This is a genomic window from Streptomyces massasporeus (assembly GCF_014648995.1).
Lineage (GTDB): Bacteria > Actinomycetota > Actinomycetes > Streptomycetales > Streptomycetaceae > Streptomyces > Streptomyces massasporeus.
In genome coordinates this window covers 1-57030 of sequence record NZ_BMSE01000034.1, presented here as the reverse complement: position 1 = coordinate 57030, position 57030 = coordinate 1, and the positions used below count along the sequence as shown (strand labels likewise).

Below are 57030 nucleotides of genomic sequence, written 5' to 3'. Positions count from 1 at the left end.
GGCCAGAAAGGACGAGGTGGCGACCGTACGGCCCTCCGGGAGCTGCTTGGCCACCCACGCGCGGGTCGCCGACCAGCCCTGCTCGCCGAGCCCGGTCAGCACGGCGGTGACGAACTCCCGCCGGTCGTCGGGGTGATCGCCGAACCAGAGGCCCAACCGGTGTTCGGCGCCCGGGAGTTCCCGGTGCGTGAACTGTGCGCGCCGGGCCAGCGCCTCGGAGAGGGCCTCCGTCACGGCGGGCGGGATGACCTCGTCCGTGTCCGGCACCGCGAGCACCGCCCGGCCCTCGAACGCCCGCAGGACGTCGAGCGCGGGCGTCGCACGCCAGCTCCCGGGCCTGCGGATGATCTCGCTGAACCGCCCGTCGCCCGAGCCGAACGGCACGTCCCACGCCTCGCCCGCGTACACCGCCGGCGCGCACAGCCCCAGGGCCGCCACCCGCTCCCCGTAGTGCCGTACGAGATCCGCCACCGTCTGGCCGCTCATGCTGAACCCGACCAGGACCAGCGGCCCGTCCACCTGCGCGCGTGCGTCGATGACGGAGACGGCCTGCTCGAAGCGGCGCCGCAGGCTCAGCTCCCGCAGCAGGCCGGTGCTCTCCCCGTGCCCCGAGAAGTCGAAGGCGAGGGCGTGACAGCCGTGGGCCGCGAACTCCGCCAGCAGCGGCACCAGCCGCTCCTTGCTGCCGTTGCCCGCGCCGTGCAGCAGTACGACCGTCGCCCGGGCCTGCTCGGCCCCGCCACAGGACAGCCCGCTGAGCCGTTCGCCGTCGAGGACGTGGGTGAAGGGGATCAGCTCACTCATACGGCCATTCACTCACGCGGCCCCCGACCCCGGGGGGCGTTCACAACCCCGGCGCTCCCCACACCGGGAACCAGCGGCTCAGGTCCTGCTCGATGCGCAGGTCGCCCGAGAGCGCGGCCCGCACCTGGAGTTCGAGAGCGTTGTCGCGCCGCTGTGTGCCGTCCGGCAGGGGGGCGAACGGGTAGAACGTGCCGCGTTTGTAGAGGTAGACCAGGGCGAGCCGCCGACCGGAGGGATCCTCGAACCCGGCGAGCGAACACAGCAGTTGGGGGCCGAACCCGTTCACTTCCATCTGGCTGTTCACGGCGTGCAGGTCGTTCACGAGCGCGGAGAGCTGGTCGGGGGCACGGCGGGAGACCAGCCAGGAGTAGCCGTAGTCGTCCTGGCGCAGCTCCACCGGCGGGCCGTCGCGGTCGGTGTCGGCGTCCAGCAGGGCCTGCACCTCGCGGTGGGACTGCTCGAAGGCCGCGCCCTCGACCGTGGCGAAGCACACCGCGCCCTGCCCCGTCGGGGTGAAGCCCGCGGCGGCCTCCAGGGTCACGGCCGCCGAGGGCAGCGCGAAGAGCCGGTCGAGATCCGCCACGACCGGTTTGGTCCGGCCGAGCAGGATGTCCAGCAGCCCCATGCGCCGATCACACTCCTCCGGGTGCCGCCGCCTCGCCCAGTTCGGCGGAGATGCGGCCCAGCTGGTCGAGCCGCTGCTCCAGGCTCGGGTGGGTCGAGAAGAGGCGTGCGATGCCGGGCTCGCGGCCCAGCGCGGGCGTGAAGTAGAAGGCGTTGAAGGCCTGGGCCGTGCGCAGGTCCTTGGTCGGGATGCGGGCGATGTCGCCGGAGACCTTGGTGAGCGCGGAGGCCAGCGCCGAGGGCCGGCCGGTGAGCTGCGCGGCCGCCCGGTCGGCGGCCAGTTCCCGGTACCGGGACAGGGCCCGGATCAGCAGGAAGCTGATCGCGTACACGGTCGCGGCGACACCCATCACCGCGGCGAACACGGCAGCCGTGTTCTGGTCCCTCCTGGCCCCGCCGAACAGCTGGGAGTAGAAGGCGAACCTCACGATCAGACCCGCGATCACCCCGAGGAACGACGCGACGGTGATCACGGCGACGTCCTTGTGCGCCACGTGCGACAGCTCGTGCGCGAGCACGCCCTCCAGTTCGGCGGGCTCCAGCCGCCGCAGCAGCCCGGTCGTCACACAGACCACCGCGTGGTCCGGGTTCCGCCCGGTCGCGAACGCGTTCGGCATGTCCATACCGGACACCGCCACCACCGGCTTGGGCATGTCGGCCAGGGCGCACAGCCGGTCGATCACCGCGTGCAGCTCGGGATACTCCTCCCGCTCCACGACCCGTCCGCGCATGGCGTACAGCGCGATCCGGTCGGAGAACCAGTACTGCGCGCCGAGCAGTGCCGCCGCGATCACCACGACCAGCACCCACGACTTCAGCAGCACGATCAACGCGGCGACGAACCCCACGTACAACAACCCGAGCAGGAACAGCGTGATCCCCATACGGGTGGTCAACCGCCGGTCGCTCCGGAAGCGGCTGTGCATCTGCATCACCCCGCAGTCACGCACTCGTCCCACAGCCAGTGTGCACCCGGGACCTCCCATGAACGGGTCGCGATCGGCCCCAGGACCGGCAAAGCCGTCAGCCGTCCCGGCCCACCGCGTAGCCCGGCACGGACGGCCACCGCACCGTCAGCACGACCGACTCCTCCTCCGCGACCCACGAGTGATCGACCCCGCGCCCCCACACGACATAGTCGCCCTGCCGCTCCAGCAGCACGCTGCGCCCCGGCAGTTCGACCCGGAAGCGCCCGCTGACGAGCACCAGCAGCGCGGTCCGTTCCTCACCCCGCACCCACTCGGCCCGCTCGTCCCCCGGGGGATGCACCCCCCACTTGATCTCCACGGCCTCGCTGTGCCGCGGATCCCCGGCGTCCTTGAAATGCCCGAGGATCCACCCCCGGTCCAGGGCGGCGTCCGCACCGGCGTTGCCCACGTACACGCTGTCGTCCACGGGGCCGGACGCTAGCAGCCGCGCCCCGGACCGTCGGGCAGCCGTACGATGCGGCCCCGCGCCTCGGTCAATCGGTGCGCGGCGATCCGGATATGCCGGGGCCGCTCCGACCCGAGGCGCTCCGTCAGCCACGCCTCCGGCAACAGCGCCGCGGACGGCAACAGGGCAGCCGTGGCCTCGCGCACGACGCCGGGCGCGGGGTCGTCGATCAAGGACCGCAGTTCCTCCACGACCGTCACGTCCAACGCGCGCAGGCCTGCCACCGCCCCGGCCCGTACCGCAGGCACGCGGTGAGTGAGCAGCGGCCGCAGCAATGCGGCGTCCCTGCGCTCCCCGCACTCCGCCAGGCCGATGGCCGCGCCGGGCGGTAGTGCCGGATCATCGGCCTGTGCACATCGCCGCCGGTACCAGGACAGGGGGTCGCTCCCGTGCTGCCGCACGACATACCGCGCGCAGGCCCGCACCAGGGCCGACCGGTCGGCCAGGAACTCCAGGGCCCGCTCGGGACGCCCGGCCCGTCGCAGGGCCGTGACGCCGGCGGACCGGGCGCGCGTGTTGCGGGCAGTGAGCAGTGGTTCGAGTACCTCGTCGAGGCCACCGTCCTCGCGCACGGCGGCCAGGGCCGCCTCGGCGCACAGGCTTTGCACGACGACGTCGTCGTCCCAGGCGGCGGTGCGGGCGAACCGGCCGGGGGAGAGCAGCGACTCCTCGGCGGCCAGCCGGTACGCGAACCGCCGTACGGTGCGGTCGGGGTGGACGAACAAGGTGGCCGGCGCTCCGTGCGGTGCCCGGCGGAGCATCGCCCCGAGCAGTTCCACGCCGTACGCTCCCCGCTCGCGCCGGCCGATGCGCAGGATCAGGGGGGCGAGGGCGATGCCGGTGCGCACGTCGAGACCTGCCCGCAGCAGCTCCCGGGCCTTGTCACGTACCGGTGCTGCCCAGTCCGCGGCGCGGATGACGACCAGGGGCAGCAGGGCGGGGCGGGCCGCGACCCGGGCCAGGGCCGCTTCGCGGATGTGGCCGTCCGGGTGGCACAGCGCCACGGCGAGCCGGGGCTCGATCGAGGGCCCGTGAGCGGGATCCGGCCGCCGTCGGGACGACCGGAACATCCAGCGCCCGGTCCCGGACCGGCCCGGCGGCCCGGTCGCCCCGTCCAGCGCCTCCACCCATGCCTTGTCCGGCAGATCCTCGATCCCGTACCCGCCCCAGGCCCGCACGCCTGCGTCCAGTCCCGTCCAGGCAGCCGGATCGTCGACGTCGAGCACCTCGTCGAGCCGCGTCCCCCGGGCCAGCCGCGCTGCGGCCGCCTCGCCGCCCCGGATGTCCTCGTTCACGCCCGTCCCCCGTTCGACCTGCTGTTTCGGGGGATCGTACGACGCAGGGACGGTGACCGGCGCGCGGATTTGTCACCGGCTGCTAAAGGGCGTTGCAGAACGGGACGGGCGCTAACTTCGCGCCATGATCCGAGTCCTCGCGGGCGTCATTTTGCCCGACTTCGAGGGGGCTCGTGACGCTGACTGTGAGGTGCTCCGCGATCTCCAAGCCCGTTCTGCAACACCCTTTAGTACGGCGCCCTGAAGTTGATGTACCCCAGCAGCACGATCACCGCCGCCACGCAGCCCAGCACCACGGCCGTCGAGATCCAGGAGGAGCGGCGGCGGGAGCCGACGTGCTCCGGGTCGGCGCGGAAGGGCACGGGCCCGGGCGGGTTGTGCTTCCAGCGCGCGGCGAGCATACGGGCCCGGGCCGAGGGCTCCTTGTGCTCGGCTCCGTCCGCCCATCTGAGGTCGAACTCGCGCTCCTGGTCGTCCTGTTCGTGCTCGGGCATTCCCGCTCCACCCCCGTGTGGTCCTTTCTCCGAGAATAGAACAAACGCCCGCGCCCCCGCCGTCGGAAACGACAGCGGGGGCGCGGGCGTGATGCCTCGGTCAGGCGTCGATCACACGTCGAAGTACAGCTCGAACTCGTGCGGGTGCGGACGCAGCTGCAGCGGCGCGATCTCGTTCGCGCGCTTGTAGTCGATCCACGTCTCGATCAGGTCCGGGGTGAACACGTCGCCCTGGAGCAGGAACTCGTGGTCGGCCTCCAGACGGTCGAGGACGGCCGGGAGGGAGGTCGGCACCTGCGCGACGCTCGCGTGCTCCTCGGGAGCCAGCTCGTAGAGGTCCTTGTCGATCGGCTCGGCCGGCTCGATCTTGTTCTTGATGCCGTCGAGGCCCGCGAGGAGGAGGGCCGAGAAGGCGAGGTACGGGTTGCCGGAGGAGTCGGGCGCGCGGAACTCGACGCGCTTGGCCTTCGGGTTGGAGCCCGTGATCGGGATACGCATGGCCGCGGAGCGGTTGCGCTGCGAGTACACCAGGTTGATCGGCGCCTCGAAGCCCGGGACCAGACGGTGGTAGGAGTTCACCGTCGGGTTGGTGAAGGCCAGCAGCGACGGGGCGTGCTTGAGGATGCCGCCGATGTAGTAGCGGGCGGTGTCCGACAGGCCCGCGTAGCCGGCCTCGTCGTAGAACAGCGGCTGGCCGCCGGTCCACAGCGACTGGTGCACGTGCATGCCCGAGCCGTTGTCACCGAAGATCGGCTTCGGCATGAAGGTCGCGGTCTTGCCGTTCTGCCAGGCCACGTTCTTCACGATGTACTTGAAGAGCTGGAGGTCGTCGGCCGCGGCGAGCAGCGTGTTGAACTTGTAGTTGATCTCCGCCTGGCCGGCGGTGCCCACCTCGTGGTGCTGGCGCTCGACCTGGAGGCCGGAGGCGGCCAGCTGGAGGGAGATCTCGGCACGCAGGTCGGCGAAGTGGTCGACCGGCGGGGTCGGGAAGTAGCCGCCCTTGTAGCGAACCTTGTAACCACGGTTGTTCTCGACCGCACCGGTGTTCCAGGCGCCGGCCTCGGAGTCGATGTGGTAGAAGCTCTCGTTCGCGCTGGTCGCGAAGCGGACGGAGTCGAAGACGTAGAACTCGGCCTCGGGGCCGAAGTACGCGGTGTCCGCGATACCGGTCGACGCGAGGTAGGCCTCGGCCTTCTTCGCCACGTTGCGCGGGTCACGGGAGTACTGCTCACCCGTGATCGGGTCGTGGATGAAGAAGTTGATGTTGACCGTCTTGTCGCGGCGGAACGGGTCGACCCGGGCGGTCGACAGGTCCGCGCGGAGCGCCATGTCGGACTCGTGGATGGCCTGGAAGCCGCGGATCGAGGAGCCGTCGAAGGCGAGCTCCTCGGCCGGGTCGAAGGCCTCGGCGGGGATCGTGAAGTGCTGCATCACGCCCGGCAGGTCGCAGAAGCGGACGTCGATGAACTTGACGTCCTCGTCCGCGATGAACTTCTTGGCCTCGTCGGCGTTCTGGAACATCCAGCTCCTCCTACTCCCGACCGTCCCGCCGGGGTGGTAGTTCGTTCGTGCGGCCAGTGCGGGTGGCACACGCTGACCTCGACCCTAGGGACGGGTGGTTTCTCGGGCGTGACTCGTTTGTTTCGCACAAGTTAACCGGCTCACCCTCCACCGTAGCCCGGACACACCCCTCCGTGCCCTGGTCATTTATGGGCGCAGTACCGTGGACGGGTGGACAACAGGCAAGCACTCGGATCGTGGCTCTCCGGGCCCCGCGCGGCCGCGGAAGAGGCCGGTGTCGACTTCGGATACCGGGGCGAGCAGCTCGGTCTGCCCGAGGAGGGACCCGGCTCGATCGCCCGCCCGGGCCGCCGGATCGGTGCCCTCGCCGTCGACTGGGGCCTGTGTCTCCTGATCGCATACGGTCTCATCACGCAGAGCTACAACGAGGCCGCCCAGATCTGGGCGCCCCTCATCATGTTCGCGCTGATGGTCCTCACGGTCGGTACGGTCGGCTTCACCCCGGGCAAGCGCCTGTTCGGCCTGCGGGTGCTCGCCCTGGACACCGGCCGGGTCAGCCCCTGGCGCGCCGCGCTGCGCACGGTCCTGCTCTTCCTCGCGATCCCCGCGCTGATCTGGGACCGTGACGGCCGCGGCCTGCACGACCGGCTGGCGGGCACGGTCGAGGTCCGCATCTGACCTGCGCCGCGCAGGAAGATCCGGCATGAACGACGAGGGGCGCCCGGTGTGATCCGGGCGCCCCTCGTTCATGTCGGTGTGCGGAGTGTCAGCGAGCCTTCGGCCCGCCCTTCGGCAGCCGCATGCCCTTCGGCATCGGCCCCTTCGGCAGCGGCATGTTGCTCATCAGGTCACCGAGGGCGCGCAGCCGGTCGTTGGTGGCCGTGACCTGCGGGCCGGTCAGTACGCGCGGGAGCTTGAGCATGGTCGTCCGGAGCTTCTTCAGCTCGACCTGGCCCTCGCCCGTGCCCACGACCAGGTCGTGCACCGGGACGTCCGCGACGATGCGGTTCATCTTCCGCTTCTCGGCGGCCAGCAGGGTCTTCACCCGGTTCGGGTTGCCCTCGGCGACCAGCACGATGCCGGCCTTGCCGACCGCGCGGTGCACCACGTCCTGGTTGCGGTTCATCGCCACCGCGGGGGTCGTCGTCCAGCCCCGGCCGATGTTGTCGAGCACCGCCGCCGCGGCGCCGGGCTGTCCCTCCATCTGCCCGAAGGCGGCCCGCTCGGCCCGGCGCCCGAACACGATCGCCGACGCGAGGAAGGCGAGCAGGAGGCCCAGGATGCCGAGATAGATGGGGTGACCGATCAAGAAACCGATCGCGAGGAAGACACCGAAGGTGACGATTCCGACTGCCGCGAGTACAAGACCGATCTTCTTGTCGGCCTTGCGGGTCATCTTGTAGGTCAGAGCGATCTGCTTCAGTCGCCCGGGGTTCGCAGCGTCCGCTGCAGGTTCCTTCCTCGCCATGCCACGAAGTCTACGTGGCCCCACAAGCGCCGACGACGGCAGTGCCCGCGGGGGCCCCTGGGGGGAGGGCCGGGAGTCAGGGGCGGACGGACAGGGACTGCTCGATGACGCGCTGCGTCTCGACCCGGTCCTTGGCGCGACGGCGGTCCTCCAGCACGGAGGTCCAGGCGTTGCGGCGGGCGGTGCGCTGACCGCTGCTCATCAGCAGCGACTCGACGGCGCGCAGTGCGGTCGAGAAGGACGGAATCGCGGTGGCGCGGACGGGCGGCGCGGCCTGCATGGGTGAGGTCCCCCCTCGGGTGACGGGTGTACGTGCTGTGAGTTCAGCGTCACTGATTGGTGTTACCAGGGCGTGACCGGCCGGTCAAACACCCATGAAGCCCTGGCGGGGAGTGGTGGAACGCCGACGCGGTCCTGACATGTGCCCTCATCTGCGAGGACGGTCAGGACCGCGTCAAATCGGTCGCTACCGGCGGGTAGTCTCTTGTGCGCGAGTTCACACGCTTGTCCCGCCCCTTGAGGGGCAGGGGTGGTGACGGTCCGTCAGACGGCCTGCGCCGCGATGTGGCCGTCTCCCTGCCGCGGAGCGGCCGAATGACGCTGCTCCATGGCCATCTGGTAGAGCCGTCCGGCGCGGTACGAGGAGCGCACCAGCGGTCCGGACATCACGCCGGAGAAGCCGATCTGCTCGGCCTCCTCCTTCAGCTCCACGAACTCGTGGGGCTTGACCCAGCGCTCCACCGGGTGGTGGCGCACGGAGGGCCGCAGGTACTGCGTGATGGTGACCAGCTCGCAGCCCGCGTCGTGCAGCTGCTTCAGCGCCTCGCTGACCTCCTCGCGGGTCTCGCCCATGCCGAGGATGAGGTTCGACTTGGTCACCAGGCCGTAGTCGCGCGCCTCGGTGATCACCTTCAGGGAGCGCTCGTAGCGGAAGCCGGGGCGGATGCGCTTGAAGATCCGCGGGACCGTCTCGACGTTGTGCGCGAAGACCTCGGGCCGGGAGGAGAAGACCTCCGCCAGCTGCTCGGGGACCGCGTTGAAGTCGGGGGCCAGCAGCTCGACCTTGGTGCGGCCGGCCTCGCGGCCCGCGGTCTGCTGGTGGATCTGGCGCACGGTCTCGGCGTACAGCCAGGCGCCGCCGTCCTCCAGGTCGTCGCGGGCGACGCCGGTGATCGTGGCGTAGTTCAGGTCCATCGTGACCACGGACTCGCCGACGCGGCGGGGCTCGTCGCGGTCGAGCGCCTCGGGCTTGCCGGTGTCGATCTGGCAGAAGTCGCAGCGCCGGGTGCACTGGTCGCCACCGATGAGGAACGTGGCCTCCCGGTCCTCCCAGCACTCGTAGATGTTGGGGCAGCCGGCTTCCTGGCAGACCGTGTGCAGGCCCTCGCTCTTCACGAGCTTCTGCATCGCGGTGTACTCGGGACCCATTTTCGCCCGGGTCTTGATCCACTCGGGCTTGCGCTCGATGGGGGTCTGGCTGTTGCGGACCTCCAGGCGCAGCATCTTGCGTCCGTCGGGTGCGACTGCGGACACGACCGGCTCCCTAGCGATTGATTCTTCGGCGTCCTCAAGGGTACGCCCGTTGATTTGAAAGCCTGTGCGGGTGGCTACCCCTCCAGCTCCGCCACGGGCCGTTTTATGCCGCCGGCGTCTTCTCGATCTCCCGGGGCTTCAGGTCCGCGTTCTCCAGGACCTCGCGCAGATGGCGCTCCACGACCGGCAGGACCTCCTCGATCGTGACGTCCCGGCCGAGCTCGCCGGCCAGCGAGGCGACGCCCGCGTCACGGATGCCGCACGGGATGATCCGGTCGAACCACTTGTTGTCGGGGTTCACGTTGAGTGCGAAGCCGTGCATCGTGACGCCCTTGGCCACGCGGATGCCGATCGCGGCGATCTTGCGGTCCTCCCGGCGCTGCCCCGCGTTGGACGGCGCGTACTCCGGGCCGTTCATGCGCGGGTCGAACTCCTCGTCGTGCAGCCGGGGGTCGAAGTCCAGCGACAGCCCTCCCCCAGCCTCCGGCCGGGGGGACCCCCAGGCGGGGCGCTGCTCGACCGGGTCGCCCAGGATCCACACGCCGCTGCGGCCCTCGACCCGGCTCGTCTCCAGGCCGAACTCCGCGCAGGCGCGGATCAGGGCCTCCTCGAGGCGGCGCACGTGCGCCACGACGTCCACCGGGCGCGGGAGCTTCTGGATGGGGTAGCCCACCAGCTGGCCGGGGCCGTGCCAGGTGATCTTGCCGCCGCGGTCCACGTCGATGACGGGCGTGCCGTCGAGGGGGCGCTCGTTGTCCGCCGTGCGCCGTCCGGCCGTGTAGACCGGGGGATGCTCCAGGAGCAGTACGGTGTCGGAGATCTCGTCGGCGAAGCGCGCCGCGTGCACGCGGCGCTGCTCGTCCCACGCCTCCTGGTACTCGACGGCCTCGTCACCGAACCCCATGCGGACGAACCGCAACTCACTCACGGCAAGCGCCTCCCTCGAACGCGTGTGTCAGGCACGTAACGCGCCCAAGCCACTGTACGTCCGGCCCGGACTCGTCAGTCCCGGGGCCAATCCTCACACGATCGGATGAATGTCCGTGAAAATGTGTGATGGGGTGCTTACTCTCCGCTACATTCGCGCCGTCCAGCAAGCCAAAAGGCCTGCTCACAGGCAATCCGGCACGTCACCCACACCGGAAGGCAGGAGACCGCACCGCACCATGACGGAACGACCCGCGCAGCGCACCCCCAACCGACAGCTCGCCGCGCTCATCGCAGAAGCGGGGTTCTCCAACGCGGGACTCGCCCGTCGCGTGGACCAGCTCGGTCTCGAACACGGGCTCGACCTGAGATACGACAAGACATCCGTCACCCGGTGGCTGCGCGGTCAGCAGCCCAGGGGCACCACGCCCGCCCTGATCGCCGAGGTCTTCACCCGGCGCCTGGGCCGCCGCCTCACCGCCCAGGACCTCGGCCTGGACGCCTGCGCCCCCGTCTACGCGGGGCTGGAGTTCGCCGCCACCCCCGAGGAGGCCGTCGACATCGTCAGCGGGCTGTGGCGCAAGGACTCCGGCAGCCACGCGGAGCTCCGCAAGATCGCCTTCACCCCCGCCGGGCTCGTCGTGCCCAGCCGGGACTGGCTGATCGGCCGGGCCGACGAGAAGGTCGCCCGGGGCGAGCCGGCCCCCGCCCGCGTTCCGACCCAGGGCCGCCCCGCCCTGCGCCCCACGGCCACGGCCGAGCAGGGCGTGCCGTCCCTGCCCCGCCAGCGCGGTCAGGCCGAGCGCGGGCCCGGCCAGAAGGTCACCGCCGGCGACATCGCCGCCCTGCGCTCGGTCGGTGAGCTGTTCCGCACCCTCGACGACGCCTACGGCGGCGGCCACGCCCGTCAGGCCCTCGTGCGCTACCTGGAGCACGAGTGCGAGCCCATGCTGCGCGGCACCTACGGCGAGCAGACCGGCCGTCGGCTGTTCGCGGCCGCCGCCGACCTGACCCGGCTCGCGGGCTGGACGTCGTACGACATCGCCGCGCACGGACTCGCCCAGCGCTACTTCGTGCAGGCCCTGCGGCTCGCCCAGGCGGCCGGAGACCGCACGTACGGGGCCTATGTGCTGGTCACCATGAGCCGCCAGGCCGTCTACCTCGGGCACGGGCGGGAGGCCGTCCAGCTCGCCCGGGTGGCCCAGCAGGGCGTCGGCACCTCCGGGCCGCCCGTCGTCCAGGCCCTGCTGCACGCCTCCGAGGCGCGCGGGCACGGGGTGCTCGGCGAGGTCAGGGCCTGCACCGCCGCCCTGGTCCGCGCCGAACGCGCCCTGGAGACGGCCCGGCCCGGCGACGACGTCCCGCACTGGGCGAAGTTCTTCGACGAGGCCCAGCTCGCCGACGAGTTCGGCCACTGTCACCGCGACCTGCAGCAGTTCCGCGCCGCCGCCCAGCACGCGGAACGCTCACTCCAGCTGCGGGCCCCCTCCTTCGCCCGCAGCCGGCTCTTCTGCCGGGTGGTCCTCGCCACCGCCCGCCTGGGCCTCGGCGAACTCGACCAGGCCTGCCAGCTCGCCGCGGAGGCGGCGGGCCAGGCCGCGGAGATGCGCTCGGTGAGGGCGGTGGAGTACGTGAGGGACTTCGAGCGACGCCTGGAGCCGTACAAGGACGCGGCGCCGGTGCGTACTTACCGCGACAAGGTAGCGGCTTTGGGGTGAGGGCCTGCTGTCGGGGGCGCGGGGCTGTGCCGGTGTGCGGCTCCGCCGCGGGTGCGCGACCAGAACCGCGCACCCGCACCCGGCGAGCCGCCTACGCAGCCCGCGGCACGGTCGGCAGTGGATCGGCAACGTGCATCGACCGCCCCGCCCCCAGGTCCGCCAAGATCGCCGCCGACGCCCGATGCCCGGAGTGCAGAGCGCCCTGGACCGTACTGGTGTCCCGGTGATCCCCGCACACATACAGCCCGGCGATCAACCGCACCGGCCGCCGCAGATCATGCGGCGGCCGCATCGCCGGCACCGCATCCACCGTCTGGTGCACGGCCAGCGTCTCCCACCGGGCCGTCGGCACCCCGTACAACCGCGCCACATGCATCCGCACCGCCGTGTCGACATCACCCGGCGGCCGCCCCAGCACCGTGGAGGAGACCAACGCCCGCCCGGCCGGCGCCCGGGACGGATCGACGTCACTGACCACCGCCGTGTGCGAGACCGGCCCGCCGAGATCCGCGTCGAGCAGCAACGACGCCCCCGTCGCCGGAGGTTCGTCCGTGGTGTGGTGCACCACCGTCACCGGGTGGAACTCCGGTACCCGCAACCCGGGCAGCAGCTCGGCGGCGGCGCGCGCACCCGTCGCCACCAGGACCGCCCGGCACCGGATCTCACCGTGCTCCGCGGTCGTCACCGACGTCGTCGAGACGGAGGTGACGCGCACGCCGGTGTGGACCGTGCCCGGTGGAAGGGTGCGCGCCAGCAGCTCCGGCAGGGCCTCGGCGCCGCCCTCCGGCAGACACAGCCGGCCCCGGGCGAAGGCGCGCAGCGCGAGGTCCGCGCACCGGCTGGACGTCGTCAGACCCGGGTCGCACAGCAGCGCGGCGAGCAGCGGACGCAGGAAGCCGTCGATCGTACGGGCGGGCAGCCCGCGGGCCGCCAGGGCCTGGCCGGCGGGCAACTCCGGTCGGGCCAAAAGGCGTTCGGCCGGTGTGCCCGCCAGCCGGGTCAGGGCGGCGCCCAGCCGGGCCTGGTCGACGGCCGTGCCGAGCGGGGCGCCGGACCGGCTCCGGGGGACGGAGACCTGCCGGCCGGGCACGGCCACCGGCCTCCTCAACGGCCTGGGCGCGGACGGCGGGCGGGGAGCGCTCGCCAGCGCGCGTACCGCGTGCAGTGCGCCCCGTGCGCCCCCTGCGCCCGGTTGGACGCCCGCGCGGTGGTGGCGTCCGTCGCCGTGCAGCAGGACACCGGGTGCGAAGGGCCGCAGCACCAGGCCGTCGAGACCGGGTGTCTGCCGTAGTTCGGGATACGCCGTGGACAGCAACTGGCCGATCCTGTCGAGCCGGAAGCCGTCGACCTTCTCCGTCGCCATGCGGCCGCCGACCCCGTGGGCGGCCTCCAGGACCATGGTCGTCACTCCTGCGCTGGTCAGCCGGTGCGCGGCCGAGAGTCCGGCGACCCCGGCCCCCACGACGACCACGTCCGCCTGGTACGCGGGCTCAAGCACGTGCCCCTCCTCGAGGTTGCGCGGGCGCTGGAGACGTCATGCCCTCAACAGGCCGCAGGGATACGCGAGTTCTGGTCGAGGGTAGGACCGTGATCGGTCAGGGGGAGTCGCGCATCGGCAGGGCACGGTCGCACAGCGGTCGCATACGGACAGCTGGTGGGCATGAAGTGGTCGCAGGGGGCTGGTGTGCGCCCAGGGGAGCTGTCTCGGAACGGCCGGTCGGATCCCGGACAGGCGGCCGGTGTGCACCGCCCGGCCGGGTTCCGGCGGGGCTGGGAGGCCGTCACAGGGCCGCGCGGATCGCCCCCTCGATCTCCGGGAAGGCGAAGCGGAAGCCCGACTCCAGCAGGCGCGTCGGCAGCACCCGGGCGCTGCCGAGGACGTCCCCGGCCATCTCGCCGAGCACGGTGCGCAGGACGCTCGCGGGCACCGGGAACAGCGTCGGGCGGTGCAGCACGCGGCCCATCGCCGACGTGATCTCACGGTTCGTCACGGGGTGCGGGGCGGTGATGTTGAACGGCCCGGACAGGCCGTCGGTGTCGATCAGATGCCGGATCGCGGCGACCTCGTCGTGCAGCGCGACGAACGACCAGTACTGCCGCCCGTCGCCCATCCGCCCGCCGGCCCCCGCCCGGAACAGCGGGAACAGCCGCCCCCAGGCGCCGCCCTCGCGGGAGACGACCAGCCCGGTCCGGGTGAACACCGTGCGGACCCCGGCCTCCCGGGCCGGTGCGGTGGCCCCCTCCCACTCCACGCACAGCGAGGGAAGGAAGCCCTCTCCCGCGGGCGCGCTCTCGTCGACCGTCCGTTCGCCGGTCTCGCCGTAGTAGCCGATGGCGCTGCCGTTGACGAAGACCCTCGGGCGGTCCTTCGCGTCCAGCGAGGCGACCGCTTCGGCGAGGGCGGCCGTGCCGTTCACGCGGCTGTCGCGGATCCGCCGCTTGTAGGCGTCCGTCCAGCGCCGGTCGCCGACGCCGGCCCCCGCCACGTTGACCACGGCATGGCAGCCGGCGAGCCCGGCCGCGTCCACCCGCCCGCCCTCTGGGTCCCAGCGGATCTCCCCGGCCGCCCGGGGCGTGCCGCGCACCAGGCGGTGCACCTCGTGTCCGTCGGCGGTAAGGGACCGCACCAGGGCGCTGCCGATGAGACCGGAGGCACCCGCCACCGCAATCCTTGAATGTTCCATGAATCCATCCTGCCGGGTGGCCCCGTAAAACCCTTGCAAGACCTTGATCCGCTCGCCGTAGGGTGACGCCCATGCCCGAGCACCCCGCACCGCGCATCCGTGTCGCCCGGCCCGAGGACGACGAGGAGCTGGCCCTGCTCGACCGGCTCACCTGGTCGCCCCGGCACGCGGTGATGCCCGAGCCGCAGCCGCCGTACCCTCCCTTCTTCAGCGAGCGGCACGCCCCCGAGGACTGCCTGGTCGCCGAGCTCGGCGGGCGTCTCGCGGGCTATGTCCACCTCGGCTTCCCCACCCCGCTCGACTCGAACCGGCATGTGCGCCAGATCCAGGGCCTCGCCGTCGCCGAGGAGGCGCGCGGCCGTGGGGCCGGGCGGGCGCTGGTCCGGGCCGCCGTCGACGAGGCCCGCCGGCGCGGGGCCCGCCGCGTCACCCTGCGGGTCCTCGGGCACAACACCGCGGCCCGGGCGCTCTACGAGGCCGAGGGGTTCGTGGTCGAGGGGATCCTGCCCGAGGAGTTCCTGCTCGACGGGACCTACGTGGACGACGTGTTCATGGGGCGCTTCCTGTGAGCCGGGATTACGACGCGGCCAGCTCGCCGGTGTCCACCGGCGTCGTCGCGCCCGCGGCGCTGCGCGCGTCGGAGGCGACCTCGTCCGCCGTCAGGACGTAGCCTGTCTCGGCGTCCGAGGTGGAGCGCGCGAAGACCACGCCGAACACCCGGCCGTCCGTGGTGAGCAGGGGCCCGCCGGAGTTGCCGGGGCGGACCGTGGAGCGGATCGAGTAGATCTCGCGGATGGCCGTCCCGTCGTTGTAGATGTTCTGGCCCGTCGCCCGCACCCGGTTCGCGACCGTCGCCGCCTGGAGGTTGAGGTCGCCGTCCTGCGGATAGCCCGCGACGACCGCCGAGTCGCCGCGCTCGGCGTCGTCGTCGAACCGCAGCACCGGGGCCTTCAGACCCGGCACGTACAGCACGGCCACGTCCTTCTGCGGGTCGAACAGCACCACTCGCGCCTCGTACGTCCGCCCGACCCCGCCGATCTGCACGGTCGGCTCGTCGATGCCGGCCACCACATGGGCGTTGGTCATCACGTGCTCGCGCGCGTACACGAACCCGCTGCCCTCGCGGCCCTGGGTGCCCGCGACGCCCTCGACCTTCACCGTGCTCCGCTTGGCGGCGTTGGTCGCCGCGGCCGTGACACTGTCGCCGGTGGGCCGGGCGACCTCGGCCGTCGACTCGTTCTCGAAGGGGTTGAAGACCTGCGGGAAGCCCGCCTGCGTCAGCGCGGACGTGGCCCCCGAGAACCAGGCCGGCGTCGTGTCCGGCATCGTCCGTTGCACCGCGCCGAGCAGCCGCGAGTCCCGGATCGCCGAGGTGACCAGCGGGGACGAGGACGCGCCCAGGACGCTGGCCGCCACCCACGCCACGATCAGCACGGCCACCGCGTTGGCCACGGCCCCGCCGACGCCGTCCGCCACCCGCAGCGGCCCCCGGTCCAGCTCCCGCCGCAGCCGCAGCGCCAGGCGCCCCGCCAGCTCGTGCCCCACCACCGCCGGGAGCAGCACCGTGAACACCGCTGTCAGCGTCGCCCGCGTCGTCCCCGGCTCCACCAGGTCCATGACCCACGGCAGGGCCCACACGCCGACGACCGCACCGCCCACGAAGCCCGCCAGCGACACACAACCGGCCACCAGCCCGCGCCGGTACCCGGACGCCGCGTAGGCCAGGACGACCAGCAACAGCAGGATGTCGAGCAGGTCCACGCACGCCGCCTTTCTCTCGGAACCCCTTAATACGCGGGGGGAGGGCCCGGTGATCAGTCACCCGCGCACGCGTTGATCGGAATCGGCCACGCGAGCGCGCACAGGGAAAAACGTCGCGGACCGTGACGATGGTTCCACCGGGTGGCACATCACACATCGCGGACGGACCGGATCAGGCCGACAGTGGGACCATGCGTGTCTTCCGAAGACGGCGGGGCGCACGCAGGCACTCCGCCGACGGGACACCCGGCATAGCCGGCCTGCCGCGCGCGGCCCGGGTGCTGCTCGGCTGCCTGCCGGGCGTCGCCGCCGTCGTGGCGCTGTTCCTGTGCGCCCACGGCGTCGAGAACGCCGCCGACACCGGCTCCCGTGCCGCTCCGCCCCGCTCCCCGGCCACCTCCTACACCGCCCCGCGCCCGCCCATCGAGCCGAGAGCGCACTGGCTGGGCGACGCCGCCCGCGCCCAGCCGCGCCCGCGCTACGACGACCGGGTCGCCGCCGTCTTCGTCCACCACACCGACTCGCCCAACGGCTACGACTGCGCCGACGCGCCCCGCATCATCCGGGACCTCTACACCGGCCAGACCGGCAACCGCGACTGGGACGACATCGGCTACAACTTCGTCGTCGACCGCTGCGGAACCATCTACGAGGGCCGCGCCGGGGGCGTGGAACGCGCCGTCACCGGCGCCCACACCCAGGGCTTCAACCACCGCACCGCGGGCATCGCCGCCCTCGGCACCTTCACCGAGGGCATGCCCGTCCCGCAGCCCATGATCCGCTCGATCGCCGCGCTGTCCGCCTGGAAACTGGGCCTGACCGGCACCGACCCGCGCTCGGACGTCCGCCTGGTCTCCAGCAACGGTCTGAGCCGGTACGCGGCCGGATCCACCGCCCGGCTGCCCGCCCTCGCCGGGCACAACGACGGCTACATGACCAGCTGCCCGGGAGCCGCCCTGCACGCCCGCCTGCCCGAGATCCGGCAGCTCGCAGCCCGGCTCCAGGGCCGGCCGGACGGCCCACAGCAAGGCCACAGCGAACGCGCAGTCTCCTGAGATCCCCGTCTCCTACGGTCGGCCCCACAGGCAGCCGACTGGAGGTGGGGACCATGAACAACGGTCGCAGGAAGGCCCCGCGGCACGCGGGGAGCGCCGGGGAGCCGGGTACGCGGGCGGAGGCCGCGCGCGGCCCCTGGGCGGTGCTGTGCGCGGTCGCGACCGTCGTCCTGGGCCCGGCCGCGGTCACCGCCTCCGCGCTCGACCAGGCCAATGCCGCTCCGCTGCACCACGCGGTGCGGGCCGATCGGACGCACGCCTCCATCCCGTCCGACGCGAGCCGCCGCCGGGCCGCCTGATCAGCCCCTGAAGCGCTCCCACAGCCGGGGGTAGCGCTCCGCGAGCAGCCCCTCGTTCTCGAAGTCGAGCGGCGTGCCCTCCGGTTCCGGGGGCGCCGGCGCGATCTCCAGGTCGGGCGCGACCACGCCGGTGAGCTGCTCGTAGGCCTCGTCCGCCGCGTAGCCGAGCTCCTCGCCGTCGCCGTCGATCTCCTCGTCGAAGTCGCCCAGCAGATCGGCGAGCGCGTCCGGGTCGTGCACGGCGCCCTCGAACACCTCGCGCCCCTGGCCGATCAGCCAGCACCGGAAGAAGTCGAAGGCGTCGTCGCTCGCCCCGTCGAGCAGCACCCACGCGGCGCCCCACAGGTCCCAGCGGTAGGCGCGGTTGTAGCGGGACTCGAAGTGACGGGCGAAGTCCAGGACCGAATCCGGGTCCAGCTGGGCGAGCCGGTCCACGAGCAGGTCGGCCTGCTCCTCGGGGTCGCCCTCGGAGGCCTCCCGGGCGTCGTCCACCAGCTCCCAGAACTCCGTCTCGTCCATCACGGGTCAAGCATCGGCCCTGGGGCACAGGGGCGCACCCGGAGTGCGCGGGATCGTTATGCGCCGCCGGCGGGCCGGTAGAGCCGGGCCAGCCGCTCCGCGTCCGCCGCGAACCGCTCGCGCAGGCTCTCCGGCGCCAGTACCTCCACCTCCGGTCCCAGCGCCGCCAGCTGCGTGCGGGCGACCTCCTCGGACTCCACCGGCAGGGCCACCGTCACCCAGCCGTCCTCGTCCGGGGCGTCCGCGTCCGCCAGGGCCTCCCGGGCGGTCAGCGCGTCGAGGGCGTACGGCAGTGCGCGTACGCCGTCGGGGGACAGCCGCACCACGACCCGCGCCCGCAGGATGGACCGCGCGAACTGCTCGGCCCGCTCCTCCCAGAACGCGGGCAGGTCGAAATCGGGCTCCCGCTCGAAGCGCTCGCCGTCCGTGTCCACCGCCGTGAACCGGTCGATCCGGTACACCCGGAAGGACGCGCCCCGGGCCACCCGCGCGCACAGGTACCAGACGCCCGCCTTCAGCACGAGCCCGTACGGCTCCAGCTCCCGGACGACCTCGTCCTCACCGCGCCGGTAGCGGGCGCTGATCCGCCGGTCGTCCCACACCGCGTCGGCCACGGCCGGCAGCAGCTCGGGCGTCCTCGGCTCCTTGAACCAGTTCGGGGCGTCCAGGTGGAACCGCTGGGAGGCCGTCCTGGAGGCGTCCCGCAGGGAGGGCAGCAGCGCCGCCGACACCTTCAGCCGGGCCGCCGAGGCGGCGTCCTCCAGGCCCATCTCGCGCAGCGCCCCCGGCACACCGGACAGGAACAGCGCCTCGGCCTCGCCGCGGTGCAGCCCGGTCAGCCGCGTCCGGTACCCGCCGACCAGCCGGTAGCCACCGACCCGGCCCCGGTCCGCGTACACCGGCACGCCCGCCTCCGACAGCGCCTGCGCGTCCCGGGTGACCGTCCGCTCCGACACCTCCAGCTCACGGGCGAGCTCGGCGGCCGTCATGGAGGGCCGGGACTGGAGCAGCAGCACCATCTTGATCAGCCGGGCAGCACGCATAGGGCCATCATGGTGCGTGTTCGGGCGCGGGTGTGTGTGGGGGGCTAGTCGCGCCCACGCGGCGGAGCCGCATATCGATACAGCCCCGCGCCCCTGAAACAGGCCAGCTCGGGCACGCCCGTGCTTGGGGGCGCGGGGAACTGCGCGACAGGCCCCCACCGGCCCGCAGCCGACGAACGACCGGGACCGATGAGGGCCGCAGACCTTACAGACCGTACTTCTCGCGCGCTTCCTTCACGGCCGTCGCCTTGACCTCGCCGCGCTTGGCGAGCTGGGCCAGGGCCGCGACGACGATCGACTCGGCGTCCACACCGAAGTGGCGGCGGGCCGCCTCACGGGTGTCCGAGAGGCCGAAGCCGTCGGCGCCCAGCGAGGACCAGTCCTGCTCGACCCACTGCGCGATCTGGTCCGGCACCTGGCGCATGTAGTCGGAGACCGCCAGCACCGGGCCGTCGGCACCCTGGAGCGCCTGCCGCACGAACGGCACCCGCTCCTCGCCGCGCAGCAGCGCCTCGTCCGCCTCCAGGGCGTCCCGGCGCAGCTCGCTCCAGGACGTCGCCGACCACACGTCGGCCGCCACGCCCCACTCCTCGGCGAGCAGTTGCTGTGCCTTGAGCGCCCAGTGGATCGCCGTACCGGAGCCGAGCAGCTGGATCCGCGGGGCGTTGGCCGGGGGCGTGATGCCCGCCGACTCCGCCGTGTTGAAGCGGTACAGGCCCTTGACGATGCCCTCGTCGATCCGGTCCACGGACGGCTTCGCCGGCTGCGGCATCGGCTCGTTGTAGACGGTCAGGTAGTAGAAGACGTTCTGGTCCTCGCCCGGGGCCTCCTCGCCGTACATCCGGCGCAGACCGTCCTTGACGATGGTGGCGACCTCGTAGGCGAACGCCGGGTCGTACGACAGCGCCGCCGGGTTCGTCGCCGCGATCACGGGGGAGTGGCCGTCGGCGTGCTGCAGGCCCTCGCCCGTCAGCGTCGTACGGCCGGCCGTGGCGCCGACGAGGAAGCCGCGGCCGAGCTGGTCGCCGAGCTGCCACATCTGGTCGGCCGTGCGCTGCCAGCCGAACATCGAGTAGAAGATGTAGAACGGGATCATCGCCTCGCCGTGCGTCGAGTACGACGTCGAAGCGGCGATGAAGTCGGCCATCGAACCGGCCTCGGTGATCCCCTCGTTGAGGATCTGGCCGTTCTGGGCCTCCTTGTAGTACATCAGCTGGTCACGGTCGACCGGCTCGTACGTCTGGCCCTTCGGCGAGTAGATGCCGAGCGACGGGAACAGCGACTCCATACCGAAGGTGCGCGCCTCGTCCGGGACGATCGGCACCCAGCGCTTGCCCGTCTCCTTGTCGCGGACCAGGTCCTTGACCAGACGGACGAACGCCATGGTGGTGGCCACGTTCTGCGAACCGGAGCCCTTGTCGAAGGACGCGAACGCCTTCTCGGCCGGGGCGGGCAGCGGGGCGACCGGGTGCACGCGCCGGGCCGGGGCCGGACCGCCGAGGGCGGCGCGCCGCTCCTGGAGGTAGCGGACCTCGGGGGAGTCGGCGCCCGGGTGGCCGTAGGGCACCACGCCGTCGACGAAGTCGCTGTCCTTGATCGGCAGTTCGAGCAGGTCGCGCATGTTCTTGAACTCGTCCACCGAGAGCTTCTTCATCTGGTGGTTGGCGTTCTTCGACGCGAAGCCCTCGCCCAGGGTGTGGCCCTTGACCGTCTGGGCCAGGATCACGGTCGGCGCGCCCTTGTGCTCGACGGCGGCCTTGTACGCGGCGAACACCTTGCGCGCCTCGTGACCACCGCGCGAGAGGTGGAAACACTCGAGGATCTTGTCGTCGCTCAGCAGCTTCGCCATCTCCACGAGCGCCGGGTCGCCGCCGAAGAAGTCCTGGCGGATGTAGGCCGCGTCGCGGGTCTGGTACGTCTGGATCTGCGCGTCCGGTACCTGGCGCAGGCGGCGTACGAGCGCGCCCGTGGTGTCGAGCCGGAACAGCTCGTCCCAGGCCGTGCCCCACAGCGTCTTCACGACGTTCCAGCCGGCGCCGCGGAACTGGGCCTCCAGCTCCTGCACGATCTTGAAGTTGGCGCGGACCGGGCCGTCGAGGCGCTGCAGGTTGCAGTTGATGACGAACGTGAGGTTGTCCAGCTCCTCACGGGCCGCCAGCGCGAGGGCCGCCGTCGACTCGGGCTCGTCCATCTCGCCGTCGCCGAGGAACGCCCACACGTGCGAACCGGCGGTGTCCTTGATGCCGCGGTTGGCCAGATAGCGGTTGAAGCGCGCCTGGTAGATCGCCGACAGCGGGCCGAGGCCCATGGAGACCGTCGGGAACTCCCACAGCCAGGGCAGGCGGCGCGGGTGCGGGTAGGAGGGCAGGCCGTTGCCGCCCGCCTCCCGGCGGAAGTTGTCGAGCTGCTCCTCGTTCAGACGGCCGTCGAGGAACGCGCGGGCGTAGATGCCGGGGGAGGCGTGGCCCTGGATGTAGAGCTGGTCGCCGGAGCCGTCGGCCTCTTTGCCCTTGAAGAAGTGGTTGAAGCCGGTCTCGTACAGCCAGGCGGCCGAGGCGAAGGTGGCGATGTGGCCGCCGACGCCGTATTTGCTGCCCCGGGTCACCATCGCGGCCGCGTTCCAGCGGTTCCACGCGGTGATCCGCTGCTCCATCGCCTCGTCACCGGGCACGGCCGGCTCGGCGGAGGTCGGGATGGAGTTGACGTAGTCGGTCTCGAGGAGCTTCGGCAGCGCGATGCCGGCGCCCTCGGCGCGCTCCAGCGTGCGGCGCATCAGGTATGCGGCACGGTGCGGCCCGGCAGCCTTGGTGACCGCGTCCAGGGAGGCCTGCCATTCGGCGGTCTCCTCCGGGTCCCGGTCGGGGAGCTGGTCGAGCTCGCTCGGCTGGATGGCGTTGGGGTCGGTCATGTCGCCGCCTTCCTCAGTCGAAGGGGGTTCCCTCACACAAGGGGGATCGGGGGTGCCCTTTGTCTTTGGCAGGACAGGGCTGGGGCTTGGGTGGCAAGCCCGTCGGCGACTCTAACTCGCTGATCGATGATCGATCAAAGGGTTGAGGGGCAAAACCTCTTGATCACGAGAAAATAGGCACGCGGTGCCTCCGGCGGTGGCACGCGGTGACCGATTTTCGAACGGTTCTCGCAGGTCGGAGGCGTTTGAGCGAAGGTGCGCTCGGGTGTCACGCCCGGGGAGCGCAGCCCAGGACGTGCGCCTTCACGAGTTCGGCGATCCGGGGGTCACGGCGCTTGAACGCGGCGACGAGCTCCTCGTGCTCCTCCGCGTACGACTGCTGCCGGGTGCCCAGCCAGCGGATCGACAGGGCCGTGAACACCTCGATGCCGAGGCCTTCCCAGGTGTGCAGCAGCACGGAGTTGCCCGCGGCGCGGACCAGTTCGCGGTGGAAGGCGACGGTGTGGCGGACCTGTCCCGTGCCGTCGGAGCTGCGGTCGGCCTCGTACAGGGCGCTGACGTGGGGCTCCAGTGCCGAGCAGTCCTCCGCGAGGCCCTGGGCGGCCAGCTCCGCGGCGATGGCCTCCAGGCCGGCCCGGACCGGGTAGCTCTCCTCCAGGTCGGCGGCTGTGAGGTTGCGGACGCGCACGCCCTTGTTCGGAGCGGACTCGATCAGGCGCAGGGACTCCAGCTCGCGCAGGGCCTCGCGGACCGGGGTCTGGCTGACCTCCAGCTCGGTGGCGATCCGGCGCTCGACGATCCGCTCGCCCGGCTGCCAGCGTCCGCTGATGATCCCCTCCAGGATGTGCTCGCGGATCTGCTCGCGGAGCGAGTGGATGACGGGCGCGGTCATGAGGGCTCCTTACGCGGGATTGACGTTTAGACAATACGGCCGGTTCGCTCCGCGGGTGGGGCCGACGTGGGGGCTGTCGCGCAGGTGAGACGAGGCGCACATGGTGTGTGCGGCGCGTGTGAGCTCGGGCCGGACGGTCTTCGGGCGGGTGCGCGTCGTCCGTGGCCGGTCGCGCGGTTCCCCGCGCCCCTGGGGTACGACGGTGCCCCGCCCGGGAGATCCGGACGGGGCACCGATCAGCCGTGGAACCGAAGGTCAGAGGCCGAGCTCGACCTCGAACTCGCCCGCCTCCAGGATGGCCTTGACCGCCGTCAGGTAACGGGCCGCGTCGGCGCCGTCCACCAGGCGGTGGTCGTAGGACAGGGTCAGGTACGTCATGTCGCGGACGCCGATGACCGTGCCCTCCTCCGTCTCGATGACGGCGGGGCGCTTGACCGTCGCGCCGATGCCGAGGATCGCGACCTGGCCCGGCGGCACGATGATCGTGTCGAAGAGCGCGCCGCGCGACCCGGTGTTGGAGATGGTGAAGGTCGCGCCGGACAGCTCGTCCGGGGTGATCTTGTTGGCGCGGACCTTGCCCGCCAGGTCGGCCGTGGCCTTGGCGATACCGGCGAGGTTGAGGTCACCGGCGTTCTTGATGACCGGGGTCATCAGGCCCTTCTCGGAGTCCACCGCGATACCGACGTTCTCGGTGTCGAAGTAGGTGATGGTCCCCTCGGCCTCGTTGATCTTGGCGTTGATCGGCGCGTGCGCCTTCAGCGCCTGGGCCGCGGCCTTGACGAAGAACGGCATCGGGGAGAGCTTGACGCCCTCGCGGGCCGCGAACGCGTCCTTGGCACGGGCGCGCAGCTTCATCAGGCGGGTGACGTCGACCTCGACGACCGAGGACAGCTGGGCCTGCTCGTGCAGGGCCTTGACCATGTTGTCGCCGATGACCTTGCGGATGCGCGGCATCTTCACGGTCTGGCCGCGCAGCGGCGACGCCTCCAGCACCGGGGCCTTCTTCGCGGCCGACGGGGCGGCAGCGGCGGGGGCCGGGGTGGCGGCGGCGCTCTTCGCGGCCTCGGCGGCGGCGACGACGTCCTGCTTGCGGATACGACCGCCGACGCCGGTGCCCTTGACGGTGGCCAGGTCGACGCCCTGCTCGGCGGCGAGCTTGCGCACCAGCGGGGTGACGTAGGCGCCGTCGTCGGCCGGCTTGGCGGCGGCCGGAGCGGCCGGGGCCTGGGCCGGAGCCGGGGCCGGCGCGGGAGCGGACGGGGCCGGCTCGGGAGCCGGGGTGGTCTGCTGCTGCGGGGCCGGAGCCGACGGGGCCTGCGGGGCCGGGGCGGGCTGCTCCGGGGCCGGAGCCGGGGTGGGCTCGGGCTGGGCCGGGGCGGCCGGGGCCTCCTGCGCCGGGGCGGCGGCCGGAGCCGCACCCGCCTCGCCGATGACGGCGAGCTTGGCGCCGACCTCGGCGGTCTCGTCCTCGCCGACCACGATCTCGAGCAGCGTGCCCGAGGTGGGCGCCGGGATCTCGGTGTCGACCTTGTCGGTGGAGACCTCGAGCAGCGGCTCGTCGGCCTCGACGCTGTCACCGACCGACTTCAGCCAGCGGGTGACGGTGCCCTCGGTGACGGACTCGCCGAGCGCGGGCAGGACGACGTCCGTGCCCTCGGCGGAGCCGCCGCCGGCGGCGGCGTCGGCGGAGGGAGCGGCGGCCGGGGCGGCCTGCTCGGTGGACGGGGCGGCCGCGGCCGGCTCGGGGGCCGGCTCGGCGACCTGCTCCGCGGCTGGCGCCGACTCGGCAGCGGGCGCGCCGCTGCCGTCGTCGATCAGGGCCAGCTCGGCGCCGACCTCGACCGTCTCGTCCTCGGCGACCTTGATGGAGGCCAGGACACCGGCGGCGGGCGAAGGAATCTCGGTGTCGACCTTGTCGGTCGACACCTCGAGCAGCGGCTCGTCGGCCTCGACGCGCTCGCCCTCGGCCTTCAGCCAGCGGGTGACAGTGCCCTCGGTGACGCTCTCGCCGAGCGCCGGAAGGGTTACGGAAACCGCCATGGTTTCGGTTGCTCCTTACGGAAAGTGCGGAAGTCTGTGTCGTCGCGTGTGTCGACCGAGGGGTCAGTCGTGCGCGTGGAGGGGCTTGCCGGCCAGGGCCAGGTGGGCCTCGCCGAGCGCCTCGCTCTGGGTCGGGTGGGCGTGGATGAGCTGCGCGACCTCGGCGGGCAGCGCCTCCCAGTTGTAGATCAGCTGGGCTTCGCCGACCTGCTCGCCCATGCGGTCGCCGACCATGTGGACGCCGACGACGGCACCGTCCTTGACCTGGACGAGCTTGATCTCACCCGCGGTGTTCAGGATCTTGCTCCTGCCGTTGCCCGCGAGGTTGTACTTCAGAGCGACGACCTTGTCCGCGCCGTAGATCTCCTTGGCCTTGGCCTCGGTGATACCCACGGAGGCGACCTCCGGGTGGCAGTACGTCACCCGCGGGACACCGTCGTAGTCGATCGGAACGGTCTTCAGACCGGCCAGGCGCTCCGCCACCAGGATGCCCTCGGCGAAGCCGACGTGCGCGAGCTGGAGGGTCGGGACGAGGTCACCGACGGCGGAGATGGTCGGCACGTTCGTGCGCATGTACTCGTCGACCAGGACGTAGCCGCGGTCCATGGCGACGCCCTGCTCCTCGTAGCCCAGGCCCTGGGAGACCGGGCCGCGGCCGATGGCGACCAGCAGGACCTCGGCCTCGAACTCCTTGCCGTCGGCGAGGGTGACCTTGACGCCGTCCTGGGTGTACTCGGCCTTCTGGAAGAAGGTGCCCAGGTTGAACTTGATGCCGCGCTTGCGGAACGAGCGCTCCAGCAGCTTGGAGGAGTTCTCGTCCTCGACCGGGACGAGGTGCTTGAGGCCCTCGACGATCGTGACCTCGGTGCCGAAGGACTTCCACGCGGAGGCGAACTCGACGCCGATGACACCGCCGCCCAGGATGATCGCGGACTTCGGCACGCGGTCCAGGACGAGGGCGTGGTCGGAGGAGATGATCCGGTTGCCGTCGATGTCCAGGCCGGGCAGCGACTTCGGCACGGAGCCGGTCGCGAGCAGGATGTGGCGGCCCTCGACGCGGCGGCCGTTCACGTCGACGGAGGTGGGGGAGGACAGACGGCCCTCACCCTCGATGTACGTCACCTTCCGGGAGGCGACGAGCCCCTGCAGGCCCTTGTACAGGCCGGCGATCACGCCGTCCTTGTACTTGTGGACACCGGCGATGTCGATGCCCTCGAAGGAGGCCTTCACACCGAACTGCTCGCTCTCGCGGGCCTGGTCGGCGATCTCGCCCGCGTGCAGCAGGGCCTTGGTGGGGATGCATCCCCGGTGCAGGCAGGTGCCGCCGACCTTGTCCTTCTCGATCAGGGCGACGTCCAGGCCCAGCTGCGCCCCGCGCAGGGCCGCGGCGTAACCACCGCTGCCACCGCCGAGGATCACTAGGTCGAAAACGGTGCTGGCGTCGTTCGCCACGTCACGTCCTCCATGCATGTGCGCCGTGAGCCGGTCTTCGACGACCGGCAGGCGGCTGGTGTCCGGCCGCTCGTTCTTCGGCCCTTCGGTGGGGCCCTGTCCTGCCGAGCCCCATCTTCGCACTTGTCGGCACACAAGGAGACGCCGGGCTGCGGTGTGAGACGCCCCACGTTCAGATGAGCCACGCCGGAGCAGCGCCCCAGGGACGCGAGGGCGGCTGACCCAAGGGGCGCGGGCTGTGTCTGATCTGCGGCTCCGCCGCGCGGGCGCGAGGGCCGCAGCCCAAGGGGCGCGGGGAACTGCGCGAACAGCCCCCACGCCCCCGCACTCGCCACACGACGGGCGAGACCGAGCTCTCAGGCGAAGGTCAGCCCAGATCGCCCGCAGCCGTCAGCTCCGCCAGCCGCACCAGCGTCCGCACGGCCGTCCCCGTGCCGCCCTTCGGCGTGTATCCGAACGGCCCGCTCTCGTTGAAGGCCGGCCCGGCGATGTCCAGGTGCGCCCAGGTGATGCCCTCGCCCACGAACTCGCGCAGGAACAGACCGGCGACCAGCCCGCCGCCCATCCGCTCGCCCATGTTCGCGATGTCGGCCGTGGCCGAGTCCATCCCCTTGCGCAGGTGCTCCGGCAGCGGCATCGGCCACGCCGGCTCCCCGACCTCCTCGGCGGCCTCGACCAGCGCCGCGCGGAACGCGTCGTCGTTGCCCATGATCCCGAACGTCCGGTTGCCCAGCGCCAGCACCATCGCCCCGGTCAGCGTCGCCACGTCCACGATCGCGTCCGGCTTCTCCTGCGACGCCGCCCACAGCGCGTCGGCCAGCACCAGCCGGCCCTCGGCGTCGGTGTTGAGCACCTCCACCGTCTTGCCGCTGTACATCCGCAGCACGTCACCCGGACGGGTCGCGGACCCGGAGGGCATGTTCTCGGCCAGGGCGAGCCAGCCGGTGACGTTGACCTCCAGGCCGAGACGCGCGGCGGCGACGACCGCGGCGAACACCGAGGCCGCACCGGCCATGTCGCACTTCATCGTCTCGTTGTGACCGGCCGGCTTCAGCGAGATGCCGCCCGAGTCGTAGGTGATGCCCTTGCCGACGAAGGCGAGGTGCTTCTTCGCCTTGGAGGAGGTGTACGACAGCTTGACCAGGCGCGGGGTGGCCGCGGAGCCGGAGCCGACGCCGAGGATGCCGCCGTAGCCGCCCTTGGTCAGGGCCTTCTCGTCGAGCACCTGGATCTTGATGCCGTGTTCCTTGGCCGCGGCCTGGGCGATCGCGGCGAACGACTCGGGGTTCAGGTCGTTCGGCGGGGTGTTGACCAGGTCGCGGGAGCGGTTGAGCTCCTCGGACACGGCGACGGCACGCTCGACCGCGGCCTTGTACGCCTTGTCGCGCGGCTTGCCGCCGAGCAGGACGATCTCGGCGAGGGGAGCCTTGCCGTTCTTCGCCTTGGGGTCCTTGCCGTTGTCCTTGTAGGCGTCGAAGGAGTACGCGCCGAGCAGCGCGCCCTCCCCGATCGCACCGGCGTCTGCGGCGTCGTCCAGCGGCAGCGCGAAGGCGGCCTTCTTCGACCCGGCCAGGGCGCGGGCGGCGACGCCGGCGGCCTTGCGCAGGGCCTCGGTGCCGTACTCGGCGTCCTTCTCGGGGACCGTGCCCAGTCCGACCGCCAGGACGAGCGGTGTCTTGAAGCCGGACGGCGCCGGCAGCTTCGTCACCTCGCCCTCGCCGCCGGAGGCGCCGAGAGTCTCCAGAACGCCGGCGAGCCTGCCGTCGTACGCCTTGTCCACGGCCTCGGCGCCCGGTGCGACGACCGGTCCCTTGGCACCCTTGGCGACACCGATCACGATCGCGTCGGCCCGCAGGCCGGGCGCCGCGGAGGTGCTGAGAGTGAGAGCAGTCACGGTGGTGAAATCTCGCTTCCGATGTGAAGTTGCAGTGGTCGAGCGGTGTGGGTCGACCGGGCCCGAAAGCCGACCCTAATGCGACCTCAGGGTCCGGTAACCACGGGGCCTTCCCCGGTACGGCGAACACTCGACGACGAGACTACGCGCGTGGCCCCGTTCGCTCATTCCTGCGGGCGTTCACCTGTCGGTGGCGTAGTGGCCATTTCTTGATCCCTCACACCGGTGAACCGGGTCACACGCGTCGCGATCCGGTGAGCGCCCTGCTCGCCGCTTTGCGCGATCCCCACGATCCTCCTCCGGTCGACCGCACGAGGATCCGGGGGATCTTCTGGAGGAGGAACCATGGCGCAGCGTGCACGCAGCTGGAGGAGAACGGCCGCCGCGGTGACGGCGGCAGGAATGATCACGGCCGGGGCGACGGCGCCCGGGGCAGCGGCCGCCGAGGAACCACGCATCGATCTGAAGGTGCTGGTGGCGGACAACGGCGACAGCACCGTGAAGGCGGTCACCGCCCAGCTCAGGAGCACGGGCATCCCGTACACGACCGTCGACCCGGGCGGCCGACGAGTACAACTGGATCTACACCTCGCGCGCCGACGGCGGCAGCGGCGTCTGCGAGGACAACCCCACCTCCACCTGCCTGGACCAGCCGCTCGACGTCGCCACCGGCTACGCCGAGCACATCGTCCCGCAGGAGTCCCGCACCGCCCTCGGGCACGTCCTCGCGGGCGACCCCCGGCCGCACTACGCGCACCAGTCCAACCCGGCCGAGGACCGGCTGCTCTACCCGGTCATGGAGAAGGTGCTCACCGACTACCGGGCCCTGTTCGCCGACAGCACCCCGCTGGAGAACCCACGGCAGAGCGCCATCGGCACGGAGCTGCAGCGCGGCGCCGCCTGGCAGAGCGCCCTGGCGAACAACCGCGTGGCGGCGTACTGCATCGGAAAGACGGTCACCGTCACCGCCCCCTCGGGCACGCAGATCCCGGTCACCGCCCCCGAGGGCACCAAGAAGCAACTCCTGCTCGGCACCAGCGCCTTCGGCACCCCGTACGCGGGAGCCCGCTCGGCCTGGACGACCCCGGCAGCACTCCAGTCGGCTCTCACGCCGAAGCCGCCCTAGGTCTTGGGGGCGCGGGGCCGTGTCTGACATGCGGCTCCGCCGCGGGGCGCGACCAGCCACACGATGCCCGCACCCGGCATCGGGTTCCCCGCACACCGTCCGCACCACAGGGGGAAACACCGCATGAGGTGTACGGCACGGCCGCCGCCGTCCAGGCCGCCCCGGTGTGCGCCCTGCTGGGGAGGGCAACCGCCCACCGATGAGCACCCTCCTGGTCCCGTACTACGAGCACCCGTCCGTCCGCCCCGCCGCATGGGACGCGATCGTCGCGGCGGCGCCCCGCCTCTACGGAGTCGTCCTCAACCCGGCCAGTGGCCCCGGCGACCGCCCCGACCCGGCCTTCGCCGAGGTCGCCGCCCGGCTGCGGGCGGAGGGTGTCCGGGTCCTCGGCTACGCCGACACCGATTACGGCCGCCGCCCCGCCACCGACGTCGTCCGCGACCTCACCCGGCACCGCGACTGGTACGGCACCGACGGCGCCTTCCTCGACCAGGTCCCGTCCGGACCCGAGGAGTTCGAGCACTACCAGAAGCTGGCCGTGGCCGCCTGGGGCGTGGGCTGCGGCACCCTCGTCCTCAACCACGGCACGGCACCGCATCCCTGCTACGCCCGTATCGCCGACGTCCTCGTCACCTTCGAGGGCACCTGGGCCTCGTACCGCGCACAGATCCCGCAGCCGTGGCCGGGCGGCCCGGACGTATGGCTGTGCCACCTGGTGTACGACGTCCCGCCCGACGCCGACCCGGAAGCCCTGGCCCGGGCGCGCGGTGCGGCGCTGCACTGCGCGGTCCCCGGAACCGGAGATCATCCTTGGGGCACGCTGCCCCACACCCTGGAGAACACCCCGTGAGACGCCCGTCCCTGCTCGTCGCCCTGCTCGTCCTGCTCCTCGCGGGCTGCGCCCGGCCCCCCGACGACAAGCCCGGCCCCCGCTGGCAGCCCCGCCCCGGCACCGCCTGGCAGTGGCAGCTCAGCGGACGCCTGGACACCACCGTCGACGTGCCGGTCTACGACATCGACGGTTTCGACCACTCCGAGGACACGGTCACCCGGCTGCACCGCGACGACCGCAAGGTCATCTGCTACCTCTCCACGGGCGCCTGGGAGGAGTTCCGCCCGGACGCCGGCGACTTCCCGGAATCCGTCCTCGGCCGCGGCAACGGCTGGAAGGGCGAGCGCTGGCTCGACATCCGCCGCACCGATGTCCTGGAGCCGCTCATGGCGGCCCGGATCGACATGTGCCGCGACAAGGGCTTCGACGCCGTGGAGCCCGACAACATGGACGGCTACCGCAATGACACGGGCTTCCACGTCACGGCCACCGACCAGCTGCGCTACAACCGCCTCATCGCCCGGCTGGCCCACGACCGGGGCCTGGCCGTCGGCCTGAAGAACGACCTGGACCAGATTCCGGAACTGGTCGGGGACTTCGACTTCGCGGTCAACGAGCAGTGCGCCCAGTACGGCGAGTGCACCGCCCTGAGGCCGTTCACCGCCGCGGGCAAGGCCGTCTTCCACGTCGAGTACGAACTCCCCACCGCCCGCTTCTGCGCCGACTCGCGCCGCCTGATGCTCAGTTCACTGCTCAAGAAGTACGAACTAGGGGTGTGGCGACGGGCCTGCTGAGCCAGATCCCGGTGACCGCGGTACCCGCGACACGGTCGGCGAGGGACCGGCGGCCGGGGGAGAGGACCGGCAGCGCGTTCAGCAGGAACAGCGCCACCGCGACCGCCCACACCAGCACCGACAGCACGACCTGACCCTCCACCAGCAGCACGCAGGCCATGGCGTACACGGCGACGTCCGCGGCGGTGGTGACCGCGGCGCGCCGGGCGGCCCTGACCCTGCGCGGGAGGTTCGGGGTGACCTTCAGCCCGGTCAGGCCCTTGCCGAGCGTGCGCCCGGCCAGGGCCAGGCAGCCCCACTGGTAGAGGAACACCGTCAGCACCAGCAGCCCGAAGGCCTGCTCGACGTACAGGACCGACTTGTTCCACAGCGAAAGACCCAGGTCCTGGGAGGCGTCGAGCACGTCACCGCGCGAGGTCAGCAGGTCGAAGCCGCCGCGGGTGGCCAGTTCGGGCACGTCGGTGACGAGCGCGGAGACCCGGTGGAAGGTGAGCACGGCGAGCGCCGAGGCCAGCGCCACGACCAGCGCGAAATCGACGAACCAGGCCAGGACCCGGCGCAGCTTCGGCATGAACGTCCCCCGATCAGTGGTGTGTCGGGGCAGGAAGCTAGCGGCTGGGAGGCCCGTGCAGGAGGGGGACGAGGAGATCGTTTCAGCCCAGTGACAGAACGACCAGCGCCGTGGTCGCCGCCGTCTCCGCCAGACCGCCGAAGACGTCCCCCGTGACGCCTCCGAAACGCCGGGTGCAGTGCCGCAGCAGCGCCTCGGCGGCGGCCAGGGAGAGGACGACCGCGAGCACGGCCCGGATCGCGTCGTACGGCCCGAAGAGGGCACCGGCCGCAGCGGCCGCCCCGGCGACGGCCACGGCGGCGACCGCGGCCCCCCGCAGCGGCACCACACCCGCGACCGCCGCCCCCAGCCCCTCCGGCCGTGCCGCCGGCACCCCGGCCCGGGCCGCCAGGGTCAGGGCCAGCCGGGCGAGGGTCGCCGAGACGACGGCGGCGCACGCGCCCCGGGCCCAGGAGGCGTCGTACGCCTGGGCGAGCGCGGCCACCTGCGCGAGCAAGGTGAGGACGAGGGCGATGACCCCGAAGGGCCCGATGTCCGACTGCTTCATGATCCGCAGCGCGTCCTCGGCGGGCTTGCCGCTGCCCAGCCCGTCGGCGGTGTCCGCGAGCCCGTCGAGATGCAGCCCCCGGGTGAGGACGGCCGGCACGGCGACGGTCGCCACGGCGGCGAGCGGGGCGCCCGCACCGAGGAACAGCAGCACCAGCCCGAGCCCGGCGGCGGCGGTACCGACCGCGAGACCGGCCAGCGGGGCGCACAGCATGCCGCCGCGTGCGGCCTCCCGGTCCCACCGGGTCACCCGGACGGGGATCACCGTGAGGGTGCCGAAGGCGAAGCGGAGGCCGTCGAGGGGCGAGGTGGTGGGCACCGGCGCAGGCTACCGGCCGGTCAGGAGAGCGGGAACGGCAGCCGAGGATAAAGTGCGCATATGGGATGGTTCGAGCGGAACATCATGGAACCCGGCAAGCTGCCGTTGCTCCTCGCGCTCGTCTCCTTCGTCCTGACCTTCGTGATCACCCGTGGCATCACCCGTCTCATCCGGGCCGGGAAGGGTCCCTTCCGCAACATCAGCGGCAGCGGCGGTGTCCACGTCCACCACGTGGTCCCCGGCGTCATCCTGACGATCATCGGCGGCTTCGGCGCGGTCGCCGGCGGCCAGTACGGCTTCGGCTCGGCGCTGGCCGCGGTGATCTTCGGCATCGGCGCGGGCCTCGTCCTCGACGAGTTCGCCCTGGTGCTGCACCTCGCCGACGTCTACTGGACCCCGGACGGCCGCAAGAGCGTGGAGATGGTCGTCCTCACCGCCTCGCTGGTCGGCCTGCTCCTGATCGGGTTCTCGCCGCTCGGCGTCAACGACCTCAATGACGACCAGCAGCAGAACCGTGCCGTCGTCCTCGGGAACGTCCTCGTGAACTTCGGGTTCGCCCTCATCGCCCTGTTCAAGGGCAAGGTCCGCATTGCCGTGCTGGGCGTGATCGTCCCCCTCATCGCCCTGATCGGCGCCGTACGGCTGGCCCGCCCCACCTCTCCGTGGGCCAAGCGGTTCTATCGGAACCGCCCCCGTGCCCGAGCGAAATCCGGCCTGCGGGCTTACCACCACGACCGCCGCTGGGTGGGCCCACGGCGCAGGTTTCAGGACTGGATCGGCGGCGCGCCCGACCCCGAGCCGGCCCGCTCCCTCGAACACCGCTGACGCAGCTCGCCGACCGCGCACAGCACCAGCACCGCGACGATCGCCGCGAGGTGTTCCTTGCCCGCGAGGTTCTCCTTGACCACGACCTCGACCACCATCGCCACGATCACCACCGAGGCCGTCAGGTACGCGCGGTAGCGCAGGCCCAGGAAGACGGCCAGGCCCACCACCGCCGCCGACGGCCCGGTGTCCACGACCCACCGGTCCGAGGCGGGCAGGCCCAGCCACGAGTCCGGGCCCAGCCACATGCCCAGGCGCGCGTACAGCGTCCCCGCGAGCGTCGCGACGTAGGCGATGGCCAGCGTCCGCCACCGGCCCAGGCACAGCTCGGCGATGCCGAACACCAGCAGAATCTGCGCGAGCGCGCCCCACACCGGCAGATCCAGCGCGGGCACGAACAGCGACAGCGGCGTCCGCAGCAGCGCCAGCCACAACGGGTCCTCGGCCCGCACAGCGCCGACGTTCTGCACGAACCGGTAACCCCACGACTGGTTGTGCACGAAGTGCAGCACGGCCGTGAGACACACGGCCGTGACCGCCATCGGCACGGCCCGCCACCGCCGCGCGGCCAGCGGGCCGCGGACCGCCGCGTACAGCGCACCCCATTCGGCGCGGGCCCAGCGGGCGAGCGTGGTCATCCGGCGGTCGTCCTCGTCCGTGCGTGGAAACGTCTGAGGGTGTCTGCGACTCAGTCAAACCGACACCACGTTCCAAGACCGACCGGAACGGGACGAAGTTGAGCCAGGCGTGAGTGACCTGGATCTCGGCGCTGCTCGTGCCCCGGGGGCGCCTCTACTGCTCGGCCGGAGCCTCGGAGGCCTCCGGCCCGGCCGGCTCCTCGGTCACCTCGGACTCCTTCGGCTTCTCGGGCAGCTCCGCGGCCAGCGCGGCCGCGGCCTGCACGAGCGGCAGCGCCAGCAGACCGCCCGCGCCCTCCCCGACGGTCACCCCGTGGGTCAGCAGCGGCTCCAGGGCCATCCGGTCCAGCGCCTTGGCCTGCCCGGGCTCGCCGCTGTCGTGCGCGGCCAGCCACCAGTCCGGTGCCCGGAACGCGATCCGCTGCCCGACCAGTGCGCACGCGGCCGTCACGACCCCGTCGAGTACCACCGGCAGCTTGCGCACCGCGCTCTGCAGCAGGAAGCCCGTCATCGCGGCGACATCGGCCCCGCCCACCGCCGCCAGCAGCTGCAACTGGTCCCCGAGCACCGGCCGGGCCCGGCGCAGCGCGTCCCGGATCGCCGCGCACTTGCGCATCCACGCCAGGTCGTCGATCGCCAGCCCGCCGCGCCCGGTGACGACCGACGCGTCGACCCCGCACAGCGCCGCGACCAGCACGCCGGCCACCGTGGTCCCGCCGACGCTCACATCGCCGAGCACCACCAGATCCGTACCGGAGTCGGCCTCCTCGTCGGCCACCGCGACCCCGGCCCGGAACGCCGCCTCCGCCTCCTCCGGCGTCAGCGCGTCCTCGATGTCGATCCGCCCGCTGCCGCGCCGCACCCGGTGCCGTACGACGTCCTCCGGCAGGCCCTCGGGGTCGCAGTCCAGGGCCATGTCGACGATCCGCACCGGCACACCCAGCCGCCGTGCCAGCACCGACACGGGCCGGCCGCCCTCGAGCACCTCGCGCACCAACTCCCCGGCGCCGCCCGCCGGCCGGGCCGAGACGCCCAGCTCGGCGATGCCGTGGTCACCGGCGAAGAGCACCACCCGCGGCCGTTCGACCGGCCGGACCGGCACGGCGGACTGCGCCGCCGCCAGCCACTCACCCAGTTCGTCGAGGCGGCCCAGCGATCCGGGCGGCACGATCTGTCGCTCCCGGCGTGCCTCGGCGTCACGGCGGATCCCGCCGTCCGGACGCTCGATCAGATCGGTGAAGTCGTCGAGATTAAGCGAGCTCATTCGCCGAACAGTACCGGCCCCGGTCGAACAGGACGGCGCCACATCACCACTCCGTCAGGGCGACATCGTTGCACCCAAGATCGGCATCCCATACGTTCCGTTTTGCAGCGGATTGTCGTACGTGGTTGGTGCGACGTCCCCGCCGTACGTCCCCGCCGTACGTCCTCGCCGTACGCCGTCGCGCCCGGGAGCCGCCCATGCCCGCACATCCCGCCTCCTCAGCACCCCCCGTCCCCCTAGCGACCACACGGGTCCACGAACCGCGCCGGGAGGACTGCCCCTGGTGCGGCTCCGACCGGCTGCGCAACCGGCTGCGCACCGGTGACCTGCGGCAGTACAAGCCGGGCAGCTTCACCGTCGACGCGTGCCGGGAGTGCGGCCACACCTTTCAGAACCCCCGCCTCACCATGGAGGGCCTCGCCCTCTACCACCGGACCGTGCGCGGTGGGCCCAGGGACCCGGCGAGCGACGGCCTCCTCGCCCTGCGCGGCAGCCCGCGCCGGCACCGCTCGGCCGCCCGCGCGATGCTGCGCTGCGGCGAGCCGGAGAGCTGGCTCGACGTCGGCACGGGCCACGCCCGCTTCCCCGCCACGGCCCGGCAGTTCTTCCCCTACACCGCCTTCGACGGCCTGGACCCCACCCCGCGCGTGGTCCGCGCCCGCACGGCCGAGCGCGTCGAGGAGGCCCACGTCGGCCGCCTGACGGACCCCAAGATCGCCGGCCCCCTGCGCGCCCGCTACGACGTGGTCAGCATGCTCCACCACCTGGAGGGCACGCCCGACCCCCGGGCGGAACTCCGGGCCGCCCTCCGCGTCCTGCGCCCGGGCGGCCACCTGCTCATCGAGACTCTGAGCCCCCGCAGCGTCTTCGCCGCCCTGCTGGGCCGCTGGTGGCTCCCCTACGACCAGCCGCGCCACCTCCACCTCCTGCCCCCGCAGAACGTCCGCGCGGAACTGGAGTCGGCCGGCTGCACGATCCTGACGCTCGACCACCGCCCGGTCCACGTCCCCCACGACCTCGCGGGCGCCACGTCCCTGGCCCTCTCCCACGCCCTGCCGGCCCCGGACACCCCCTGGCGGGCGATCCCCCCGCCCCCCGTCCAGCGGCACACCCGCACGGCCCTGCTCCGCGCGGGCATGCCCCTGGTGGCCGTGGCGGCGCTGGCCGACCACCTCATCGCCCCGGTGACCCGCCGCACGCGCTTCGCGAACACGTACCGGGTGATCGCCCGCACAGCCCCGTAGCCCGGGCCGGGAGGAGGGGCGCCGCGGGGCCCCGGTCAGCCCCGCAGCACCACCGCCTGCCCCGCCACCACCAGCAGCACATGCTCACACTCGGCCGCGAACCCCGCGTTCAGCCGCCCGAGTTCATCGCGATACCGCCGCCCCGACGCCGTCGACGGCACGATCCCCGACCCCACCTCGTTCGACACGGCGACCACCGTCCGCCGGGTGACCCGCATCGCCTCGGTGAGCTCCCGCACCCGCTCCCGCAGGGCCTTCTCGCCCCGCTCCGCCCACACCGCGTCGTCCCACGCCCCGACGGAGTCCATCGCGTCCGTCAGCCACAACGACAGACAGTCGACCAGCAGCGGCGGCCCCTCCTCCTCCAGCAGCGGCACCAGATCGCAGGTCTCGACCGTCTGCCACGACCCCGGCCGCCGTTCCCGGTGCGCCGCCACCCGCGAGGACCACTCCGTGTCCCCGTTGCGCGACCCGCCCGTCGCCACGTACAGCACGTCCGGAAAGGCCTCCAGCCTCCGCTCGGCCTCCACCGACTTGCCCGACCGGGCCCCGCCCAGAACCAGCGTCCGCCGCGGCACGTCGGGCACGTCCTCGTACGCCCCCACCGTCAGCGTCACCCCGTCCGGCACGGCCCGCGCCCCGGCTGCCGCGAGCCGCCGCCCGAGCTCCGGGCCGGGCGGCACGTCGTGGTCCAGATGGACGGCGAGCACGTCGGTCGTCGGCCCGATCGCCCCCACCGCCCGCAGCTTCGCCAGCGCGTCCGGCCGCCCCACGACGTCCGCGAGCACCATGTCGTACGACTCGGCCGGCTCCTCCAGACCCGCGGGCGCCCCGCCCGGCGGCAGGTACAGCAGCCGCTGCCCCTCCGGCCCGGTCACCGCGTACCCCGTGCCCGGCGCGTCCAGTGCCACCGCCCGCACCCGGTGCCCCGTCAGCAGCGTCAACTCCCGCCCGTCCGGCACCCGTCCGGGCTGCGGCAGCCCCGCGGGCACCTCGACCGCCGGCCCGTTGTGCGGATGCGACAACAGCACCTGCCGCACGCCCGTCAGGGAACGGCCCGCCCGCGCCGCCGCGAACGCCGCGCCCGGCGTCAGGTCGAGCAGCAGCGCCCCGTCCAGAAGCAGGGCGGTGGCCGCCCGCGCGTCCGGCCCGAGAGCGGCCGCACAGGCCGCACAGGGACAGTCGGGGCGGGGCAGGCCCGCGGGGGCACCGGTGCCGAGCAGAGTAAGTTCCACGTCCCGATTCTGACGCGTGAACATGGGACATGCGTGATCGAGACGCCCCTACAGGGGCGCGGGCCGTGTCGATGTGCGGCTCCGCCGCGCGGGCGCGTCCAGCCGGGCACGCCCCCCCACAGACCCACGCCCCGCACCCCGCAAGCCCTGTAACGCCCCACCCGGCGGAGCGCTTACGCTCTGAGGAGGAGCCGGACCAAGATCCGGCTTTTCGCTGTGCAGTGTGCTCACACACATGGGAGGCGTACATGGCGGCATGGACGTGGCGGTTCGAGAAGACCGACGGGACGGAGGTCCAGCCCGCGGTGACGCCGGAGGAGTTCCCCACCCAGGGGGACGCCGAGTCCTGGATCGGGGAGCACTGGAAGGCCCTCCAGGAGGGCGGTGCCGATCAGGTGCGGCTGTTCGAGGACGTCACGGAGATCTACGGGCCGATGAGCCTGCACGCGGCCGAGGCGTGAGCCCGGTGGGCGGGGGCCGACGGCCCTCGCCCACCACCCCCTCTTCCGCGGGTGGTCAGCCGCGCACGCCGCACAGGTGCAGCAGCGCGGCCACCCCGCGGTACGGATCGGTCCGCCCGGCCTTCTCCTCCACCGCGAGCAGCGTCTCCACGTCGGCCGGGGCCTGTGCGCCGTCCGCCGCCGTGTCGGTGAACACCCGCACCCCGTACCAGGCGTGCAGCGGCGCCCCGATGCCCGCGAGCGTCGACGTCAGGTCCTTCAGCCGGTCGGCCCGCACGTCGAGCCCCAGCCTGTTGCGGTAGGAAACGGTGTCGAAGGCCGCCAGCGCCCCGGCCCAGTCACCGGACAGCCCCGGCCGAAACGCGAGCGCGTCCCCGTTGCGCACGAGCAGGGACAGCAGCCCGCCCGGTGCGAGCATCCGGGCGAGCCCCGCCAGCAGCGGGTCGGGCTCCTCGACGTACATGAGGACGCCGTGGCACAGCACCACGTCGAAACTGCCCGGCAGGAAGTGCACGCCGGTGTCGCGGCCGTCGCCCTCGATGATCCGCATCCGCTCCCGGATGCCCTCCGGCTCTCCGGCGAGGGACTCCCGGGCCACGGCGACCATCGTGGAGTCCTGCTCCAGACCGGTCACCTGGTGCCCGGCACGGGCCAGCCGCAGCGCCTGCGTGCCCTGGCCCATCCCCACGTCGAGCACCCGCAGGCGCTGACCCACCGGAAAACGCCCGACTATCTGCTCGTCCAGCTGGCGGGCCACCAGCTCCTGACGGACGACATCGCGCAGCCCGCCCAGCTTGTCCAGCCAGGCATCCGCCGCACCCCCGGAGAACGGCGTCGTGGTCAGGGCCGCTCTCCGCGCTTGACCTGCGGCTTCGGCAGCCGGAGCCGGCGCATCTGGAGGGAGCGCATCAGGGCGTACGCGACGGCGCCGCGCTTGTTCTCACCCGCGAAGCGCTCGTTCAGCTGCTTCTTCAGACGGAAGGACGTGACGAACGAGTCGAGCACGATCAGCACGATCACCACGAGCCACAGCAGCAACGCGATGTTCTGCAGCGAGGCCACCCGCACCATGCTCAGCACGAGGATGACCACGGCCATCGGCAGGAAGAACTCCGCGATGTTGAACCGGGAGTCGACGAAATCGCGCGCGAACCGGCGGACCGGTCCCTTGTCACGCGCGGGCAGGTAGCGCTCGTCGCCGCTCGCCAGCGCCTGGCGCTGCCGCTCCATCGCGGTACGGCGCTCCTCGCGCTGTCGCTTGGCGGCCTCCTTGCGCGTCGTCGACGTGTTGGCCACGCTGCGGCGCGAGGACTGGGCCTGGCTGCGCTTGGGCGTGGGGCGGCCCTTGGGGGCCTCGGGGTGACGGGGCTGACTGGAGTCGGTCACCGGCGCCTTGTCGGCGTCCTGGGCCTTCTCATCCTTCGCACGGCTACGGAACACAAAACCCAAGGGTAAGGGCTTCCGGGCATGGACCCCAGCCCCGTGGGGAACGATCCGGCAACACCAGTCGTCAGTAAGGGGACAGAGGGGACGTTGCGCACGCCTCCGGATGTTTCCCGGGGTGTACGGCTCCGGTAACCCCGGGGACCACCTACTCCCTACGCCGGAGCGGGAGCGTACGCAGTCGTCCTTGGGGATGAGCGCATCCGTCCCCGAACAGTGCGGTAATGGATGCAGGGCCCGTACTGTGGGTTCTGTCGCAGGAGCAGCTGCCGGAGTCGGTCAGAAGGGGGCGCGCGAAGCCCATGAGCGGTGTCATGAAGCGTATGGGGATGATCTTCCGCGCGAAGGCGAACAAGGCCCTTGACCGGGCCGAGGACCCGCGCGAGACCCTCGATTACTCGTACCAGAAGCAGCTCGAGCTGCTCCAGAAGGTCCGCCGCGGCGTCGCCGACGTGGCGACCAGCCGCAAGCGGCTGGAACTCCAGCTGAACCAGCTCCAGTCGCAGTCCGGCAAGCTCGAGGACCAGGGCCGCAAGGCGCTCGCGCTGGGCCGCGAGGACCTGGCCCGGGAAGCGCTCTCCCGCCGCGCCGCCCTCCAGCAGCAGGTGACCGACCTGGAGACCCAGCACGCGACGCTCCAGGGCGAGGAGGAGAAGCTCACCCTCGCGGCCCAGCGGCTCCAGGCCAAGGTCGACGCCTTCCGCACCAAGAAGGAGACGATCAAGGCGACGTACACGGCGGCCCAGGCGCAGACCCGGATCGGCGAGGCCTTCTCCGGCATTTCGGAGGAGATGGGCGACGTCGGCCTGGCGATCCAGCGCGCCGAGGACAAGACGGCCCAGCTCCAGGCCCGGGCCGGCGCGATCGACGAGCTGCTCGCCTCGGGGGCGCTCGACGACCAGTCCGGGATGCACAAGGACGACATCCAGGCCGAGCTGGACCGGCTCTCCGGTGGTACGGATGTAGAGCTGGAACTGCAGCGCATGAAGGCCGAACTGGCCGGCGGCTCGGGCAGCGGGCAGCAGGCCATCGAAGGCGGCTCGAACGGGCAGCAGTCCCAGCAGCAGCCGCAGGACACTCCGCGCTTCGACAAGCAGTAGGGGTCCACGCCTAGGAGGGCGACATGATCGTACGGATCATGGGGGAGGGCCAGGTGAGTCTGGCCGACGGCCACCTCGCCGAGCTGAACAAGCTGGACGACGAACTCCTGGCGGAGATGGAGAAGGGTGACGGCCCCGGCTTCCGCCGTACGCTCCAGGCCCTCCTGACCAGGGTCCGCGACCTGGGCGAACCCCTCCCGGACGACTCCCTGGAACCGTCGGAGCTGATCCTGCCGTCCCCCGACGCGACCTTGGAGGAAGTCCGGGAGCTCCTCAGCGACGACGGCTTGATTCCGGGGTGACGTGACCGCGGGCATGCGTCCCGCCCAGCTGCGGGCATGCGTGCCGCCAGGGGCGATGGGGGCCCCTGCTCGAGCGCAGCCGAGAGCTCGGGGGAGGGTGGGCGCGGCGGCACCCCGCGCCGCCGGGTTGCGGGCCCACCCGACCTCAGGTCCGACGCCGGGCACCTCACACATCCGCAGCCGGCCCAGCTACCGTACACACCCGTGAGCACCCTCGCGCGGGCCAAACACCAGGCCAAGGCGCACCCCCTGGCCCTGGACGCCATCCTCGCCCTCGCCGTCCTGGTCTGCATGGTCGCCGGCTCCTTCGTGGAACCCCGGCACCGCGACAGCGTCAACTGGGTCCTGCGCACCCCCGACCTCCTCAGCCTCCTCCTCATGACCCTCGGCGCCGCGGCCCTGGTCTTCCGCCGCCGCGCCCCCATGGCGGTCCTCGCCCTCACGGGCACGCTGTCCGTCATCGAGTCCGTCACCGGCGACCCCCGCGCCCCGGTCGCGATGTCCGCGGTGATCGCCCTCTACACCGTCGCCTCCACCACCGACCGCCCCACCACCTGGCGGGTCGGCCTGCTCACGATGACCGTGCTGACCGGCGCCGCCATGGCCGCCGGACCGCTGCCCTGGTACGCCCAGGAGAACCTCGGCATCTTCGCCTGGACCGGCATCGGCGCCACCGCCGGTGACGCCGTCCGCAGCCGCCGCGCCTTCGTCCAGGCCATCCGCGAACGCGCGGAGCGGGCCGAGCGCACCCGCGAGGAGGAGGCCCGCCGCCGGGTCGCCGAGGAACGCCTGCGCATCGCCCGGGACCTGCACGACGTGGTCGCCCACCACATCGCCCTGGTCAACGTGCAGGCCGGGGTCGCCGCCCACGTCATGGACAAGCGGCCCGACCAGGCCAAGGAGGCCCTCGCGCACGTCCGCGAGGCCAGCCGCTCCGCGCTCAACGAGCTCCGCGCCACCGTCGGCCTGCTCCGGCAGTCCGGCGACCCGGAGGCCCCCACCGAACCCGCCCCGGGCCTGGACCGCCTCGACGAACTCACCGGTACCTTCCGCAGCGCCGGCCTGCACGTCGAGGTCGCCCGCGCCGACCAGGGCACCACCCTCCCCGCCGCCGTCGACCTGGCCGCCTACCGGATCATCCAGGAGGCCCTCACCAACGTGCAGAAGCACGCCGGGCCCCAGGCCAAGGCCGAGGTCAGCGTCGTACGCGTCGGGCCGAACATCGAGATCACCGTGCTCGACGACGGCAGCGGCGAGAACGAGACCCAGGACAGCGGTGGCGGCCACGGGCTGCTCGGCATGCGCGAGCGCGTCAGCGCCCTGCGCGGCACCCTCACCACCGGTCCCCGCTACGGCGGCGGCTTCCGCGTCCATGCGATCCTGCCGCTCAAGAACCGCACACCGACCGGGGAGGACCCCGCATGACCATCCGTGTCCTGCTCGCCGACGACCAGGCGCTGCTGCGCAGCGCCTTTCGCGTGCTCGTCGACTCCGAGCCCGACATGGAGGTGGTCGGCGAGGCCTCCGACGGCGCGGAAGCGGTCCGGCTGAGCAAGGAGCAGCACGCCGACGTCGTGCTCATGGACATCCGCATGCCCGGCACCGACGGCCTCGCCGCGACCCGCATGATCAGCGCCGACCCCGAGCTCGCCGACGTCCGGGTGGTCATCCTGACGACGTTCGAGGTCGACGACTACGTCGTGCAGTCGCTGCGGGCGGGCGCCTCCGGCTTCCTCGGCAAGGGCTCCGAGCCCGAGGAACTGCTGAGCGCCATCCGGATCGCGGCCGGCGGGCAGGCCCTGCTCTCCCCGGCGGCCACCACGGGCCTGATCGCCCGGTTCCTCGCCACGGACGACCCGGCCGACGGCGACCGCGACCCGGCCCGCGGCGAACGGCTCGACTCGCTGACCGTCCGGGAGCGCGAGGTGCTGGTCCAGGTCGCCGGCGGGCACTCCAACGACGAGATCGCCGAGCGCCTCGAAGTGAGTCCGCTGACGGTGAAGACGCACGTCAACCGGGCCATGGCCAAACTCGGCGCCCGGGACCGCGCCCAGCTCGTCGTCACCGCGTACGAATCCGGTCTGGTCCGTCCAAGGGTGGAGTGAGCTCGACCCGGGTGTACTGCGGCCGGAGTATGCGCCGCATAAGGATTTGGACCTGGGGCCTACGAAACCCGGTTCCCGCATGGCTCAGGGTGTAGGGGCGGGCGCTCATCTGCGCGTCCGCTGCCGCTTCTGCCGCTAAACAGAAGAGAGACCCTCACCCATGTCCTGGCTGTCCAGGTTCAGCCTCGCGCAACGGGCCTTGATCGGGCTGATGTCGATCATCGCGCTCGTCTTCGGGGCGATCGCGATACCCCAGCTCAAGCAGCAGCTGCTGCCCACCATCGAACTGCCCATGGTGTCCGTGCTGGCGCCGTACCAGGGCGCGTCCCCGGACGTGGTCGAGAAGCAGGTCGTCGAACCCATCGAGGACACCCTCGAAGCCGTCGACGGCATCAGCGGCGTCACCTCCACCGCCAGCGAGGGCAACGCCGTGATCATGGCGTCCTTCGACTACGGCAACGACACCAAGCAGCTGGTCGCCGATGTCCAGCAGGCCGTCAACCGGGCCCGCGTCCAGCTCCCGGACGACGTCGACCCGCAGGTCGTCGCCGGTTCCACGGACGACATCCCCACCGTCGTCCTCGCCGTCACCTCCGGCCGGGACCAGCAGGCCCTGGCCGACCAGCTCGACAAGACCGTCGTGCCGGACCTGAAGAGCATCGACGGCGTCGGCCAGGTCACCGTCGACGGGGTCCGGGACGTCCAGGTCACCGTCACGCCCGACGACGCGAAGCTCGCCAAGGCCGGTCTGACCTCGCTGTCCGTCTCCGAGGCGCTCAAGGCGGGCGGCGCGACCGTCCCGGCCGGCTCCTTCGACGAGGGCGGCGCCAACCGCACCGTCCAGGTCGGCGGCGGTCTCACCTCGCTGAAGCAGATCCAGGACCTGATGGTCACGGGCGAGCCCGGCAAGGGCAAGCCGGTGCGCCTCGGCGACGTCGCCACGGTGAAGCAGCAGGAGGCCCCGGCCGACTCCATCACCCGTACCGACGGCAAGCCCAGCCTCGCCGTCGCCGTCACCATGGACCGCGACGGCAGCGCGGTCGCCATCTCCGACGCCGTCCAGGACAAGCTCCCGGACCTGCGCGAGGACCTCGGCTCGGGCGCCACCCTCACGGTCGTCAGCGACCAGGGCCCGGCGGTCTCGAAGTCCATCAAGGGCCTGACCACCGAGGGCGCGCTCGGTCTGCTCTTCGCCGTCCTGGTGATCCTGGTCTTCCTGGCCTCGATCCGCTCGACCCTCGTGACCGCGGTGTCCATCCCGCTGTCCGTGGTCCTCGCGCTGATCGTGCTGTGGACGCGCGACCTGTCGCTGAACGTCCTCACGCTGGGCGCCCTGACCATCGCCATCGGCCGGGTCGTCGACGACTCGATCGTGGTCCTGGAGAACATCAAGCGCCACCTCGGCTACGGCGAGGAGCGCCACTCGGCGATCCTCCAGGCCGTCCGTGAGGTCGCGGGCGCGGTGACGTCCTCGACGCTCACCACGGTCGCGGTGTTCCTGCCGATCGGCCTGGTCGGCGGCATGGTGGGCGAGCTGTTCGGCTCGTTCAGCCTGACCGTGACGGCAGCGCTGCTGGCGTCCCTCCTCGTCTCCCTGACGGTCGTGCCGGTCCTGTCGTACTGGTTCCTGCGCCCGCCGAAGGGCACCCCCGAGGACGCGGACGAGGCCCGCCGGATCGCCGAGGAGAAGGAGGCCAAGAGCCGCCTCCAGCGCATCTACGTCCCCGTCCTGCGCTTCGCGACCCGCCGCCGCCTCACCAGCGTGGCCCTCGCGATCGTCGTGCTGGTCGGCACCTTCGGCATGGCGCCGCTGCTGAAGACGAACTTCTTCGACCAGGGCGAGGTCGAGGTCCTCACCGTCAAGCAGGAGCTGAAGCCCGGCACCAGCCTGGCGGCGACCGACGTCCAGGCGAAGAAGGTCGAGCGGCTGCTCGCCGGCGCCGAGGGCGTGAAGGACTACCAGGTCACCATCGGCTCGTCCGGCTTCATGGCCGCCTTCGGCGGCGGCACGGACACCAACCAGGCCTCGTACCAGGTGATGCTGGAGGACTCGGCGTCGGCCGAGGACGTCCAGGACGGCATCGAGAAGGGCCTGGCCGGGCTGAAGGGCATCGGCACGACCACCATCACCGCCGGCGACGGGTTCGGCGCCCAGGACCTCAGTGTCGTGGTGAAGGCCGCCGACGCCGATGTGTTGCGTACGGCGTCCGAGGAGGTCCGCAAGACGGTCGCCTCGCTCGACGACGTCACGGACGTCACCAGCGACCTGTCGCAGAGCGTGCCGCGCATCTCGGTGAAGGCCAACGACAAGGCGGCCGCGGCCGGCTTCAACGACCAGACCCTCGGCGGCGCCGTCGCCCAGGCCGTCCGCGGCACCCCCGCGGCCAAGGCGGTCCTGGACGACACCGAGCGCGACGTCGTCATCCGCGCGGTCAAGCCCGCCAAGACCCTGAAGCAGCTGAAGGACCTGCGCCTGGGCGGAGCGGTGAAGCTCGGCGACATCGCCACCGTCGAACTGGTCGACGGCCCGGTCTCCATGACCCGCATCGACGGCCAGCGCGCGGCCACCATCACCGCGAAGCCGACCGGCGACAACACCGGCGCGGTCAGCACCCAGCTCCAGTCGAAGATCAGCGCGCTGAAGCTCCCGGACGGCGCCACGGCCTCGATCGGCGGTGTCTCCGAGGACCAGGACGAGGCGTTCGTCAACCTGGGCCTGGCGATGCTGGCGGCCATCGCGATCGTCTTCATGCTGCTGGTCGGCACCTTCCGGTCGCTGGTCCAGCCGCTGATCCTGCTGGTCTCCATCCCGTTCGCCGCCACCGGCGCGATCGGCCTGCTGATCGCCACCGGCACCCCGATGGGCGTCCCGGCCATGATCGGCATGCTGATGCTGATCGGCATCGTGGTGACGAACGCGATCGTGCTGATCGACCTGATCAACCAGTACCGCAAGCAGGGCCACGGCGTCGTCGAGGCCGTGATCGAGGGCGGCCGGCACCGGCTGCGCCCGATCCTCATGACCGCCCTGGCGACGATCTTCGCCCTGCTGCCGATGGCCCTCGGCATCACCGGAGAGGGCGGCTTCATCGCCCAGCCGCTGGCCGTGGTCGTGATCGGCGGCCTGGTGACGTCGACGCTCCTCACCCTGCTCCTCGTCCCGACGCTCTACGCGATGGTCGAGCTCCGCAAGGAGCGCCGGGCGAAGAAGCGCGCGGCGAAGAGGGCGAAGAAGACCGGGGACCGGCCCGACGCGACGTCGGCCTCGGACGAGCAGGAGCCCGCGTCCGTCTGATCGCGGGCGCCTCGCCGAGCCCGGACGGCGAGCCCTTTCGGCGGCCGGGTCCCGAACCGGAAAGCACGGTTCGGGACCCGGCCGCCGCCGTGTCACCGTTACGTATCCTGACCCCGGACTGCATGGCGGGGGAGAGGAACCGGGCGTGCCGCTGCAGAAGGACGACCCGAAGTCGATCGGCGGGTACAAACTGGTCGGCCGGCTCGGATCCGGAGGCATGGGGATCGTCTACCGCGGCCGGGCCCGTTCGGGGCGCGAGGTCGCCGTCAAGGTGGTGCACGCCCAGTACGCGGAGGACGCGGTCTTCCGCGCCCGTTTCCGACAGGAGATCGAGTCCGTCCGCAAGGTGAGCGGCGCCTTCACCGCGCCGGTCGTGGACGCGGACCCGGAGGCGGTACGGCCCTGGATGGCGACCCAGTACGTGCCCGGCCCCTCCCTCGCCGCCCTGATCCGCGACCAGGGCCCGCTGAAGGGCGCCGCGCTGCGCCGACTGGCGCTCGGGCTGGTGGAGGCCTTGCGGGAGATCCACCGGGCGGGGGTGGTGCACCGGGACCTCAAGCCCGCGAACGTCCTGATGGCCGAGGACGGCCCGCGCGTCATCGACTTCGGCATCTCCCGCGCTGCCGAGAACCACAACACCCTGACCGAGACCGGCCAGATGATCGGCACCCCGCCGTTCATGTCGCCGGAGCAGCTCACCGACGCCCGATCGGTGGGCCCGGCCTCCGACGTGTTCTCCGTGGGCGCCCTGCTCGTGTACACGAGCACCGGCCGGGGGCCTTTCGACGCCGACAGCCCCTATCTGACGGCCTACCGGGTGGTCCATGACGCCCCCGTCCTGGACGGCGTCCCGGAACCCCTGCACGCACTGCTGGAACGTTGCCTCGCCAAGAACCCCGCGGACCGGCCCGGACTGGACGAACTGGCGCGGGAGTTCGTGGCGGCGCTGCCGGAGACGGGTGAGGAGGACCAGAACACGGTGCCGTTGCGCACGGACGAGGTGGCCCTGGTCAGCACCCGGCCCGCCGCGGTCGCCGACCCCGGCCCTCCGGCCGCCGTCCGACGCCGGAGCCGTGCCCGGCGGCTGTGGGCCACGGCCGGCACGGCCGCCGCCCTCGCGCTCGGCCTCACGGGCTATCTGCTGTTCGGACCCGGAACAGGTGGGGACGACTCACGCGGCGGGACGGACCCCACCGGGTCCGCGCCCTCCCGGTGGACGGCCGTCCCGGCCGGCTGGAAGCCCTGGCAGACGACGGTGGACGCCCCCGCCGCGCAGGGAGTGAAGCAGGGACTCGGCATCGCCGGGACCGGGTCGTTGGACGGCCCGGAGTGCGACCCGTACGAGGGAGCCCTCTACTGCGCGGGCGACGGAGTCCTGCCGGTGCGCCTCGACGCCCTGACCGGACAGGCCGGCTGGCGCGCCGACGTGCTGCCCCCCGGTACGGGCAAGGGGTCGTACAGCTTCTCCGTCCTCGGTGTCACGGACGACGCGGTGCTGGTGGAGCAGACGTACAGTCCCGACCACGGGGAGGACGTCAAGGTCACGGTCGCCGCCCTCGACATCCGGGCCGGCAAGCGGCTGTGGCACCGCACGGTGAACGTCGACACGGTCCGCCCGTATCTCTTCGGCGACCTCGTGATAGTGCCGGACGACGGCGGTCGCTCGGTGACCGCTCGCTCGCCGCGCACCGGCGCCGGGCGCTGGACGGCGCCGCTGCCCGGGGGCCGGCACTGCAGCCCGGCGGACACCGGCGGGAACGGATACCTGGTGTGCGGACCCGACTTGATGCCCGTGAAAGAGACGCTGCTGCTGAGGCTGGACCCGGCCGACGGCTCGGTGCGACGCCTGACGGTGCCGAGCGGCAGTACCCCCGTCGGCACCTACGACGGGCGGCTGGTCTTCCTCGAACCGACCGAGGCCGAGGAGGACGACGCCTTCGCCCGGATCCGGCTGCTGGATCCGGACACCGGCAAGGAACGCACGGTGAGGCTCGCGGAGCCGCTGGAGGGCAACGCGGCGCTCTCGGGCGGCACCCTGTGGTTCGCCACGTCGTCCGGACAGGTCACCGCGGTGTCGGTCCGCACGGGCGAGCGGCTGTGGCAGACCCGGACGAGCCTGGAGCAGCCCAGCGACGTCACCCACGACCCGCGCGCCCACGTGGTCTATCTCTCCAGCGCCAGCGGACGGGTCGCCGCCCTCGACACGCGAAAGGGCACGCTGCTGTGGGAGACCCTGCCGCGTGCCCAGCGGGTGACCAACCAGGGGTGGTGGCGCTCCGAGGTGCGGCTCCACGAGGGCACCCTCGTGGTCGCCACCGCGGAGGGTGACGTCTTCACCCTCGACCCGGCCCACCCCGACCGGAAACCCGTCTCGGGGTGAGCCCAGGGGCTGCGAGACCTACGGCAGCGCCAGCATCCGCTCCAGGGCCAGCTTCGCGAAGGCCTCCGTCTCCTTGTCCACCTCGATGCGGTTGACGAGGTTGTCCTCGGCCAGGGACTCCAGGGTCCAGACCAGGTGGGGGAGGTCGATGCGGTTCATGGTCGAGCAGAAGCAGACCGTCTTGTCGAGGAAGACGATCTCCTTGCCCTCGGGCGCGAAACGGTTCGCCAGGCGGCGGACCAGGTTCAGCTCCGTGCCGATGGCCCACTTCGAGCCGGCCGGGGCGGCCTCCAGGGCCTTGATGATGTACTCGGTCGAACCGACGTAGTCCGCCGCGGCCACGACCTCGTGCTTGCACTCCGGGTGGACCAGGACGTTCACGCCCGGGATGCGCTCGCGCACGTCGTTCACCGAGTCCAGGCTGAAGCGGCCGTGCACCGAGCAGTGGCCGCGCCACAGGATCATCTTCGCCGCGCGCAGCTGGTCGGCCGTCAGGCCGCCGTTCGGCTTGTGCGGGTTGTAGAGGACGCAGTCCTCGAGGGACATGCCCATGTCGCGGACGGCGGTGTTGCGCCCGAGGTGCTGGTCGGGCAGGAAGAGCACCTTCTCGCCCTGCTCGAACGCCCAGTCCAGGGCGCGCTTGGCGTTGGACGAGGTGCAGATCGTGCCGCCGTGCTTGCCGGTGAACGCCTTGATGTCGGCGGAGGAGTTCATGTACGAGACGGGCACGACCTGCTCGGCTATCCCGGCCTCGGTCAGCACGTCCCAGCACTCGGCGACCTGCTCGGCCGTCGCCATGTCGGCCATCGAGCAGCCGGCGGCGAGGTCGGGCAGGACGACCTTCTGGTCGTCGGACGTCAGGATGTCCGCCGACTCCGCCATGAAGTGCACGCCGCAGAACACGATGTACTCGGCCTCCGGGCGGGCGGCCGCGTCCCGGGCCAGCTTGAACGAGTCACCCGTCACGTCGGCGAACTGGATGACCTCGTCGCGCTGGTAGTGGTGGCCGAGCACGAAGACCTTCTCCCCGAGCTTCTCCTTCGCCTTGCGGGCGCGCTCCACCAGGTCCGGGTCGGACGGCGAGGGCAGGTCGCCGGGACACTCCACACCGCGCTCGCTCTTCGGGTCGGCCTCACGGCCGAGGAGCAGCAGGGCGAGGGGCGTCGGCTGTACGTCGAGCTCCTGGGTCTGGGCGGTGGTCACGACACGCACCCTTTCTGTTTCTGCGACTTTTCGTCGATTTGACGCTATCTATCATAACCGCTTCACGTCACTTTGACGACGGCCATAGCGTCTGTGTGACGTGAATCCCGGTGGGCCCCCGTTCATTCCCGGGAAGACCCGGAAAGAGCCGTTTTCCGGTTCCGGGCGCGTGTGCGAGCATGAAAAGGAGCCGGGATCGACGCCCGGCCCGGAATGAATCCGCGGCCCCGCCGGTTGCAACCGTCGGCAAGCAGTCTCCGTACAACCCGGGAGAGATGTAGATGTCCGTATCGGACGAGACCAGCACCGTCACCGACGGCATCATCCTGACCGACGCCGCCGCGTCCAAGGTCAAGGCGCTGCTCGACCAGGAAGGCCGCGAAGACCTCGCGCTGCGTGTCGCCGTCCAGCCCGGCGGCTGCTCCGGCCTCCGCTACCAGCTCTTCTTCGACGAGCGCGCCCTCGACGGCGACGTCGAGAAGGACTTCGGCGGTGTGAAGGTGGTCACCGACCGCATGAGCGCCCCGTACCTGGGCGGTGCCACGATCGACTTCGTGGACACCATCGAGAAGCAGGGCTTCACGATCGACAACCCGAACGCGACGGGCTCCTGCGCCTGCGGCGACTCCTTCAGCTGAGCCTGCCGAGCCGCTCCGGCGGCCGCGGACACGACGAAGGCGGCGGCCCCCTTTGAGGGGGCCGCCGCCTTCGCGCCGTGTGTCGCTCCTACCGCTCCCGCGCCGGGGGAGCCGGCAGCCGCGCCCCCTCCTTGGCCAGCGGCACCGCCTTGCCGTCCGTGTTCACCACGGCTCGGTCACCGAGCGGCTCGTCCAGCTGCACGGTTTCCTGGAACTGCTTGGCGATCATGACGCAGACCTTGTCCGGCCACGGGGTCGACGTCACGGAGACCGTCACCTCGTCGCCCTTCTCGCTCGCCTTCACGTCGTAGTCGGCGCACACCCCGCCCGTGAAGGTCACCGTCAGCTCCGAGCCCTCGGCCCGGTAGCCGTCCACCTTCACCTCGCGCGGCCCGGGAGCCGACGTCGGCTGGTCACTCGGCTCGCTCGGCTTCGGGGAGGCCAGGTACTTCGGCTCGACCGCCGGGTACGTCACCGTGAACGGGTCGTTCGCGCCCGGCGCCGTCACCTCGAACAGCCAGGACGGCACCAGCGCCTGCCGCCCGTCCACGACGTGCGCGGCCAGCCCGAACACCGCGCTCTCGACCGTCACCGTGTCCTGCTTCGGAGGACCGCTCGCCGGCTGCTCGCAGGGCTGCTCCAGCCGGTCCTTGAGCGGCACAGGACTGGCGCAGCCGCCGATGCCCATCCGGTGGTCGTTCTTCGGCTGCCCGTTCATCAGCTCCAGCGCCTTCTCGGCGCCGACCACCGGGTACGTGTCGCCCTTCACCGGCGTCCTCAGCTGTCCGCTGCCGCCGACGACCTCGCCGTCCGAGCCGACGTTGATCCCGGTCGTCCAGCCGTGCGTGGGAAGTCCGCCCACCTCGGGAGCGGCGTTCACCACCCGCTGGGCCCCCATGACCTGGCTCGCGTCGCGCTTCGCGTCGTCCTGACCCACCGCCTTCAGCACGGGCGCCGCGGCCTTCTCGGCCACCTCCTCGCTCACCGGTGTGCCACCGGACCGCGGGGCGGTGCAGGTGTCGATGCCTTTGCAGTTGTCGGTGCCCGGGGCGTACCGGCTGAACGTCCAGGACCCCGGCGCCTGCCGGTTCACCTGGAGGCTCGGCCCCGACCCGTCCTGGCCCCCGATCTTCCAGGCCTCGCCCTGCGCCACCGGCGTCCCCTCGACCCCGAGGGCCTTCGCCAGCCGGGCCACGTCCTCCTTGGTGACCTCGCCCTGCGCCCGGTACACCGGGGCCTTGGCCGGGCCGTCCGGCAGGGGGCCGCCGACCCGGTAGGTGGCGCCGTAGGGGTTGGGCTCGCCGGGCGCGATGCCGTTGCCGCCGCCCGCCGTGGACTCCGAGTAGCCGTCGAGCGCGAGCGGCGGGGGAGTGTCGTCCCCACCGGGCGCGCCGGAGGTCGTACCGCCGCCCGACCCGCTCGACGCGTTGGAGGCGAGCCAGGCCCCGCCACCGCCGATCAGCAGCACGGCGGCGGCGACGGAGGCGATGATCGCGGGCGTACGGGGGCGGCCACCGTCGTGGTGGACCAGGTCCTCGTCGTCGCGTACGTCCCTTTCATGGCGGGGGAGGTCGCCGGCCTCATCCGGGAGGTCGCCGGCCGGTTCCGGGGTCGCGGGCGCCGACTCGCCGTCGGCCTGCCGGTCTTCGGACGCGGGCGTCTCGGCGGATTCCTCGACGGCACCCGACTCGGCGGCCTCCGGCGTACCCGGCTCCTCGGCGGCCGGCCCGCCGTCCACGCTCTCGGCCGCTTTCGCGTCAGCGATGTGCGTGTCCTCATCCGGCGCCTCGGAAGCCTCGGAAGTCCCGGCGGTCGCTTCGGCCTTTTCGGCCTCTTCGGGCTCAGCGGCCTCCGGCGACTCCCCGGCCTCCGCCGGGGCTCCGGCGTCCGCCGTACCCGGCTCCTCGACCTCCGGGGCGTCGGCGGTGGCGCCCGCTTCCCTGGCGTCGTCGTCGTTGTCGGGTCGCTCGGTGTTCACCGCATCGCTCCTTCGGCTGCACAGCTGTCCCATGGGACCCGGCCCGTCACCTACGGGCCCGCTGGTGGGTCGTATCCCGCCTCCCCTTTACGGGGGACAGCGATGGGACGCAGCGGGGGAGCACACGGTTCCCGCGAGTGCGCCGTTCAGTCCCCGTAGTCCTCCATGGCGTCGAGCAGCCGCGCCGACGCCGGGGGTACCGACACGCCGTGGATCAGAGCCGGGGAGACCGGCCGCGAAGCGATCCGGGGGACCGCCCAGTGCGGAGCCATCCGCGCCCCGTCACCCGGCAGCGACGCCAGGTCACCCTCCAGATCGACCGGAACGGGGGCGTGGAACTTGAGGTTCGTCATACCGGCACCGTATGCACGGTCGAGCTCACCGAGAAAGATCTACTATCGGGTAGTTTCGATGCCTTCAGAGCCGCCCCGCCCACCCGATAGCGTGAACCGTCAAGGTTCGCCTCCCTCAGGAGAGTCCACGCCGTGCGCATCGCAGTCTCCGGCTCCATCGCCACCGACCACCTCATGACCTTCCCCGGCCGCTTCGCCGACCAGTTCGTAGCGGACCAGCTGCACACGGTCTCGCTGTCGTTCCTGGTCGACCAGCTCGACGTCCGTCGCGGCGGCGTCGCCGCGAACATCGCGTTCGGCATGGGGCAGCTCGGCACCCGGCCGATCCTGGTCGGCGCCGCGGGCGCGGACTTCGACGAGTACCGGGCCTGGCTGGAGCGGCACGGCGTCGACACCGAATCCGTCCGCATCTCCGACACGCTGCACACCGCCCGCTTCGTGTGCACGACCGACGCCGACCACAACCAGATCGGCTCCTTCTACACCGGCGCCATGAGCGAGGCCCGCCTCATCGAGCTGAAGACCGTCGCCGACCGGGTCGGCGGTCTCGACCTGGTCTCCATCGGCGCCGACGACCCGGAGGCCATGCTCCGCCACACCGAGGAGTGCCGCTCCCGGTCCATCCCGTTCGCCGCCGACTTCTCCCAGCAGATCGCCCGGATGGACGGCGAGGAGATCCGCATCCTGCTGGACGGGGCGACGTACCTCTTCTCCAACGAGTACGAGAAGGGCCTCATCGAGTCCAAGACCGGCTGGAGCGACGCGGAGATCCTGTCCCGCGTGGGCCACCGGGTGACCACGCTCGGCGCGCGCGGCGTACGCATCGAGCGGGCCGGCGAGGACCCGATCGAGGTCGGCACGCCGGACGAGGAGCGCAAGGCCGACCCGACGGGCGTCGGCGACGCCTTCCGCGCGGGCTTCATGTCGGGCCTGGCCTGGGGCGTCTCCCTGGAGCGCGCCGCCCAGGTCGGCTGCATGCTGGCGACCCTCGTCATCGAGACGGTGGGGACGCAGGAGTACCAGCTGCGGCGCGGGCACTTCATGGAGCGGTTCACCAAGGCGTACGGGGACGAGGCGGCTACCGAAGTGCAGGGGCATCTGGCCTGATCGTCGTCGGCCGCGGGTGCGTGGGGGCTGGTCGCGCCCCGCGGCGGCAGCCGCATGTCGACACAGCCCCGCGCCCCCGGAAGGGGCCGGTCAGCTCACCCGGCGGATCACGTACGCAGTTCCCCGGTCCGCCGGCTCCTCGCCCACGTACTCCTGGTCCCGCATCTCGCACCACGCCGGGATGTCCAGGCGGGCCGCCTCGTCGTCCGACAGGACGCGGACCAGCCCGCCCACGGGCACGTCGCCGATGACCTTCGCCAGCTCGATCACCGGGATCGGGCAGCGCTTGCCGAGGGAGTCCACGACCAGGACGTCCTCCTCGTGGGCGACCTGGGAGGCGACCGGCGCCCCCAGCTTCTCCCGTACCGCCGTCACGGCACCGGGAAGGACGGCCAGGAACCTCTCCACATCCTCCTCGGCCGCCCCCGACGGCAGCGAAACCCGCACATTCCCTTCACTCAGCACGCCCATCGCCCGCAGGACGTGGCTGGGCGTCAGCGTGCTGCTCGTGCAGGACGATCCGGACGAGACCGAGAAACCCTCCCGGTCCAGCTCGTGCAGCAGCGCCTCTCCGTCGACATAGAGACAGGAGAAGGTGACGACCCCGGGCAGCCGGCGCGCCGGATGGCCCACCACCTCGACGTCGGACACCAGCCGCGGCACCCGCGCCCGGATCCGGTCCGTCAGCTCCCGCAGGCGCGCGGCCTCCTCGGCCGCCTCGGCCCGCACGGCCCGCAGCGACGCGGCCGCCGCCACGATCGCCGGGATGTTCTCGAAACCGGGCGCCCGACCCGACTCCCGCTCGTCCACCGGCCCTTGCGCCGCGAACCGCGCACCCTTGCGGACCACCAGCAGCCCGACCCCGGACGGCCCGCCCCACTTGTGGGCACTGGCCGTCAGCAGCGACCAGCCCCCGTCCACCGGCCCCCACCCCAGCGACTGCGCCGCGTCCACCAGCAACGGCACCCCGGCCTCCCGGCACACCTCGGCCACCGCCCCGACGGGCTGCTCGGTCCCGACCTCGTGATTGGCGGACTGCAGACACGCCAGCGCGGTGTCCTCGCGCAGGGCATCGCCGTAGGCCGCCGGATCCACCAACCCGGTCCGGTCCACCGCGACCTGGGTGACGCTCCCCCCGGCCGCCTCGAGGAGCTCCGCCGAATGCAGTACAGAGGAGTGTTCGACCGCTGACACGATCAGGTGACGTCCGACCCGCCTGCGCCCGGCCAGCGCGCCGGCAATGCCCGTGTGCACGGCACGGGTTCCGGACGAGGTGAAGGTCAGTTCGTCCGGCCGGCATCCCACCGCCTCGGCAGCGGCCTCCCGCGCCGCGTCCAGGAGCACCCGGGCCCGCCGCCCTTCCCTGTACAGACGCGCGGGATCCGCCCACCCCTCGTCGAACGAGGCCAGCAGAGCCTGCCGGGCGACGGGATGAAGAGGGGCACTGGAAGCAGCATCGAAGTAGGCCACACAGCAACGCTAGAACGTCCCCGGGGGAAGCCGACCCAAGGGGCGCGGGGAACTGCGCGAACGACCACAAACAACCCGCAGCCGCCAATTCAGCGAACCCCCCGGGTGAGTAAGCCCCCCTCCCCGAGAACCCCCGGAGGGCGTCGGCTAGGGTTTGGTCCGCATAAACATCCAAACCCCTGCCCGACGCAGGGCCGCGACCGACCAGCGAGAAGGCCAGGCCGCAGCCGATCCGCGCGGGCGAGACTCTCGGGAAGGCGCTACGTGAGTCCCAACGGCTCCGACCGCTCGCCGCGGCGCCCGATGCGGCGGAAGCTGCTGCAGGCACTGACCGCGGGCCTGGTCTTGGCGACAGCCACCGGTTGCTCGTACAACTGGGAAGACTTCCCCCGCCTTGGTATGCCCACCCCGACCACGGAAGAGGCTCCCCGGATCCTCTCCCTGTGGCAGGGTTCCTGGGCGGCTGCGCTCGCCGTCGGCGTGCTGGTGTGGGGTCTGATCCTGTGGAGTGCTTTCTTCCACCGGCGCAGCCGCACCAAGGTCGAAGTTCCTCCGCAGACCCGGTACAACATGCCCATCGAGGCGCTGTACACCGTGGTTCCGCTCATCATCGTCTCGGTGCTGTTCTACTTCACCGCTCGTGACGAGTCCGAGCTGCTCAGCCTCAAGAAGAAGCCCGACGTCACGATCAACGTGGTCGGCTTCCAGTGGAGCTGGTGCTTCAACTACATCGAGCCGGTCGCCGGTTCCACCGGGGACGCCAAGACCTCGAAGGACCTGGACGCGATCCCGGACCGCTTCAAGAAGGACTTCCCGGCCAACGCCGGCGGCGTCTACGACTGCGGCACCCCCGGTACGCGGAACCCGCAGACCAACAACCCGGGCCCGACGCTCTGGCTCCCCAAGGACAAGACGGTCCGCTTCGTCCTGACCTCGCGTGACGTCATCCACTCCTTCTGGGTTGTGCCGTTCCTGATGAAGCAGGACGTCATTCCGGGCCACACCAACTCCTTCCAGGTGACCCCCAACAAGGAGGGCACCTTCCTGGGCAAGTGTGCCGAGCTCTGCGGCGTCGACCACTCCCGGATGCTCTTCAACGTGAAGGTCGTCTCCCAGGAGCGTTACGAGCAGCACCTCAAGGACCTCGTGGACAAGCAGCAGAACGGTTACGTTCCTGCCGGCATCGCGCAGACGAGCCACGAGAAGAACCGGGAGACGAACAACCTGTGAGCATCCTCAACGAACCCCAGGGTGCCGCGGCAGCAGGGTCCCACTACCAGGACGAGCTGCCGGTCAGGCGCCAGAACCGCGGCAGTGTCGTGGTCAAGTGGCTGACGACGACGGACCACAAGACGATCGGCACGATGTACCTCGCCACGTCGTTCGCGTTCTTCGTCATCGGCGGCGTGATGGCGCTGCTCATGCGCGCCGAGCTG

Annotated in this window: 52 protein-coding genes and 2 pseudogenes (1 of these 54 only partly in view); 21 read left to right on the top strand and 33 right to left on the bottom strand. The window is 72.0% G+C overall.

Going from position 1 to position 57030, the window contains the following annotated elements; translation table 11 throughout:
- The 7 genes from IE153_RS39960 to glnA form a co-directional block, all read right to left on the bottom strand.
- A protein-coding gene (locus IE153_RS39960) for an alpha/beta fold hydrolase (RefSeq protein ID WP_189594578.1) crosses the window boundary here: on the bottom strand, positions 1 to 804 show its 5' portion. The gene continues 819 nt to the left of window position 1, outside the view; 804 of the gene's 1623 nt are visible here — the first part of the coding sequence; it begins with the start codon at positions 802 to 804; its stop codon lies off the left edge, out of view.
- A gap of 40 nt (positions 805 to 844) precedes the next feature.
- Complete coding sequence (pspAB, locus tag IE153_RS39955) at positions 845 to 1429, bottom strand: PspA-associated protein PspAB (RefSeq protein ID WP_142164385.1); 585 nt, start codon at positions 1427 to 1429, stop codon at positions 845 to 847.
- 7 nt (positions 1430 to 1436) lie between these two features.
- Positions 1437 to 2354 carry a zinc metalloprotease HtpX gene (htpX, locus tag IE153_RS39950; RefSeq protein ID WP_189594577.1) on the bottom strand — a complete coding sequence of 306 codons (918 nt, stop codon included), beginning with the start codon at positions 2352 to 2354 and terminating at the stop codon, positions 1437 to 1439.
- 97 nt (positions 2355 to 2451) lie between these two features.
- On the bottom strand, positions 2452 to 2823 hold the full coding sequence (locus IE153_RS39945) for a cupin domain-containing protein (protein ID WP_189594576.1): 372 nt from the start codon (positions 2821 to 2823) through the stop codon (positions 2452 to 2454).
- Between the two features lie 11 nt (positions 2824 to 2834).
- Positions 2835 to 4157, bottom strand: coding sequence for a HEAT repeat domain-containing protein (locus IE153_RS39940; RefSeq protein WP_189594575.1), 1323 nt, complete (start codon positions 4155 to 4157; stop codon positions 2835 to 2837).
- A 227-nt stretch (positions 4158 to 4384) separates the two neighbouring features.
- Positions 4385 to 4651, bottom strand: a complete 267-nt coding sequence (locus IE153_RS39935; RefSeq protein ID WP_189594574.1) for an SCO2583/SCO2584 N-terminal domain-containing protein — start codon at positions 4649 to 4651, stop codon at positions 4385 to 4387.
- A gap of 111 nt (positions 4652 to 4762) precedes the next feature.
- On the bottom strand, positions 4763 to 6172 hold the full coding sequence (gene glnA / locus IE153_RS39930) for a type I glutamate--ammonia ligase (protein WP_031109919.1): 1410 nt from the start codon (positions 6170 to 6172) through the stop codon (positions 4763 to 4765).
- A 210-nt stretch (positions 6173 to 6382) separates the two neighbouring features.
- Between glnA and IE153_RS39925 the strand changes: the two genes are divergently transcribed.
- Positions 6383 to 6850, top strand: a complete 468-nt coding sequence (locus IE153_RS39925) for an RDD family protein (RefSeq protein ID WP_189594573.1) — start codon at positions 6383 to 6385, stop codon at positions 6848 to 6850.
- 88 nt (positions 6851 to 6938) lie between these two features.
- Here the strand turns inward: IE153_RS39925 and IE153_RS39920 are convergent, their stop codons facing one another.
- The 4 genes from IE153_RS39920 to lipB form a co-directional block, all read right to left on the bottom strand.
- Positions 6939 to 7640 (bottom strand): DUF4191 domain-containing protein, encoded by a 702-nt coding sequence (locus IE153_RS39920; RefSeq protein WP_031109922.1) that lies wholly within the window; start codon positions 7638 to 7640, stop codon positions 6939 to 6941.
- Positions 7641 to 7716: 76 nt separating this feature from the next.
- Positions 7717 to 7920, bottom strand: a complete 204-nt coding sequence (locus tag IE153_RS39915) for an SCO2195 family GlnR-regulated protein (RefSeq protein ID WP_031109923.1) — start codon at positions 7918 to 7920, stop codon at positions 7717 to 7719.
- Between the two features lie 263 nt (positions 7921 to 8183).
- Entirely contained in the window at positions 8184 to 9173 is a 990-nt protein-coding gene (lipA, locus tag IE153_RS39910) for a lipoyl synthase (RefSeq protein WP_189594572.1), read from the bottom strand.
- Between the two features lie 103 nt (positions 9174 to 9276).
- Entirely contained in the window at positions 9277 to 10101 is an 825-nt protein-coding gene (gene lipB, locus IE153_RS39905) for a lipoyl(octanoyl) transferase LipB (RefSeq protein WP_185010367.1), read from the bottom strand.
- Between the two features lie 238 nt (positions 10102 to 10339).
- Between lipB and IE153_RS39900 the strand changes: the two genes are divergently transcribed.
- Positions 10340 to 11818 (top strand): NsdA family TPR-like regulatory protein, encoded by a 1479-nt coding sequence (locus IE153_RS39900; RefSeq protein ID WP_189594571.1) that lies wholly within the window; start codon positions 10340 to 10342, stop codon positions 11816 to 11818.
- Between the two features lie 91 nt (positions 11819 to 11909).
- Here the strand turns inward: IE153_RS39900 and IE153_RS39895 are convergent, their stop codons facing one another.
- Both IE153_RS39895 and IE153_RS39890 read right to left on the bottom strand, forming a co-directional pair.
- Complete coding sequence (locus IE153_RS39895; RefSeq protein ID WP_189594570.1) at positions 11910 to 13316, bottom strand: NAD(P)/FAD-dependent oxidoreductase; 1407 nt, start codon at positions 13314 to 13316, stop codon at positions 11910 to 11912.
- 283 nt (positions 13317 to 13599) lie between these two features.
- Positions 13600 to 14502 carry a TIGR01777 family oxidoreductase gene (locus IE153_RS39890; protein WP_189594569.1) on the bottom strand — a complete coding sequence of 301 codons (903 nt, stop codon included), beginning with the start codon at positions 14500 to 14502 and terminating at the stop codon, positions 13600 to 13602.
- Positions 14503 to 14573: 71 nt separating this feature from the next.
- On the opposite strand from IE153_RS39890, the gene IE153_RS39885 reads away from it, so the two are divergent.
- Positions 14574 to 15071: a GNAT family N-acetyltransferase gene (locus tag IE153_RS39885; RefSeq protein WP_189594568.1), complete on the top strand. Its 498-nt coding sequence runs from the start codon at positions 14574 to 14576 to the stop codon at positions 15069 to 15071.
- Between the two features lie 7 nt (positions 15072 to 15078).
- Here IE153_RS39885 and IE153_RS39880 read toward each other — a convergent pair whose 3' ends face one another.
- A complete protein-coding gene (locus IE153_RS39880) occupies positions 15079 to 16263 on the bottom strand; it encodes a MarP family serine protease (protein ID WP_189594567.1) in 1185 nt (394 codons plus the stop codon).
- 278 nt (positions 16264 to 16541) lie between these two features.
- Here IE153_RS39880 and IE153_RS39875 point away from each other — a divergent pair, with 278 nt between their 5' ends.
- Both IE153_RS39875 and IE153_RS39870 read left to right on the top strand, forming a co-directional pair.
- Positions 16542 to 17318 carry a peptidoglycan recognition protein family protein gene (locus IE153_RS39875; protein WP_229829414.1) on the top strand — a complete coding sequence of 259 codons (777 nt, stop codon included), beginning with the start codon at positions 16542 to 16544 and terminating at the stop codon, positions 17316 to 17318.
- Positions 17319 to 17371: 53 nt separating this feature from the next.
- Entirely contained in the window at positions 17372 to 17617 is a 246-nt protein-coding gene (locus tag IE153_RS39870; RefSeq protein ID WP_229829412.1) for a hypothetical protein, read from the top strand.
- Here IE153_RS39870 and IE153_RS39865 read toward each other — a convergent pair whose 3' ends face one another.
- From IE153_RS39865 to IE153_RS39830, 8 genes are all read right to left on the bottom strand, one after another.
- Positions 17618 to 18136: a DUF4240 domain-containing protein gene (locus tag IE153_RS39865; protein ID WP_097216198.1), complete on the bottom strand. Its 519-nt coding sequence runs from the start codon at positions 18134 to 18136 to the stop codon at positions 17618 to 17620.
- A gap of 56 nt (positions 18137 to 18192) precedes the next feature.
- Entirely contained in the window at positions 18193 to 19179 is a 987-nt protein-coding gene (locus IE153_RS39860) for a helix-turn-helix transcriptional regulator (protein ID WP_189594566.1), read from the bottom strand.
- Between the two features lie 205 nt (positions 19180 to 19384).
- Positions 19385 to 22087, bottom strand: coding sequence for a pyruvate dehydrogenase (acetyl-transferring), homodimeric type (gene aceE / locus IE153_RS39855; RefSeq protein ID WP_189594565.1), 2703 nt, complete (start codon positions 22085 to 22087; stop codon positions 19385 to 19387).
- Positions 22088 to 22355: 268 nt separating this feature from the next.
- Positions 22356 to 22979: a GntR family transcriptional regulator gene (locus IE153_RS39850; RefSeq protein ID WP_030837481.1), complete on the bottom strand. Its 624-nt coding sequence runs from the start codon at positions 22977 to 22979 to the stop codon at positions 22356 to 22358.
- 255 nt (positions 22980 to 23234) lie between these two features.
- The gene (gene sucB / locus IE153_RS39845) at positions 23235 to 25019 is read right to left on the bottom strand and encodes a 2-oxoglutarate dehydrogenase, E2 component, dihydrolipoamide succinyltransferase (RefSeq protein ID WP_189594564.1); all 1785 of its coding nucleotides are present in this window, start codon (positions 25017 to 25019) and stop codon (positions 23235 to 23237) included.
- 63 nt (positions 25020 to 25082) lie between these two features.
- Positions 25083 to 26471, bottom strand: a complete 1389-nt coding sequence (gene lpdA / locus IE153_RS39840) for a dihydrolipoyl dehydrogenase (protein ID WP_179878828.1) — start codon at positions 26469 to 26471, stop codon at positions 25083 to 25085.
- A 367-nt stretch (positions 26472 to 26838) separates the two neighbouring features.
- Positions 26839 to 28365: a leucyl aminopeptidase gene (locus tag IE153_RS39835; protein WP_189594563.1), complete on the bottom strand. Its 1527-nt coding sequence runs from the start codon at positions 28363 to 28365 to the stop codon at positions 26839 to 26841.
- A gap of 164 nt (positions 28366 to 28529) precedes the next feature.
- Positions 28530 to 28901, bottom strand: coding sequence for a hypothetical protein (locus tag IE153_RS39830; protein WP_229829411.1), 372 nt, complete (start codon positions 28899 to 28901; stop codon positions 28530 to 28532).
- A 26-nt stretch (positions 28902 to 28927) separates the two neighbouring features.
- On the opposite strand from IE153_RS39830, the pseudogene IE153_RS39825 reads away from it, so the two are divergent.
- The 3 genes and pseudogenes from IE153_RS39825 to IE153_RS39820 all read left to right on the top strand — a co-directional run.
- Positions 28928 to 29491 (top strand): annotated as a pseudogene (locus tag IE153_RS39825) (hypothetical protein); the annotation flags it as partial.
- Positions 29492 to 29690: 199 nt separating this feature from the next.
- Positions 29691 to 30341, top strand: a complete 651-nt coding sequence (locus IE153_RS42190; RefSeq protein ID WP_229829410.1) for a spherulation-specific family 4 protein — start codon at positions 29691 to 29693, stop codon at positions 30339 to 30341.
- On the top strand, positions 30338 to 31117 hold the full coding sequence (locus tag IE153_RS39820) for an endo alpha-1,4 polygalactosaminidase (protein WP_229829409.1): 780 nt from the start codon (positions 30338 to 30340) through the stop codon (positions 31115 to 31117). The genes IE153_RS42190 and IE153_RS39820 overlap by 4 nt, the downstream gene beginning before the upstream one ends.
- Here IE153_RS39820 and IE153_RS39815 read toward each other — a convergent pair.
- Positions 31077 to 31688, bottom strand: coding sequence for an RDD family protein (locus IE153_RS39815; RefSeq protein WP_189594560.1), 612 nt, complete (start codon positions 31686 to 31688; stop codon positions 31077 to 31079). The genes IE153_RS39820 and IE153_RS39815 overlap by 41 nt on opposite strands.
- 82 nt (positions 31689 to 31770) lie before the next feature.
- Positions 31771 to 32553, bottom strand: coding sequence for an adenosylcobinamide-GDP ribazoletransferase (locus IE153_RS39810; RefSeq protein WP_189594559.1), 783 nt, complete (start codon positions 32551 to 32553; stop codon positions 31771 to 31773).
- A 60-nt stretch (positions 32554 to 32613) separates the two neighbouring features.
- On the opposite strand from IE153_RS39810, the gene IE153_RS39805 reads away from it, so the two are divergent.
- Positions 32614 to 33378 (top strand): hypothetical protein, encoded by a 765-nt coding sequence (locus IE153_RS39805; RefSeq protein WP_189594558.1) that lies wholly within the window; start codon positions 32614 to 32616, stop codon positions 33376 to 33378.
- On the opposite strand, the gene IE153_RS39800 is transcribed toward IE153_RS39805, so the two are convergent.
- The gene (locus IE153_RS39800; protein WP_189594557.1) at positions 33318 to 34016 is read right to left on the bottom strand and encodes a hypothetical protein; all 699 of its coding nucleotides are present in this window, start codon (positions 34014 to 34016) and stop codon (positions 33318 to 33320) included. The genes IE153_RS39805 and IE153_RS39800 overlap by 61 nt on opposite strands.
- A 154-nt stretch (positions 34017 to 34170) precedes the next feature.
- Positions 34171 to 35280, bottom strand: coding sequence for a nicotinate-nucleotide--dimethylbenzimidazole phosphoribosyltransferase (cobT, locus tag IE153_RS39795; protein ID WP_189594556.1), 1110 nt, complete (start codon positions 35278 to 35280; stop codon positions 34171 to 34173).
- A gap of 197 nt (positions 35281 to 35477) precedes the next feature.
- Between cobT and IE153_RS39790 the strand changes: the two genes are divergently transcribed.
- Positions 35478 to 36524 carry a class I SAM-dependent methyltransferase gene (locus IE153_RS39790; RefSeq protein WP_189594555.1) on the top strand — a complete coding sequence of 349 codons (1047 nt, stop codon included), beginning with the start codon at positions 35478 to 35480 and terminating at the stop codon, positions 36522 to 36524.
- Positions 36525 to 36559: 35 nt separating this feature from the next.
- Here IE153_RS39790 and IE153_RS39785 read toward each other — a convergent pair whose 3' ends face one another.
- On the bottom strand, positions 36560 to 37759 hold the full coding sequence (locus IE153_RS39785) for a bifunctional adenosylcobinamide kinase/adenosylcobinamide-phosphate guanylyltransferase (protein ID WP_189594554.1): 1200 nt from the start codon (positions 37757 to 37759) through the stop codon (positions 36560 to 36562).
- A gap of 248 nt (positions 37760 to 38007) precedes the next feature.
- Between IE153_RS39785 and IE153_RS39780 the strand changes: the two genes are divergently transcribed.
- Entirely contained in the window at positions 38008 to 38220 is a 213-nt protein-coding gene (locus tag IE153_RS39780) for a hypothetical protein (protein ID WP_031110433.1), read from the top strand.
- Positions 38221 to 38275: 55 nt separating this feature from the next.
- On the opposite strand, the gene IE153_RS39775 is transcribed toward IE153_RS39780, so the two are convergent.
- Together IE153_RS39775 and IE153_RS39770 are read right to left on the bottom strand one after the other, a co-directional pair.
- Positions 38276 to 38977, bottom strand: coding sequence for a class I SAM-dependent methyltransferase (locus tag IE153_RS39775; protein ID WP_189594553.1), 702 nt, complete (start codon positions 38975 to 38977; stop codon positions 38276 to 38278).
- A gap of 83 nt (positions 38978 to 39060) precedes the next feature.
- On the bottom strand, positions 39061 to 39660 hold the full coding sequence (locus tag IE153_RS39770) for a DUF3043 domain-containing protein (RefSeq protein ID WP_189594552.1): 600 nt from the start codon (positions 39658 to 39660) through the stop codon (positions 39061 to 39063).
- A 317-nt stretch (positions 39661 to 39977) separates the two neighbouring features.
- On the opposite strand from IE153_RS39770, the gene IE153_RS39765 reads away from it, so the two are divergent.
- The 6 genes from IE153_RS39765 (at position 39978) to IE153_RS39740 (ending at position 48845) form a co-directional block, all read left to right on the top strand.
- The gene (locus tag IE153_RS39765) at positions 39978 to 40763 is read left to right on the top strand and encodes a PspA/IM30 family protein (protein WP_267958791.1); all 786 of its coding nucleotides are present in this window, start codon (positions 39978 to 39980) and stop codon (positions 40761 to 40763) included.
- Between the two features lie 23 nt (positions 40764 to 40786).
- Positions 40787 to 41065 carry a PspA-associated protein PspAA gene (gene pspAA, locus IE153_RS39760; protein ID WP_189594551.1) on the top strand — a complete coding sequence of 93 codons (279 nt, stop codon included), beginning with the start codon at positions 40787 to 40789 and terminating at the stop codon, positions 41063 to 41065.
- 204 nt (positions 41066 to 41269) lie between these two features.
- Positions 41270 to 42490 (top strand): sensor histidine kinase, encoded by a 1221-nt coding sequence (locus IE153_RS39755; protein WP_189594550.1) that lies wholly within the window; start codon positions 41270 to 41272, stop codon positions 42488 to 42490.
- Positions 42487 to 43170 carry a response regulator gene (locus IE153_RS39750; protein ID WP_189594549.1) on the top strand — a complete coding sequence of 228 codons (684 nt, stop codon included), beginning with the start codon at positions 42487 to 42489 and terminating at the stop codon, positions 43168 to 43170. The genes IE153_RS39755 and IE153_RS39750 overlap by 4 nt, the downstream gene beginning before the upstream one ends.
- A 160-nt stretch (positions 43171 to 43330) precedes the next feature.
- Positions 43331 to 46465 carry an efflux RND transporter permease subunit gene (locus tag IE153_RS39745; protein ID WP_189594548.1) on the top strand — a complete coding sequence of 1045 codons (3135 nt, stop codon included), beginning with the start codon at positions 43331 to 43333 and terminating at the stop codon, positions 46463 to 46465.
- Positions 46466 to 46610: 145 nt separating this feature from the next.
- On the top strand, positions 46611 to 48845 hold the full coding sequence (locus IE153_RS39740; protein WP_189594547.1) for a serine/threonine-protein kinase: 2235 nt from the start codon (positions 46611 to 46613) through the stop codon (positions 48843 to 48845).
- Positions 48846 to 48863: 18 nt separating this feature from the next.
- Here IE153_RS39740 and nadA read toward each other — a convergent pair whose 3' ends face one another.
- Positions 48864 to 50048, bottom strand: coding sequence for a quinolinate synthase NadA (gene nadA, locus IE153_RS39735; RefSeq protein WP_189594546.1), 1185 nt, complete (start codon positions 50046 to 50048; stop codon positions 48864 to 48866).
- A 281-nt stretch (positions 50049 to 50329) separates the two neighbouring features.
- On the opposite strand from nadA, the gene IE153_RS39730 reads away from it, so the two are divergent.
- Positions 50330 to 50686 (top strand): HesB/IscA family protein, encoded by a 357-nt coding sequence (locus IE153_RS39730; RefSeq protein ID WP_031109243.1) that lies wholly within the window; start codon positions 50330 to 50332, stop codon positions 50684 to 50686.
- Between the two features lie 88 nt (positions 50687 to 50774).
- On the opposite strand, the gene IE153_RS39725 is transcribed toward IE153_RS39730, so the two are convergent.
- Positions 50775 to 52664 carry a hypothetical protein gene (locus tag IE153_RS39725; RefSeq protein ID WP_189594545.1) on the bottom strand — a complete coding sequence of 630 codons (1890 nt, stop codon included), beginning with the start codon at positions 52662 to 52664 and terminating at the stop codon, positions 50775 to 50777.
- Positions 52665 to 52810: 146 nt separating this feature from the next.
- On the bottom strand, positions 52811 to 53017 hold the full coding sequence (locus IE153_RS39720; protein ID WP_031110673.1) for a hypothetical protein: 207 nt from the start codon (positions 53015 to 53017) through the stop codon (positions 52811 to 52813).
- A 132-nt stretch (positions 53018 to 53149) separates the two neighbouring features.
- On the opposite strand from IE153_RS39720, the gene IE153_RS39715 reads away from it, so the two are divergent.
- The gene (locus IE153_RS39715) at positions 53150 to 54124 is read left to right on the top strand and encodes a carbohydrate kinase family protein (RefSeq protein ID WP_189594544.1); all 975 of its coding nucleotides are present in this window, start codon (positions 53150 to 53152) and stop codon (positions 54122 to 54124) included.
- Positions 54125 to 54214: 90 nt separating this feature from the next.
- Here the strand turns inward: IE153_RS39715 and IE153_RS39710 are convergent, their stop codons facing one another.
- A complete protein-coding gene (locus IE153_RS39710; RefSeq protein ID WP_189594543.1) occupies positions 54215 to 55594 on the bottom strand; it encodes a cysteine desulfurase/sulfurtransferase TusA family protein in 1380 nt (459 codons plus the stop codon).
- A gap of 264 nt (positions 55595 to 55858) precedes the next feature.
- On the opposite strand from IE153_RS39710, the gene ctaC reads away from it, so the two are divergent.
- Together ctaC and IE153_RS39700 are read left to right on the top strand one after the other, a co-directional pair.
- A complete protein-coding gene (ctaC, locus tag IE153_RS39705; RefSeq protein ID WP_142164424.1) occupies positions 55859 to 56824 on the top strand; it encodes an aa3-type cytochrome oxidase subunit II in 966 nt (321 codons plus the stop codon).
- A pseudogene (locus IE153_RS39700) lies at positions 56821 to 57030 on the top strand (aa3-type cytochrome oxidase subunit I); the annotation flags it as partial. The gene ctaC and the pseudogene IE153_RS39700, both read left to right, overlap by 4 nt.

What these genes read in the sequence shown, in the direction of transcription:
- IE153_RS39850 (WP_030837481.1), bottom strand. Translation starts at nt 22,979, where the DNA reads ATGACCGCGCCCGTCATCCACTCGCTCCGCGAGCAGATCCGCGAGCAC.
- pspAB (WP_142164385.1), bottom strand. Translation starts at nt 1,429, where the DNA reads ATGGGGCTGCTGGACATCCTGCTCGGCCGGACCAAACCGGTCGTGGCG.
- IE153_RS39870 (WP_229829412.1), top strand. Translation starts at nt 17,372, where the DNA reads ATGAACAACGGTCGCAGGAAGGCCCCGCGGCACGCGGGGAGCGCCGGG.
- IE153_RS39745 (WP_189594548.1), top strand. Translation starts at nt 43,331, where the DNA reads ATGTCCTGGCTGTCCAGGTTCAGCCTCGCGCAACGGGCCTTGATCGGG.
- IE153_RS39890 (WP_189594569.1), bottom strand. Translation starts at nt 14,502, where the DNA reads ATGGAACATTCAAGGATTGCGGTGGCGGGTGCCTCCGGTCTCATCGGC.
- IE153_RS39750 (WP_189594549.1), top strand. Translation starts at nt 42,487, where the DNA reads ATGACCATCCGTGTCCTGCTCGCCGACGACCAGGCGCTGCTGCGCAGC.
- IE153_RS39720 (WP_031110673.1), bottom strand. Translation starts at nt 53,017, where the DNA reads ATGACGAACCTCAAGTTCCACGCCCCCGTTCCGGTCGATCTGGAGGGT.
- IE153_RS39865 (WP_097216198.1), bottom strand. Translation starts at nt 18,136, where the DNA reads ATGGACGAGACGGAGTTCTGGGAGCTGGTGGACGACGCCCGGGAGGCC.
- IE153_RS39900 (WP_189594571.1), top strand. Translation starts at nt 10,340, where the DNA reads ATGACGGAACGACCCGCGCAGCGCACCCCCAACCGACAGCTCGCCGCG.
- IE153_RS42190 (WP_229829410.1), top strand. Translation starts at nt 29,691, where the DNA reads ATGAGCACCCTCCTGGTCCCGTACTACGAGCACCCGTCCGTCCGCCCC.
- IE153_RS39780 (WP_031110433.1), top strand. Translation starts at nt 38,008, where the DNA reads ATGGCGGCATGGACGTGGCGGTTCGAGAAGACCGACGGGACGGAGGTC.
- IE153_RS39935 (WP_189594574.1), bottom strand. Translation starts at nt 4,651, where the DNA reads ATGCCCGAGCACGAACAGGACGACCAGGAGCGCGAGTTCGACCTCAGA.
- cobT (WP_189594556.1), bottom strand. Translation starts at nt 35,280, where the DNA reads ATGAGCTCGCTTAATCTCGACGACTTCACCGATCTGATCGAGCGTCCG.
- IE153_RS39730 (WP_031109243.1), top strand. Translation starts at nt 50,330, where the DNA reads ATGTCCGTATCGGACGAGACCAGCACCGTCACCGACGGCATCATCCTG.
- sucB (WP_189594564.1), bottom strand. Translation starts at nt 25,019, where the DNA reads ATGGCGGTTTCCGTAACCCTTCCGGCGCTCGGCGAGAGCGTCACCGAG.
- IE153_RS39800 (WP_189594557.1), bottom strand. Translation starts at nt 34,016, where the DNA reads ATGACCACGCTCGCCCGCTGGGCCCGCGCCGAATGGGGTGCGCTGTAC.
- IE153_RS39860 (WP_189594566.1), bottom strand. Translation starts at nt 19,179, where the DNA reads ATGCGTGCTGCCCGGCTGATCAAGATGGTGCTGCTGCTCCAGTCCCGG.
- IE153_RS39885 (WP_189594568.1), top strand. Translation starts at nt 14,574, where the DNA reads ATGCCCGAGCACCCCGCACCGCGCATCCGTGTCGCCCGGCCCGAGGAC.
- pspAA (WP_189594551.1), top strand. Translation starts at nt 40,787, where the DNA reads ATGATCGTACGGATCATGGGGGAGGGCCAGGTGAGTCTGGCCGACGGC.
- IE153_RS39805 (WP_189594558.1), top strand. Translation starts at nt 32,614, where the DNA reads ATGGGATGGTTCGAGCGGAACATCATGGAACCCGGCAAGCTGCCGTTG.
- htpX (WP_189594577.1), bottom strand. Translation starts at nt 2,354, where the DNA reads ATGCACAGCCGCTTCCGGAGCGACCGGCGGTTGACCACCCGTATGGGG.
- aceE (WP_189594565.1), bottom strand. Translation starts at nt 22,087, where the DNA reads ATGACCGACCCCAACGCCATCCAGCCGAGCGAGCTCGACCAGCTCCCC.
- IE153_RS39915 (WP_031109923.1), bottom strand. Translation starts at nt 7,920, where the DNA reads ATGCAGGCCGCGCCGCCCGTCCGCGCCACCGCGATTCCGTCCTTCTCG.
- IE153_RS39765 (WP_267958791.1), top strand. Translation starts at nt 39,978, where the DNA reads ATGAAGCGTATGGGGATGATCTTCCGCGCGAAGGCGAACAAGGCCCTT.
- glnA (WP_031109919.1), bottom strand. Translation starts at nt 6,172, where the DNA reads ATGTTCCAGAACGCCGACGAGGCCAAGAAGTTCATCGCGGACGAGGAC.
- IE153_RS39920 (WP_031109922.1), bottom strand. Translation starts at nt 7,640, where the DNA reads ATGGCGAGGAAGGAACCTGCAGCGGACGCTGCGAACCCCGGGCGACTG.
- IE153_RS39830 (WP_229829411.1), bottom strand. Translation starts at nt 28,901, where the DNA reads ATGCCCGTGCTCCTGAGCTGGGCGGTGACCGCCTTCACGGTGCTGTCG.
- IE153_RS39790 (WP_189594555.1), top strand. Translation starts at nt 35,478, where the DNA reads ATGCCCGCACATCCCGCCTCCTCAGCACCCCCCGTCCCCCTAGCGACC.
- IE153_RS39815 (WP_189594560.1), bottom strand. Translation starts at nt 31,688, where the DNA reads ATGCCGAAGCTGCGCCGGGTCCTGGCCTGGTTCGTCGATTTCGCGCTG.